This window comes from Actinacidiphila polyblastidii, assembly GCF_036353415.1.
GTDB classification, from domain to species: domain Bacteria; phylum Actinomycetota; class Actinomycetes; order Streptomycetales; family Streptomycetaceae; genus Actinacidiphila; species Actinacidiphila polyblastidii.
This window is the reverse complement of the sequence record NZ_JAZEWV010000001.1, coordinates 633013-689025: the sequence shown is the minus strand read 5'-3', so window position 1 is coordinate 689025 and position 56013 is coordinate 633013. Positions and strand designations below refer to the sequence as shown.

53 protein-coding genes, 1 pseudogene and 1 riboswitch (1 of these 55 only partly in view) are annotated in these 56013 nt (G+C 73.3%); of the genes and pseudogenes, 13 read left to right on the top strand and 41 right to left on the bottom strand.

Features of this window, described 5'->3' with window-relative positions; genetic code table 11:
• Together gabT and V2S66_RS02845 are read left to right on the top strand one after the other, a co-directional pair.
• On the top strand, window positions 1–1184 hold the 3' portion of the coding sequence (gene gabT / locus V2S66_RS02850; protein WP_330792760.1) for a 4-aminobutyrate--2-oxoglutarate transaminase. It extends 148 nt beyond the left edge of the window; 1184 of the gene's 1332 nt are visible here — the last part of the coding sequence; the start codon falls outside the window, past its left edge; the stop codon is at window positions 1182–1184.
• Between the two features lie 267 nt (window positions 1185–1451).
• Window positions 1452–2198, top strand: a complete 747-nt coding sequence (locus V2S66_RS02845) for a phosphatase PAP2 family protein (protein ID WP_330792759.1) — start codon at window positions 1452–1454, stop codon at window positions 2196–2198.
• Here V2S66_RS02845 and V2S66_RS02840 read toward each other — a convergent pair.
• The 8 genes from V2S66_RS02840 to V2S66_RS02805 form a co-directional block, all read right to left on the bottom strand.
• On the bottom strand, window positions 2157–3659 hold the full coding sequence (locus tag V2S66_RS02840; RefSeq protein WP_330792758.1) for a CoA-acylating methylmalonate-semialdehyde dehydrogenase: 1503 nt from the start codon (window positions 3657–3659) through the stop codon (window positions 2157–2159). The two genes, V2S66_RS02845 and V2S66_RS02840, sit on opposite strands and share 42 nt — an antisense overlap.
• A gap of 134 nt (window positions 3660–3793) precedes the next feature.
• Window positions 3794–4246, bottom strand: a complete 453-nt coding sequence (locus V2S66_RS02835) for a hypothetical protein (protein ID WP_330792757.1) — start codon at window positions 4244–4246, stop codon at window positions 3794–3796.
• Window positions 4247–4378: 132 nt separating this feature from the next.
• Window positions 4379–5785: an NAD(P)/FAD-dependent oxidoreductase gene (locus V2S66_RS02830; RefSeq protein ID WP_330792756.1), complete on the bottom strand. Its 1407-nt coding sequence runs from the start codon at window positions 5783–5785 to the stop codon at window positions 4379–4381.
• A complete protein-coding gene (locus V2S66_RS02825) occupies window positions 5785–6582 on the bottom strand; it encodes an ABC transporter permease (protein WP_330792755.1) in 798 nt (265 codons plus the stop codon). Before V2S66_RS02825 ends, V2S66_RS02830 begins: the two co-directional genes overlap by 1 nt.
• Window positions 6582–7526, bottom strand: coding sequence for an ABC transporter permease (locus V2S66_RS02820; protein WP_330792754.1), 945 nt, complete (start codon window positions 7524–7526; stop codon window positions 6582–6584). Before V2S66_RS02820 ends, V2S66_RS02825 begins: the two co-directional genes overlap by 1 nt.
• Window positions 7523–8719 (bottom strand): ABC transporter ATP-binding protein, encoded by a 1197-nt coding sequence (locus tag V2S66_RS02815; protein ID WP_330792753.1) that lies wholly within the window; start codon window positions 8717–8719, stop codon window positions 7523–7525. Before V2S66_RS02815 ends, V2S66_RS02820 begins: the two co-directional genes overlap by 4 nt.
• Window positions 8720–8748: 29 nt before the next feature.
• A complete protein-coding gene (locus tag V2S66_RS02810) occupies window positions 8749–9981 on the bottom strand; it encodes a polyamine ABC transporter substrate-binding protein (protein ID WP_330792752.1) in 1233 nt (410 codons plus the stop codon).
• A 53-nt stretch (window positions 9982–10034) separates the two neighbouring features.
• A complete protein-coding gene (locus tag V2S66_RS02805) occupies window positions 10035–11645 on the bottom strand; it encodes a gamma-aminobutyraldehyde dehydrogenase (RefSeq protein WP_330792751.1) in 1611 nt (536 codons plus the stop codon).
• Between the two features lie 225 nt (window positions 11646–11870).
• Between V2S66_RS02805 and V2S66_RS02800 the strand changes: the two genes are divergently transcribed.
• From V2S66_RS02800 to V2S66_RS02790, 3 genes are all read left to right on the top strand, one after another.
• A complete protein-coding gene (locus V2S66_RS02800; RefSeq protein WP_330792750.1) occupies window positions 11871–13475 on the top strand; it encodes a PucR family transcriptional regulator in 1605 nt (534 codons plus the stop codon).
• Window positions 13476–13612: 137 nt separating this feature from the next.
• Complete coding sequence (locus V2S66_RS02795; RefSeq protein ID WP_330792749.1) at window positions 13613–14650, top strand: adenosine deaminase; 1038 nt, start codon at window positions 13613–13615, stop codon at window positions 14648–14650.
• 4 nt (window positions 14651–14654) lie between these two features.
• Window positions 14655–15338 (top strand): glycerophosphodiester phosphodiesterase, encoded by a 684-nt coding sequence (locus V2S66_RS02790; protein ID WP_330792748.1) that lies wholly within the window; start codon window positions 14655–14657, stop codon window positions 15336–15338.
• A 22-nt stretch (window positions 15339–15360) separates the two neighbouring features.
• On the opposite strand, the gene V2S66_RS02785 is transcribed toward V2S66_RS02790, so the two are convergent.
• On the bottom strand, window positions 15361–16797 hold the full coding sequence (locus tag V2S66_RS02785; protein ID WP_330792747.1) for a gamma-aminobutyraldehyde dehydrogenase: 1437 nt from the start codon (window positions 16795–16797) through the stop codon (window positions 15361–15363).
• A gap of 216 nt (window positions 16798–17013) precedes the next feature.
• On the opposite strand from V2S66_RS02785, the gene V2S66_RS02780 reads away from it, so the two are divergent.
• The 5 genes from V2S66_RS02780 (at window position 17014) to V2S66_RS02760 (ending at window position 22071) form a co-directional block, all read left to right on the top strand.
• The gene (locus tag V2S66_RS02780) at window positions 17014–17490 is read left to right on the top strand and encodes an Lrp/AsnC family transcriptional regulator (RefSeq protein WP_330792746.1); all 477 of its coding nucleotides are present in this window, start codon (window positions 17014–17016) and stop codon (window positions 17488–17490) included.
• Window positions 17491–17492: 2 nt separating this feature from the next.
• The gene (locus V2S66_RS02775) at window positions 17493–18863 is read left to right on the top strand and encodes an aspartate aminotransferase family protein (protein WP_330792745.1); all 1371 of its coding nucleotides are present in this window, start codon (window positions 17493–17495) and stop codon (window positions 18861–18863) included.
• A gap of 176 nt (window positions 18864–19039) precedes the next feature.
• Complete coding sequence (locus tag V2S66_RS02770) at window positions 19040–19768, top strand: ABC transporter ATP-binding protein (protein ID WP_330792744.1); 729 nt, start codon at window positions 19040–19042, stop codon at window positions 19766–19768.
• Window positions 19769–19847: 79 nt separating this feature from the next.
• Entirely contained in the window at window positions 19848–20912 is a 1065-nt protein-coding gene (locus V2S66_RS02765; RefSeq protein ID WP_330792743.1) for a hypothetical protein, read from the top strand.
• A gap of 40 nt (window positions 20913–20952) precedes the next feature.
• Window positions 20953–22071, top strand: a complete 1119-nt coding sequence (locus V2S66_RS02760; RefSeq protein ID WP_330792835.1) for an LOG family protein — start codon at window positions 20953–20955, stop codon at window positions 22069–22071.
• Between the two features lie 107 nt (window positions 22072–22178).
• Here the strand turns inward: V2S66_RS02760 and V2S66_RS02755 are convergent, their stop codons facing one another.
• The 10 genes from V2S66_RS02755 to rpsB form a co-directional block, all read right to left on the bottom strand.
• Window positions 22179–22652, bottom strand: coding sequence for a VOC family protein (locus V2S66_RS02755; protein ID WP_330792742.1), 474 nt, complete (start codon window positions 22650–22652; stop codon window positions 22179–22181).
• Window positions 22653–22718: 66 nt separating this feature from the next.
• Complete coding sequence (locus V2S66_RS02750; RefSeq protein ID WP_330792741.1) at window positions 22719–23750, bottom strand: ABC transporter ATP-binding protein; 1032 nt, start codon at window positions 23748–23750, stop codon at window positions 22719–22721.
• Window positions 23750–25369 carry an ABC transporter permease gene (locus V2S66_RS02745; protein ID WP_330792834.1) on the bottom strand — a complete coding sequence of 540 codons (1620 nt, stop codon included), beginning with the start codon at window positions 25367–25369 and terminating at the stop codon, window positions 23750–23752. Before V2S66_RS02745 ends, V2S66_RS02750 begins: the two co-directional genes overlap by 1 nt.
• 35 nt (window positions 25370–25404) lie before the next feature.
• Complete coding sequence (locus V2S66_RS02740) at window positions 25405–26505, bottom strand: thiamine ABC transporter substrate-binding protein (protein ID WP_330792740.1); 1101 nt, start codon at window positions 26503–26505, stop codon at window positions 25405–25407.
• A riboswitch (TPP riboswitch) is annotated at window positions 26497–26618 on the bottom strand. Its footprint overlaps the gene before it by 9 nt.
• 126 nt (window positions 26619–26744) lie before the next feature.
• Window positions 26745–27851: a dual-specificity RNA methyltransferase RlmN gene (gene rlmN / locus V2S66_RS02735; RefSeq protein ID WP_330792739.1), complete on the bottom strand. Its 1107-nt coding sequence runs from the start codon at window positions 27849–27851 to the stop codon at window positions 26745–26747.
• Between the two features lie 75 nt (window positions 27852–27926).
• The gene (locus V2S66_RS02730) at window positions 27927–28880 is read right to left on the bottom strand and encodes a phosphatidate cytidylyltransferase (RefSeq protein ID WP_330792738.1); all 954 of its coding nucleotides are present in this window, start codon (window positions 28878–28880) and stop codon (window positions 27927–27929) included.
• A 74-nt stretch (window positions 28881–28954) separates the two neighbouring features.
• Complete coding sequence (gene frr / locus V2S66_RS02725) at window positions 28955–29512, bottom strand: ribosome recycling factor (RefSeq protein ID WP_330792833.1); 558 nt, start codon at window positions 29510–29512, stop codon at window positions 28955–28957.
• A 40-nt stretch (window positions 29513–29552) separates the two neighbouring features.
• On the bottom strand, window positions 29553–30434 hold the full coding sequence (gene pyrH / locus V2S66_RS02720) for a UMP kinase (RefSeq protein WP_413966265.1): 882 nt from the start codon (window positions 30432–30434) through the stop codon (window positions 29553–29555).
• Between the two features lie 181 nt (window positions 30435–30615).
• On the bottom strand, window positions 30616–31452 hold the full coding sequence (gene tsf, locus V2S66_RS02715; protein WP_330792736.1) for a translation elongation factor Ts: 837 nt from the start codon (window positions 31450–31452) through the stop codon (window positions 30616–30618).
• A 94-nt stretch (window positions 31453–31546) separates the two neighbouring features.
• Window positions 31547–32500 (bottom strand): 30S ribosomal protein S2, encoded by a 954-nt coding sequence (gene rpsB / locus V2S66_RS02710; RefSeq protein ID WP_330792735.1) that lies wholly within the window; start codon window positions 32498–32500, stop codon window positions 31547–31549.
• A 267-nt stretch (window positions 32501–32767) separates the two neighbouring features.
• Between rpsB and V2S66_RS02705 the strand changes: the two genes are divergently transcribed.
• Window positions 32768–33406, top strand: a complete 639-nt coding sequence (locus V2S66_RS02705; protein ID WP_330792734.1) for a peptidoglycan DD-metalloendopeptidase family protein — start codon at window positions 32768–32770, stop codon at window positions 33404–33406.
• 111 nt (window positions 33407–33517) lie between these two features.
• Here the strand turns inward: V2S66_RS02705 and V2S66_RS02700 are convergent, their stop codons facing one another.
• The 17 genes and pseudogenes from V2S66_RS02700 to proS form a co-directional block, all read right to left on the bottom strand.
• On the bottom strand, window positions 33518–34075 hold the full coding sequence (locus V2S66_RS02700) for a TetR/AcrR family transcriptional regulator (protein ID WP_330792831.1): 558 nt from the start codon (window positions 34073–34075) through the stop codon (window positions 33518–33520).
• Between the two features lie 54 nt (window positions 34076–34129).
• Complete coding sequence (gene whiG, locus V2S66_RS02695; protein WP_330792733.1) at window positions 34130–34966, bottom strand: RNA polymerase sigma factor WhiG; 837 nt, start codon at window positions 34964–34966, stop codon at window positions 34130–34132.
• Between the two features lie 299 nt (window positions 34967–35265).
• Entirely contained in the window at window positions 35266–36438 is a 1173-nt protein-coding gene (dprA, locus tag V2S66_RS02690) for a DNA-processing protein DprA (protein ID WP_330792732.1), read from the bottom strand.
• On the bottom strand, window positions 36435–38078 hold the full coding sequence (locus tag V2S66_RS02685) for a YifB family Mg chelatase-like AAA ATPase (RefSeq protein WP_330792731.1): 1644 nt from the start codon (window positions 38076–38078) through the stop codon (window positions 36435–36437). Before V2S66_RS02685 ends, dprA begins: the two co-directional genes overlap by 4 nt.
• On the bottom strand, window positions 38078–38440 hold the full coding sequence (locus V2S66_RS02680; RefSeq protein ID WP_330792730.1) for a YraN family protein: 363 nt from the start codon (window positions 38438–38440) through the stop codon (window positions 38078–38080). Before V2S66_RS02680 ends, V2S66_RS02685 begins: the two co-directional genes overlap by 1 nt.
• 148 nt (window positions 38441–38588) lie before the next feature.
• Window positions 38589–38915 (bottom strand): DUF2469 domain-containing protein, encoded by a 327-nt coding sequence (locus V2S66_RS02675; RefSeq protein WP_018562949.1) that lies wholly within the window; start codon window positions 38913–38915, stop codon window positions 38589–38591.
• 74 nt (window positions 38916–38989) lie between these two features.
• Entirely contained in the window at window positions 38990–39730 is a 741-nt protein-coding gene (gene lepB / locus V2S66_RS02670) for a signal peptidase I (RefSeq protein ID WP_330792729.1), read from the bottom strand.
• A gap of 34 nt (window positions 39731–39764) precedes the next feature.
• Window positions 39765–40946, bottom strand: a complete 1182-nt coding sequence (gene lepB, locus V2S66_RS02665; RefSeq protein ID WP_413966264.1) for a signal peptidase I — start codon at window positions 40944–40946, stop codon at window positions 39765–39767.
• Window positions 40947–41223: 277 nt separating this feature from the next.
• A pseudogene (gene lepB / locus V2S66_RS34455) lies at window positions 41224–41739 on the bottom strand (signal peptidase I); the annotation flags it as partial.
• A 193-nt stretch (window positions 41740–41932) separates the two neighbouring features.
• Complete coding sequence (lepB, locus tag V2S66_RS02655; protein WP_330792727.1) at window positions 41933–42688, bottom strand: signal peptidase I; 756 nt, start codon at window positions 42686–42688, stop codon at window positions 41933–41935.
• Between the two features lie 45 nt (window positions 42689–42733).
• Window positions 42734–43084, bottom strand: a complete 351-nt coding sequence (gene rplS / locus V2S66_RS02650) for a 50S ribosomal protein L19 (protein WP_330792726.1) — start codon at window positions 43082–43084, stop codon at window positions 42734–42736.
• A 130-nt stretch (window positions 43085–43214) separates the two neighbouring features.
• Window positions 43215–44036, bottom strand: a complete 822-nt coding sequence (trmD, locus tag V2S66_RS02645) for a tRNA (guanosine(37)-N1)-methyltransferase TrmD (protein WP_330792725.1) — start codon at window positions 44034–44036, stop codon at window positions 43215–43217.
• A 1-nt stretch (window position 44037) separates the two neighbouring features.
• Window positions 44038–44646 carry a ribosome maturation factor RimM gene (gene rimM / locus V2S66_RS02640; RefSeq protein WP_330792724.1) on the bottom strand — a complete coding sequence of 203 codons (609 nt, stop codon included), beginning with the start codon at window positions 44644–44646 and terminating at the stop codon, window positions 44038–44040.
• A gap of 96 nt (window positions 44647–44742) precedes the next feature.
• Window positions 44743–44982, bottom strand: a complete 240-nt coding sequence (locus V2S66_RS02635) for an RNA-binding protein (RefSeq protein WP_093716568.1) — start codon at window positions 44980–44982, stop codon at window positions 44743–44745.
• 2 nt (window positions 44983–44984) lie between these two features.
• Window positions 44985–45434, bottom strand: coding sequence for a 30S ribosomal protein S16 (gene rpsP, locus V2S66_RS02630; protein ID WP_330792723.1), 450 nt, complete (start codon window positions 45432–45434; stop codon window positions 44985–44987).
• A gap of 148 nt (window positions 45435–45582) precedes the next feature.
• Complete coding sequence (locus V2S66_RS02625) at window positions 45583–46173, bottom strand: hypothetical protein (RefSeq protein ID WP_330792722.1); 591 nt, start codon at window positions 46171–46173, stop codon at window positions 45583–45585.
• A 222-nt stretch (window positions 46174–46395) separates the two neighbouring features.
• Window positions 46396–47808 carry a proline--tRNA ligase gene (gene proS, locus V2S66_RS02620; protein WP_330792721.1) on the bottom strand — a complete coding sequence of 471 codons (1413 nt, stop codon included), beginning with the start codon at window positions 47806–47808 and terminating at the stop codon, window positions 46396–46398.
• Between the two features lie 215 nt (window positions 47809–48023).
• Here proS and V2S66_RS02615 point away from each other — a divergent pair, with 215 nt between their 5' ends.
• Together V2S66_RS02615 and V2S66_RS02610 are read left to right on the top strand one after the other, a co-directional pair.
• Entirely contained in the window at window positions 48024–48848 is an 825-nt protein-coding gene (locus V2S66_RS02615; protein WP_330792720.1) for a methyltransferase, read from the top strand.
• A 59-nt stretch (window positions 48849–48907) separates the two neighbouring features.
• A complete protein-coding gene (locus V2S66_RS02610) occupies window positions 48908–49408 on the top strand; it encodes a ribonuclease FAU-1 family protein (protein WP_330792719.1) in 501 nt (166 codons plus the stop codon).
• Between the two features lie 57 nt (window positions 49409–49465).
• Here the strand turns inward: V2S66_RS02610 and V2S66_RS02605 are convergent, their stop codons facing one another.
• The 5 genes from V2S66_RS02605 to V2S66_RS02585 form a co-directional block, all read right to left on the bottom strand.
• A complete protein-coding gene (locus V2S66_RS02605; RefSeq protein WP_330792718.1) occupies window positions 49466–50002 on the bottom strand; it encodes a GNAT family N-acetyltransferase in 537 nt (178 codons plus the stop codon).
• A complete protein-coding gene (gene ffh, locus V2S66_RS02600) occupies window positions 50002–51564 on the bottom strand; it encodes a signal recognition particle protein (RefSeq protein WP_330792717.1) in 1563 nt (520 codons plus the stop codon). The genes V2S66_RS02605 and ffh overlap by 1 nt, the downstream gene beginning before the upstream one ends.
• A gap of 228 nt (window positions 51565–51792) precedes the next feature.
• Window positions 51793–54255, bottom strand: coding sequence for a [protein-PII] uridylyltransferase (locus V2S66_RS02595; protein WP_330792716.1), 2463 nt, complete (start codon window positions 54253–54255; stop codon window positions 51793–51795).
• Window positions 54256–54265: 10 nt separating this feature from the next.
• Window positions 54266–54604 carry a P-II family nitrogen regulator gene (locus V2S66_RS02590; RefSeq protein ID WP_167985535.1) on the bottom strand — a complete coding sequence of 113 codons (339 nt, stop codon included), beginning with the start codon at window positions 54602–54604 and terminating at the stop codon, window positions 54266–54268.
• Window positions 54601–55941, bottom strand: coding sequence for an ammonium transporter (locus V2S66_RS02585; protein ID WP_330792715.1), 1341 nt, complete (start codon window positions 55939–55941; stop codon window positions 54601–54603). Before V2S66_RS02585 ends, V2S66_RS02590 begins: the two co-directional genes overlap by 4 nt.
• Window positions 55942–56013 lie beyond the last annotated feature (72 nt).

Genomic DNA, 56013 nt, shown 5'->3' with positions numbered 1-56013 from the left:
TCGAGGACGTCGACGGCAACCGGCTGATCGACTTCGGCTCGGGCATCGCCGTGACCTCGGTCGGCAACAGCGCCGAGGCCGTGGTCCGCCGGGCCGCCGCGCAGCTCGCGGAGTTCACCCACACGTGCTTCATGGTCACCCCGTACGAGGGCTACGTGGAGGTCGCCGAGCGGCTGGCCGAGCTGACGCCGGGCGACCACCCGAAGAAGTCCGCGCTGTTCAACTCCGGCGCGGAGGCGGTGGAGAACGCCGTCAAGATCGCCCGCGCCCACACCAAGCGCCCCGCGGTCGTCGTCTTCGACCACGGCTACCACGGCCGGACCAACCTCACGATGGCGCTGACCGCGAAGAACATGCCGTACAAGGAGGGCTTCGGGCCGTTCGCGCCGGAGGTCTACCGGGTGCCGCTGGCGTACGGCTACCGCTGGCTGACCGGCCCCGAGCACGCGGCGGAGGAGGCCGCGGCGCAGGCCATCGACATGATCAACAAGCAGATCGGCGCGGAGCACGTCGCGGCGATCGTGATCGAGCCGATCGCCGGCGAGGGCGGCTTCATCGAGCCGGCCAAGGGCTTCCTGCCGCGGATCGCGCAGTTCGCGAAGAACAACGGCATCGTGTTCGTCGCGGACGAGATCCAGACCGGGTTCTGCCGCACCGGCCAGTGGTTCGCGTCCGAGCACGAGGGCCTGGTGCCGGACCTGATCACCACCGCGAAGGGCATCGCGGGCGGGCTGCCGCTGGCCGCGGTCACCGGCCGCGCGGAGATCATGGACGCGGCGCACGCCGGCGGCCTGGGCGGCACCTACGGCGGCAACCCGGTGGCGTGCGCGGCCGCGCTCGGCGCGATCGAGACGATGAAGGAGCTGGACCTCAACGCCAGGGCGCGGCGGATCGGCGAGGTGATGCTGCCGCGGCTGCGCGCGATGCAGGAGAAGTTCCCGGTCATCGGCGAGGTCCGCGGCCGCGGTGCGATGATCGCGGTGGAGCTGGTCGAGCCCGGCACGAAGCAGCCGGACCCGGCGGTGACGGCGGCGGTCGCCAAGGCGTGCCACGCGGCCGGTCTGGTGGTGCTGACCTGCGGCACCTACGGCAACGTGTTGCGCTTCCTGCCGCCGCTCGTCATCGGCGAGGATCTGCTGAACGAGGGGCTCGACATCATCGAGGACGCGTTCGCGGGAGTGTGACGCGAGGAGGGGGGCCGGGTCGTGAAGAAGGTGTGCGGGCCTGATGGCGGAGGGGTGAGCGGGCGGATTTCCGGGACTGCCGTGACGTACGGTTTCCGAGGAACACCCCGCCCGCGGCTGACTCCCCAGAAATCCACGGGCGGCGACAACGTGCCGATGAATCCCCATCACCGGCACGGCAGTGCCCTCGCGCACGGCACCGCCGGGTCCCCTGGCCCCGGCACCTCTCGCCGATCGTCCGGCCGTTCGTCCCACACCCCCCGGGACGTGCGGTACGGCGATCGACCTGGCCGCCCCGGAACGATCCCCCCTGTTCCGGGGCGGCTGAATTTTCTCCTGACGCTTGTCTGCGCGGCGGCGGCCCTCGGCGCCGCCGGTTTCGCGCTGCTCACCTGGCAGGTCTCCGCAGGCGGCGCGCTGGTCGCGCGCGACGGCGGCGTGCTGCGCTGGTTCCAGCGGGCCGCGGCGTCGGCCTCCGGTCTGGACACCCCGGCCCACTACCTGTGCAAGCTCGGCAACGTGCAGGTCGCGGTGCCGGTGCTGCTGGTCGCCGTCGGCTACGCCGGGTGGGCCGGGCGCGCCGCGGGGGCGCCGCGCTGGTGGCTGCCGCCGGCGGCGGGCGCGCTGGCGATGTGCGCGGTGCCGCTGGTGGTGGTCGTGGTCAAGGACGCGGTGCACCGGCCCGCGCCGGGCAGCACGGTGCCCGACCCGGGCGGCTACGGCTGGTTCCCCTCGGGGCACACCGCGACGTCGGCGGTCGCCTTCGGCGCCGCGGCGCTGCTGGTGCTGCCGTGGCTGCACGGCCGGGCGGCCCGCCTGACGGTGCTGGCGGGCACGCCGGTGCTGCTGTTCGCGGTCGGCTTCGCGCTGGTGTGGTGCGACTACCACTGGCCGCTGGACGTGCTGGCCAGCTGGTGCCTGACGCTGACGCTGCTGTCGGGCGTCGTGGCGGCGCAGCTGGTCGCCGCGCGGTCAGCTGTTGGTGGGGAAGCCCAGGTTGATGCCCCCGTGTGACGGGTCGAGCCAGCGCTGGGTGACGGCCTTGCCGCGGGTGAAGAAGCGCACCCCGTCCTCGCCGTAGGCGTGGGCGTCGCCGAAGAGCGAGGACTTCCAGCCGCCGAAGGAGTAGTAGGCGACGGGCACCGGGATCGGCACGTTGATGCCGACCATGCCGACCTCGACCTCGTGCTGGAAGCGGCGGGCAGCGCCGCCGTCGTTGGTGAACAGCGCGGTGCCGTTGCCGTAGGGGTTGGCGTTGATCAGCGCGACTCCGTCCTCGTAGGTGGGCACCCGCACGACGGAGAGCACCGGGCCGAAGATCTCGTCGTCGTAGACCGACATGCCGGGCTTGACGTGGTCGAAGAGCGTCGGGCCGAGCCAGAAGCCGTCGGCGGCCTCGCCGGTGACCGGGTGGCCGCGGCCGTCGACGACCAGCGCGGCGCCGTCGGCGACGCCGGTGTCGAGGTAGCCGGTGACCTTGTCGCGGTGGGCGCCGGTGACCAGCGGTCCCATCTCCGAGCCGGGCGCGGACCCCGGGCCGACGGTCAGGCCGGCGATGCGCCGCCTGATCCGGTCGACCAGCGCGTCGCCGACCGGGTCGACGGCGACCAGCACGGACACCGCCATGCAGCGCTCCCCCGCGGCGCCGTAGCCGGCGTTGACGGCCGCGTCGGCGGTCAGGTCCAGGTCGGCGTCGGGCAGCACCAGCATGTGGTTCTTCGCGCCGCCGAGCGCCTGCACCCGCTTGCCGTGCCGGGTGCCGGTCTCGTAGACGTGCCGGGCGACGGGCGTGGAGCCGACGAAGGAGACCGCCTTGACGTCGGGGTGCTCCAGCAGCCGGTCGACGGCGGGCTTGTCGCCGTGCACGACGTTGAAGACGCCGGCCGGCAGTCCGGCCTCCTGCCAGAGCGCGGCCAGGAGGTTCGCCGCCGACGGGTCCTTCTCCGACGGCTTGACGATCACGGTGTTGCCGGCGGCGATGGCGAGCGGGAAGAACCACATCGGCACCATCGCCGGGAAGTTGAACGGCGAGATGATCGCGACCGGGCCGAGCGGCTGCCGGATCGAGTAGACGTCGACGCCGGTGGACGCCTGCTCGGTGTAGGAGCCGCGGGACAGCTGCGCGATGCCGCAGGCGTACTCGACCACTTCCAGGCCGCGGGCGACCTCGCCGAGCGCGTCGGAGTGCACCTTGCCGTGCTCGGAGACGATCAGCGCGGCCAGCTCCTCGCGGCGGGCGTTGAGCAGCTCGCGGAAGGCGAAGAGGACCGTGGTGCGCCGGGCGACCGAGGTGTGCCGCCACTCCTGGAACGCCGCGAGGGCCGCGCCCACCGCCTGGTCGACGACCTCGCGGTCGGCGAGGTCGACCTGCCGGGCGACCTTGCCGGTCGCCGGGTCGTAGACGTCGCCGCGCCGCTCCGCCGTGCCCGTCCAGGACCGGCCGGCGATCCAGTGGGTGATGCGCTCGCTCGTCACGGGTGGCCCCTCCGTCGTGGTTCTGTCCCCCCAGTGGTACCCCCCAGTGTCGTCAGGGTGCGCACCGCACCACAAGCACCAGGGTGTCGGCGTCGGGCCGGTCCGCCTTCCGGTCTGTAAGGCGGACCGGCCGCTCAGCCGTCGGCCAGCTCGGCGGCCGCCTCGTGCAGGGCGAGTTCCAGGGTGACCGGGTCGGTGAGCCGGCCGCTGCCGTCGGGCGGCACCAGCCAGCGCACTCCGGCGGTCGGCCGGCCCGGGTACGGCACCACGATCCAGGTGCCGTCGCCGGCCGCGCGCACACCGGTGCCGAGCCAGCGGGAGGCGGTGCCCGGCGGCACGAAGAACCCCATCCGCGCGTCGGTGAAGTCGGCGAGCACCGGCCCCGGCCGGTCGGCCATCCGGTGCAGCACCTGCAGCGCCGGGTGGCCGAGCCGCGCCCCGACGATCAGCACGTCCCACGCCTTGCCCGCGGGCAGCAGTGTCACGCCCAGCGGGTTGCGCTCCCACTCCCACCGGCAGCCGCCCGGATCGGGCGCCACCGAGACCAGCCAGTCCACCGCACTCTTCGCACCGGCCCCGCTGCCCATGCCGGTCCTCCGTCCCTGCCGCCCTGCTCGGGTTGATCGCCGTCAGGGGGGAGACACCGGCGGGGGCCGTTCATTACGCGGGTTCCGGCGCCCGGCGCAGTGACGCGGCTCACATCTCCCGTCACACGCGGCTCAGCTGTCGAAGCCGAGGCCGGCCCTGTCCAGCGCGCGCAGCCACAGGTTGCGGTGTCCCTGGCGGGCGTCGGCGCGGGTCAGCGACCACTGGCTGAGGCCGATGCCGAGGGAGGCCAGCGGCTCGGGCGGGAAGGGCAGCGGCTTCCTGCGCACCATCTCCAGCCGGGTCCGCTCGGTGGGCTGCCCGGCCAGCAGGTCGAGCATCACCTCGGCGCCGAAGCGGGTGGCTCCGACACCGAGGCCGGTGAAGCCGGCGCTGTAGGCCAGCCGCCCCCGGCAGGCGGTGCCGAAGAACGGCGAGAAGCGGGTGCAGGTGTCGATCGCGCCGCCCCACGCGTGGCTGAACCGCACGCCCTCCAGCTGCGGGAAGCAGTCGAAGAAGTGCCGGGCCAGCCGCTCGTAGGTCTGCGGCCGGTGCTCGTAGGAGCCGCTGAGCCGGCCGCCGCGCGGGTAGACCGCGTCGTAGCCGCCCCACAGGATGCGGTCGTCGGCGGTCAGCCGGAAGTAGTGGAAGTGGTTGGCGGTGTCGCTGAGCCCCTGCCGGCCGCGCCAGCCGACGGCCGCGCGCCGGGCGGCGTCGAGCGGTTCCGTCATCAGCGCGTAGTCGTAGACCGGCACGGTGTACGGGCGGGTGCGGCGGATCAGCGAGGGGAAGACGCCGGTGCCCAGCGCGACGCGGCGGGCCAGCACCTGGCCGTAGGGAGTGCGCACGGCGAGGGCGGCGCCGGTGCGGGCGAGCGCGGTGGCGGGGGTGCGCTCGTAGATCCGGACGCCGGCCAGGACCGCGGCGCGCGCGAGGCCCCAGGCGAGCCGGGCGGGGTGCAGCATGGCGACGCCGCGGCGGTTGTACAGGCCGCCGAGGAAGGTCGGCGAGTCGACTGCGGCGCGCACCTGGTCGCGGTCGAGGAGCTCCAGGCCGGGGTCGTACGGCGCGGCGCGGGCGTGCGCGGCGCGCAGTTCGTCCCACTGGTAGGGCGCGGTGGCCACGTCGATCTCGCCGGTGCGCTCGAAGTCGCAGTCCAGGCCGTACCGGGCGACCGCCGCCTCGATCGCGTCGAGGTTGCGGTCGCCCAGCTCCTGGAGCCGGCCGAACTCGCCGGGCCAGCGGTCGAGTCCGTTGAGCGGGCCGTGGGTGAGGCTGGCGGCGCAGAAGCCGCCGTTGCGGCCCGAGGCGGCCCAGCCGATCCGGTCGGCCTCGACCAGCACCACGTCGGCGCCGGGGTCGCGCTCCTTGGCCAGCAGCGCGGTCCACAGCCCGCTGTAGCCGCCGCCGACCACCAGCAGGTCGCAGTGGTCCCGGCCGACCAGCGCCGGCCGCGCGTCGGGCCGCGCCGGGTCGTCCAGCCAGTACGGGACGGGTTCGGCGGCGGCCAGCGCGCGGGCCGGGTTCCGCGGCGCGACCATCAGGTCCGCGCCTTCCTACGGCCGCCGACGAGCTGCGCGCCGAGCACGAGCACCACGGCGATCACGAACATCGCCGAGCCGATCACGTTGACCTGCACCGGGGTGCCGCGCTGCGCCGAACCCCACACGTACATCGGGAAGGTGACGGTGTTGCCCGCGTTGAAGCTGGTGATGATGTAGTCGTCGAAGGAGAGCGCGAAGGACAGCAGCGCGCCGGCCATGATGCCGGGGGCGGCCAGCGGCAGGGTGATCCGCAGGAAGGTCTGCAGCGGGGTGGCGTACAGGTCCTGCGCGGCCTGCTCCAGCCGCGGGTCCATGCTCATCACCCGGGCCTTGACGGCGGTGACCACGAAGCTCAGGCAGAACATGATGTGCGCGATGAGGATGGTCCAGAAGCCGAACTGGATGCGCATGTTGAGGAACAGGGTGCCGAGCGAGGCGCCCATGACGACCTCGGGCATCGCCATCGGCAGGAAGATCAGCATGTTGGTGGCGGCGCGGCCGCGGAAGCGGTAGCGGGCCAGCGCGAAGGCGGTCAGGGTGCCCAGCACGGTCGCGCCGATGGTGGCGTACACCGCGATCTTCAGGCTGAGGGTGAGCGAGTCGCACATCCCGGCGACGCTGCACGGGTGCTGCCAGGCGTCGGTGGAGAAGCGGGTCCAGGTGTAGTTGTAGCGGCCCTTGGGCTTGTTGAAGGAGAACAGCAGCACCACGAGGTTGGGGACGATCAGGTACAGCAGGGTGAGCGCGCCGAAGACCACCACGAGGTGGCGGCGCAGCAGCCGGATCACGGGCATCAGACCAGGTCCTCCGTTCCGGCCCTGCGGACGTAGACGGTGACGATCCCGAGGATGACGGCCATCAGGATGAAGGACAGCGCCGCGGCCGTCGGGTAGTCCAGCACCCGCAGGAACTGCGACTGGATGACGTTGCCGATCATCTTCTGGTTGGTGGAGCCCAGCAACTCGGCGTTGATGTAGTCGCCCGAGGCCGGGATGAAGGTGAGCAGGGTGCCCGCCACCACGCCGGGCATGGACAGCGGGAAGGTCACCTTGCGGAAGGTGGTGAACGGCGTCGCGTACAGGTCGCCGGCCGCCTCGTGCAGCCGGCCGTCGACGCGTTCGAGCGAGGTGTAGAGCGGCAGGATCATGAACGGCAGGAAGTTGTACGTCAGGCCGCAGACCACCGCGAGCGGGGTGGCCATCAGCCGGTGGCCCGAGGTGACGCCGAGCCAGCTGGTGGCGTCCAGCAGGTGCAGGTCGTTCAGCACCCGTACCACCGGGCCCTGGTCGGCGAGGATCGTCTCCCAGGCGAGGGTGCGGATCAGGAAGCTGGTGAAGAACGGCGCGATGACCAGCATCAGCACCACGTTGCGCCAGCGCCCGGCGCGGAAGGCGATGGTGTACGCCAGCGGGTAGCCGATCACCAGGCACAGCACGGTGGCGATGCCCGAGTAGACCAGCGACTTCACGAACTGCGTCCAGTACGACCGCAGCGCGTCCCAGTAGGTGGCGAAGTGCCAGGTCACCTTGAAGCCGGCGTCGAGCGAGCCGGTCTGCACCGAGGTCGACGCCTGGTAGACCATCGGCGCGACGAAGAAGACCAGCAGCCAGGCGACGCCGGCGAGCAGCAGCAGGTACGGCACCCGGCGGCGGCGCCGGGCGGCGCGCCTGAGCGCCGCCGGGGGCGCCGCGGGCGGCGCCGGGGGGGCCTCGGCGAGCGGGGCGGTGGCGGCGCTCATACGGCGGCCCCCGCCGGGTCGGGGGCGCCGGCCCCGGTGCCGGCGGCGTCGGTGCCCGCGTCGATGTCCTGGCCGGCGTCGAGGCCGAAGGTGTGCTCGGGGTTCCAGTGCAGGACGACGGGGGCGCCCGGGACGAGCCGGCCGTCGCGCTCGACGTTGGGCACGAAGACCTCGAGTCCCGGGCAGACCGGGCTGTCGACGACGTACTGGGTGGACACGCCGATGAAGCTGGAGTCGGCGATGGTGCCGTGCACGCGGTTGCGCCCCTGCGGGATCGCCGCCTCGTCGTCGCCGTGGGCCAGGGTGATCTTCTCCGGGCGCACCCCGGCGAGCACCCGGCTGCCCGCGGCGACCTCGGTACGGCAGCGCGCGGCGGGCATCCGCAGCGTCACGCCGCCCGCGGCGAGCGCGATGACGCCGCCGGTGACGCCGGTCACCTGGGCCTCGATGAGGTTGGAGGTGCCGAGGAAGTTGGCCACGAAGGTGGACTCGGGGTTCTCGTAGAGGTCGGCGGGGGCGCCCATCTGCTCGACCCGGCCGGCGTTCATCACCGCGACGGTGTCGGCCATCGTCATGGCCTCCTCCTGGTCGTGGGTGACGTGGACGAAGGTGATGCCCACCTCGGTCTGGATGCGCTTGAGCTCCAGCTGCATCTGGCGGCGCAGCTTCAGGTCCAGCGCGCCCAGCGGCTCGTCGAGCAGCAGCACCTCGGGCTGGTTGATCAGCGCCCTGGCGACGGCGACGCGCTGCTGCTGCCCGCCGGAGAGCTGGTGCGGCCGGCGGCGGGCGAGCGCGCCGAGCTGGACCAGGTCGAGCATGTCGCCGACCTGCTTCTTCACCGACTTGATGCCGCGGCGGCGCAGTCCGAAGGCGACGTTCTCGTAGATGTCCAGGTGCGGGAAGAGCGCGTAGTTCTGGAAGACGGTGTTGACCGGGCGCTTGTAGGGGGGCAGGGCGGTGACGTCGCGGCCCGCGAGGAAGACCGAGCCGCAGGAGGGGTCCTCCAGGCCGGCGATCATCCGCAGGGTGGTGGTCTTGCCGCAGCCGGAGGCGCCCAGCAGCGCGAAGAAGGAGCCCGCGGGCACGCGGAGGTCGAGCGGGTGGACGGCGGCGAAGGAGCCGTAGGTCTTGCCGATCCCGGTGAGCCGGACGGCGTCGCCGGTCGGAGCGGTGCTCGTGCTGGGGGTCGTCATGGAGTGTCCTCGTCGGGGGTGGTGGCGGCTCAGGCGCCGATGAGCTTGGAGAACTTCTCCTCGTACCGCGAGTCCTCCGCGTCGCCGAGCGAGCGGAACTCGTGCCCCTTGGCGTCCATGGAGGCGTCCGGGATGATCAGCGGGTTCTCGGCGAGCGACTTGTCGATCCTGGCGAGGTACGGTTCGACGCCGGCCACCGGGCACACGTAGTTGATGTACGCGGAGAGCTGGGCGGCGACCTGCGGCTGGTAGTAGTAGTCGATGAGCCGCTCGGCGTTGGTCTTGTGCCGGGCCTTGTCGGGAATCATCAGGTTGTCGGTGGAGAACATGAACCCGGCGTCGGGGAAGACGTACTCGATGTCCGGGTCGTCGATCCGCAGCTGCACGAGGTCGCCGGCCCAGGCGACGCACGCGGCGATGTCGCCCTTGCTGAGCCCGTCGGTGTACTCGTTGCCGGTGAACTTGCGGATCTGGCCGGCGTCGACGGCCTTCTGGATGCGTGCGACCACCGCGTCGAAGGAGTCGTCGTCGACGTCCTCGGGCCGCTTGCCCATGTCGAGCAGCGTCATCCCGATGGTGTCGCGCATCTCCGAGAGCATCGCGACCTTGCCCTTGAGCGAGCGGTCGTCCAGCAGCTGCGAGATCGAGGTGATCCTGCGGCCGCCGGTGGCCTTCTTGTTGTACGCGATGCAGGTCGCGATGCCCTGCCAGGGGTAGGAGTAGGCCCGGCCGGGGTCCCAGGACGGGCTGCGGAAGCGCTGGGCGAGGTTGGCGTAGGCGTGCGGCAGGTGCGCGGGGTCCAGCTCCTGCACCCAGCCGAGCCGGATCATCCGGGCGGCCAGCCAGTCGGTGAGCACCATCAGGTCGCGGCCGGTGTCCTGGCCCGCGGACAGCTGGGGCTTGATCTTGCCGAAGAACTCGACGTTGTCGTTGATGTCCTCGGTGTAGGCGACCTTGATGCCGGTGCGCCGGGTGAAGGCGTCCAGGGTGGGGCGGTGCTTGCCGTCGTCGGTGACGTCGATGTACTCGGTCCAGTTGGAGAAGTGCACGAGCTTCTCCTGCGCCGAGTGGTCGGTGGAGGCCGTCGCGTCGCCGGTGCGTCCTGCCGCGGGTATGCCGCACGCGGTGAGTGCCGCGGTGCCGATCGCGCCGAGGCCGGCCGCCCGCAGCAGGCTGCGGCGCGCGAGGGCGCCCCGGCCGCTGGTCATGCTGCGGGCCACGGCCGCCCGCAGCGGCGGCGGCATCGTCTCGTAACTCTCCATGGGTGGTGCCTTCCGAGGGACCGGCCGGGGCGCCGGCATGACGGGATGAGGGGTCAGCGATCTGCGAAGACGGTGCGGTGCCAGTCCTTCCTGGCGACCGCGGTGTTGTCGTACATGACGTGCTTGACCTGTGTGTACTCCTCCAGGGCGTAGAGCGACATGTCCTTGCCGTAGCCGGAGGACTTCGCCCCGCCGTGCGGCATCTCGCTGACGATCGGGATGTGGTCGTTGATCCACACGCAGCCCGCGGTGATCTCCCGGGCGGCCCGGCCGGCCCGGTACACGTCGCGGGTCCACGCGGAGGCGGCGAGACCGTAGGGCGTGTCGTCGGCGAGCGCCAGGCCCTGGTCGTCGGTGTCGAAGGGCAGCACCGCGAGCACCGGCCCGAAGATCTCCTGCTGGACCGCCTCGCTGTCCTGCGGGGCGCCGGCCAGGAGCGTCGGCCGGTAGTACGCGCCGGCCGCCAGCGCGCCGCCGGGCGCGCCGCCGCCGGTGACCACGGTGGCGTAGGAGCGGGCGCGCCGCACGACGGCGGCGACGCGGTCGCGGTGCGCGGCGGAGATCAGCGGGCCGAGGTCGGTGGCCGGGTCGAAGGGGTCGCCGAGCCGCACGCCGGCCATCAGGTCGGCGACGGCGGCGGTGAACGCGTCGTACAGCGGCCGCTGGACGTAGGCGCGGGTCGCGGCGGTGCAGTCCTGGCCGGCGTTGATCAGGCAGCCGGCGACCGCGCCGTGCACGGCGGCCTCCAGGTCGGCGTCGTCGAAGACCACGAACGGCGCCTTGCCGCCCAGCTCCAGGTGCACGCGCTTGGCGGTGCCCGCGGCGAGCGCGGCGACGCGCCGGCCGACCGCGGTGGAGCCGGTGAAGGAGGTCATGGCGACGCCGGGGTGGCCGACCAGGTGCTCGCCCGCCACCGGTCCGGTGCCGGTGACGACGTTGACCACACCGGCGGGCAGGCCCGCCTCGTCCGCGGCCCTGGCGAGCATCAGCGCGGTGAGCGGCGTCAGCTCCGAGGGCTTGAGCACGACGGTGTTGCCCGCGGCGACGGCCGGCAGGATCTTCCAGCCGGCCATCTGCAGCGGGTAGTTCCAGGGCGCGACGGACCCGACGACGCCGACCGGCTCACGGCGGACGTACGAGGTGTGGTCGGGGCTGTACTCGGCGGCGGCCCGCCCTTCGAGGTGGCGTGCGGCGCCGGCGAAGAAGTCGGTGTTGTCGATCGTGCCGGGCACGTCGAAGCCGGCGCTGAGCCGGATCGGCTTGCCGCACTGCAGGGTCTCGGCGCGGGCGAAGTCGCCGGCCCGCTCCTGGAGGAGCCGGGCCAGCCGGTGCAGGGCGGCGGCCCGCTCGGCCGGCGGCGTCGCGGCCCAGCCGGGCAGCGCCGCCCCCGCGGCGGCCACCGCGGCGTCCACGTCGGCGGGACCCGCGGTGCGGTACGTCCACACGGGCCGCCCGGTCGCCGGGTCCACCACGGTGAAGTCCGCGTCGCCGGTGCCGGGCCTGGCGGCGCCGCCGATGTGCTGGGCGCCCTCGGCGAACTCCTCGGCGAGCGCCGCGGACAGCCGCGCGGTCGAGTGCGCGGTCAACCGCCCGGCGACCTCGGGGACGGGCTCCCCGGGAGGTGTGCCCTGCGCCCCGCCGGTCCCCTCCGTCGTGTGCTGCATCCTGCGCCTCCCGGACCTCGCGGTCGAGCGTTACAGCGTGGCTGAAGTCTGGATTGGTCGCTGATCCTGGCAGAGGTAACCGACCACAACAAGGGATTCCGTTGTTGCCTTTTGGTTACACGACGAAATCTGTACTCGGGGCCTCGCGGAGCAGCCGCCGCGGCACGCACAATGCCCCCAGCCGGGCCTGACCCGTGCGCACGCCGCCGATCCGGAGGACCGCCCATGCTGCCGAGCGTTGCCAAGGTGCTGCGACTGGACGCCGTGCGCGTCGGGCGGCCGCAGGTGGTGGCGGGCGCGGCGGGCCTGGGCGCCGAGGTCCGCTGGGCGCACGTGGGCGAGCTGACCGACATCGCGGGCATGCTGCGCGGCGGCGAACTGGTGCTGACGACCGGCGTGATGTTCCCGGCCGCCGCGGCCGGACTGACCGCCTACGTCGACGCGCTGGCGGACGTCGGCGCGGCGGGGCTGGTGGTGGAGCTGGGCCGCCGCTACCCCGCGCGGCTGCCCGGCCCGCTCGTGCGCGCCGCCGAGCGGCGCCGCCTGCCGCTGGTCGCACTGGGCCACGAGGTGCCGTTCGTCGCGGTCACCGAGGCGGTCCACGCGATGGTGATGGACGCCCAGTTCGCGCAGTTGCGGGCCTCGGAGGAGGTGCACAGGACCTTCCACGACCTGGCGGTGGAGGGCGCGGAGCCGGCCGCGGTGGTGCGGCAGGCGGCGGTGATGGCGGGCGCGCCGGTGGTGCTGGAGAACCTCGCCCACCAGGTGCTGGTCTTCGACCCGGCGGGCCGCGAGCCGGGCCCGCTGCTCGACGGCTGGGAGCGGCGTTCGCGCGCGCTGGCCCCGGCGGGCCGCACCGGCCACGACGCCCGCTCCGGCTGGCTGGTCACCACCGTCGGCGCGCGCGGCAGCGACTGGGGGCGGCTGGTGCTGCTCGGCTCGGGCGCCGCGGTACGGCGGCACGGTGTGCTGCTGGAACGGGCCGCGGCCACCCTGGCGCTGGGCCGGCTGCTGGACCGCGACCGCGAGTCGCTGGAGCGGCAGACCCACCGCACCCTGCTCTCCGGGGTGCTCACCCATGCGCTGAGCCTCGCCGACGTGGCGCTGCGGGCCCGCGCGCTGGGGGTGCCGCTGGAGGGCCGCCGGCTGGTCGGGGTGATGCTGCGGCCGCGCGGCGGCCGGCCCTCCGCGGCGCTGGACGCGGAGGCCCGGCTGCGCGACCTCACCGAGACGGTCGCCGGCGCCGTGCGCTCGCGCGGGGCGTCCGCGCTGACCGCGGCGCTCGACGACGGCGCGGTCGGCGTGCTGGTCTCGCTCGGCCCGTACGAGCAGGAGCGGGCGGTGCTCGAAGGGCTGGCGGCGGCGCTGGCGGGCGCCCCGCCGTTCGTGATGGCCGCGGGCACCTCGGTCGGGGCGCTGCGCGACGCGCGCCGCACCCTGCTGGAGGCGGCGCAGGTCGCCGAGGCGGCGGCAGCCGGGGACGGCGGCCCGGCCCCGCGCGGCTACTACCGGCTGCCCGACGTCCGGCTGCGCGGCCTGCTGCACCTGCTGCGCGACGACGCGCGGCTGCAGACGTACGTGGAGCGCGAGCTGGGGCCGCTGCTCGCGCACGACGCCGAGCACGGCACCGATCTGGTCCGCGTCCTCGGCGGCTACCTGGCCTGCGGGCGCAACAAGTCGGCCGCCGCCGAGGCCGCCCACCTCTCCCGCCCGTCCTTCTACGACCGTCTGCGCCGCGTCGAGCGCGTCCTGGGCGTCGACCTCGACCAGGTCGAGTCCTGCCTCTCCCTGCACGTGGCGCTCCTCGCCCTCGACGCCGTCCGCCCCTGACCCGGCGCGGGCCGCGCTCCGGGCCCGGGGGCGGAGCAGGGACGCCGGGGCAGGGCGCCCGCGCCGGGCCGAGGGCGCGGCGGGGGCGCGCACTACGATGAGGCGGACGTCCCGTACCGCTGCACGGAGGACCCCGCATGTCCGACACCGCCCCCGGCGGCGCCTTCGCCGCCTTCATCGCGGGCCTGCCGAAGGCAGAACTGCACGTCCACCACGTGGGCTCGGCGTCGCCGAGAATCGTCGCGGAGCTGGCCGCGCGCCACCCGGACTCGGCGGTGCCGCACGACCCCGCCGCGCTGGTGGACTACTTCAGCTTCCGGGACTTCGCGCACTTCATCCAGGTGTACCTGTCGGTCGTCGACCTGATCAGGGACGCCGAGGACGTGCGGCTGCTCACCTTCGAGGTGGCCAGGGACATGGCCCGGCAGAACATCCGCTACGCGGAGCTGACCGTCACCCCGTACAGCTCCACCCGGCGCGGCATCCCCGGCGAGGCGTTCATGGAGGCGATCGAGGACGCCCGCAAGTCGGCCGAGGCCGAGCTGGGCGTGACGCTGCGCTGGTGCTTCGACATCCCGGGCGAGGCGGGGCTCGCCGCCGCGGAGGAGACCGTGCGGCTGGCGCTGGACCTGCAGCCCGACGGCCTGGTCTCCTTCGGGCTCGGCGGCCCGGAGATCGGCGTGCCGCGGCCGCAGTTCAAGCCGTACTTCGACCGGGCGCGGGCGGCCGGCCTGCACAGCGTCCCGCACGCCGGCGAGACCACCGGGCCGCAGACGGTGTGGGACGCCGTCCGCGAGCTGGGCGCCGAGCGGATCGGCCACGGCACCAGCTCGGCCCAGGACCCGCGGCTGCTGGCGTACCTGGCCGAGCACCGGATCCCGCTGGAGGTCTGCCCGACCTCCAATGTCGCGACCCGCGCGGTGGCCTCGCTGGAGGAGCACCCGATCCGGGAGATGGCCGCGGCCGGCGTGCTGGTCACCGTCAACAGCGACGACCCGCCGATGTTCGGCACCGACCTGAACACCGAGTACGGCGTGGCGGCGCGGCTGCTGGGGCTGGACGCGGCAGGTGTCGCGGCGCTGGCGAAGAACGCGGTGGAGGCGTCGTTCATGGACGCGGCGGGCAAGGCCCGGCTGGCCGCGGAGATCGACGCCTGCACCGCAGCGCGGGCGTGACCCGGTGACGCTCGCCGTCGCCCACCGCGGCGACCCCTCCGTGCACCGCGAGAACACCCTGGCGGGACTGCGCTCGGCGCTGCGCAAGGGCGCCGACGTGGTGGAGATCGACGTGCGGCTGACCTCGGACGGGGTTCCGGTGCTGCTGCACGACGCGACGCTGGAGCGGCTGTGGCGGCATGACGCGCCGGTCGCCTCGCTCACCGCCGACGAGGTGTTCAAGGCCACCGGCGGCGGGGTGCCGCCGCTCGCCGAGGCGCTCGCCGCGGTGGGCGAGCACGGCTCGGCGCGGGTGCTGCTCGACCTGACTGCCGCCGACCAGGCGGCGGCGGCGGTGGCCGCGGTCCGCGCGAGCGGGCTGGGCGAACGCGCCTACTACTGCGGGGCGCTGGCCGCGATCGGCCGGGTCCGCGCACTGGACCCGGCCGCGGAGATCGCGCTGACCTGGAAGACCTCGGCGCGGCCGGCGCCGGAGCTGCTGGCCCGGCTGGCCCCCCGCTGGCTGAACCTGCGGTTCGGCCTCGTCGACCCGCCGACCGTGGCGTGGGCCCGCGAACGCGGCCTGCTGGTCGCGGCGTGGACCGCGGACTGGGAGCGCTCGATGGACCGGCTGCTGGGGTACGGCGTCGACGCGATCACCTCCAACCGCCTGGACGCCCTGCGCCGCCGGATCGGCCGCCGGGGCTGACGCCCGCGGCGGCCGGCGCCGCTCACGCGCCGAGGGACGTCATGACGTGCTTGACCCGGGTGTAGTCCTCGAAGCCGTAGGCGGACAGGTCCTTGCCGTAGCCGGACTGCTTGAAGCCGCCGTGCGGCATCTCGGCGACCAGCGGGATGTGCGTGTTGATCCACACGCAGCCGAAGTCGAGCCGCTTGGACATCCGCATGGCCCGCCCGTGGTCCCTGGTCCACACCGAGGATGCCAGCGCGTAGTCGACGCCGTTGGCCCACTCCACCGCCTGCTCCTCGTCGGAGAAGGACTGGACGGTGATGACCGGGCCGAAGACCTCGCGCTGCACGATCTCGTCGTCCTGGCGCAGCCCGGAGACGACGGTGGGCGCGTAGAAGTAGCCCTGCTCGCCGACCCGGTGGCCGCCGGTCTCGACCTTGGCGTGGGCGGGCAGCCGCTCGATGAAACCGCTGACCTGGGCGAGCTGCGCGGCGTTGTTCAGCGGGCCGTAGAGCACGTCCTCGTCGTCGGGCCGGCCGGTCCTGGTCTCGGCGGCGGCCTTGGTGAGGGCGGCGGTGAACTCCTCGCGGATGGACTCCTGCACCAGCACGCGGGTCGCGGCGGTGCAGTCCTGGCCGGCGTTGAAGAACCCGGCCACCGCGATGTCCTCGACGGCCTTGGCGATGTCGACATCCTCGAAGACCACGACCGGCGCCTTGCCGCCCAGCTCCAGGTGGACCCGCTTGACGTCCTTGGCGGCGGAGCCCGCCACCTCGATGCCGGCCCGCACCGAGCCGGTGATGGAGGCCATCGCGGGCACCGGGTGCTCGACCATCAGCCGGCCGGTGTCGCGGTCGCCGCAGACGACGTTGAAGACGCCCTTGGGCAGGATGCCGCCGAGGATCTCGGCGAGCAGCACGGTGGAGGCGGGCGTGGTGTCGGACGGCTTGAGCACCACCGTGTTGCCGGCGGCGATGGCCGGCGCGAACTTCCACACGGCCATCATCATCGGGTAGTTCCAGGGCGCGACCTGCGCGCACACCCCGACCGGCTCGCGCCGCACGATGGAGGTCATGCCCTCCATGTACTCGCCGGCCGAGCGTCCCTCCAGCATCCGGGCGGCGCCGGCGAAGAAGCGGATCTGGTCGACCATCGGCGGGATCTCCTCGCTCGCGGTCAGCCCGATCGGCTTGCCGGTGTTCTCGCTCTCGACCGCGACCAGTTCGTCGGCGCGCGCCTCGATGGCGTCGGCGATCCGCAGCAGCGCCTTCTGCCGCTCCGCGGGCGTGGTGTCGCGCCAGCCGGGGAACGCGGCGCGCGCGGCGGCCATCGCCGCGTCGACGTCGGCGCTGCCGGACAGCGGCGCCCGCGCGTACGCCCGGCCGGTCACCGGGTCGATCACGTCGGTGGTGCGGCCGTCGGCGGCGTCGCGGAATTCTCCGTCGATGTGGTTGCGCAGAGTGCGGAGTTCGGTCACGGCGCTTGCTCCCTGGTCCTACGGTTCGGTCCTGCGGTTCGGTCCCGCGATGCGGTGTCCACGTGCTGAGACACCTCCAGCTTAGCCCGACGACTGCCGTATTCGACACACCCGCCGAGGCCGAACAACCGAATCAGTCAAATGACCGCCTGATAGCTGCGAATTTCATCGTGAGGGGCTTGCGGGACCGTCGACCTCTCCTGCACAGTGGTGCCCGTGGCCACTCGTGACAAGAACGGCGCCTCCCCTTCGGTGGACGCGGTGTCGAAAGCGATCATCGAACAGCTCCAGGAGGACGGCCGCCGTCCGTACGCGGCCATCGGCAAGGCGGTGGGCCTGTCGGAGGCGGCGGTGCGCCAGCGCGTGCAGAAGCTCCTGGACCAGGGTGTCATGCAGATCGTCGCGGTCACCGACCCGCTCACCGTGGGGTTCAGGCGGCAGGCGATGGTCGGCGTCAACGTCGAGGGCGACACCGACCCGGTCGCCGAGGCGCTCGCCGAGCTGGACGAGGTGGAGTACGTGGTGCTGACCGCCGGCTCCTTCGACCTGCTGGTGGAGATCGTCTGCGAGGACGACGACCACCTGCTGGAGATGATCAACAAACGGATCCGCTCGCTGCCCGGAGTCCGCTCCACCGAGAGCTTCGTCTACCTCAAGCTCCGCAAGCAGACCTACACGTGGGGAACCAGATAGCCATGACCGCTCGCAACGACGACCACTCCCAGAGCGCGTACGACCACCTGTGGATGCACTTCACCCGGATGTCCTCCTACGAGGACGCCCCGGTGCCGACCATCGTGCGCGGCGAGGGCACGTCGATCTACGACGACCGCGGCAAGCGGTACATCGACGGCCTGTCCGGGCTCTTCGTGGTCAACGCCGGCCACGGCCGGCACGAACTGGCCGAGACCGCCTACAAGCAGGCCCAGGAGCTGGCCTTCTTCCCGATCTGGGGCTACGCCCACCCCAAGGCGGTCGAACTCGCCGAGCGGCTCGCCCACTACGCGCCCGGCGACCTGAACAAGGTCTTCTTCACCACCGGCGGCGGCGAGGCCGTCGAGACCGCCTGGAAACTGGCGAAGCAGTACCACAAGCTCACCGGCAACCACACGAAGTACAAGGTGATCTCGCGCGCCGTCGCCTACCACGGCACCCCGCAGGGCGCGCTGTCCATCACCGGGCTGCCGGCCCTGAAGGCGCCGTTCGAGCCGCTGGTGCCGGGCGCCCGCAAGGTGCCGAACACCAACATCTACCGCGCCTCGATCCACGGCGACGACCCGGTGGCCTTCGGCCGCTGGGCCGCGGACCAGATCGAGCAGGAGATCGTCTTCGAGGGTCCGGACACGGTGGCCGCGGTGGTGCTGGAGCCGGTGCAGAACGCCGGCGGCTGCTTCCCGCCGCCGCCCGGGTACTTCCAGCGGGTCCGCGAGATCTGCGACAAGTACGGCGTGCTGCTCGTCTCGGACGAGGTGATCTGCGCCTTCGGCCGGCTGGGCACGATGTTCGCCTGCGACAAGTTCGACTTCGTGCCGGACATGATCACCTGCGCCAAGGGCATGACCTCGGGCTACTCCCCCATCGGCGCGTGCGTCGTCTCCGACCGGGTCGCCGAGCCGTTCTACCGCGGCAAGAACACCTTCCTGCACGGCTACACCTTCGGCGGCCACCCGGTGTCGGCAGCGGTGGGCCTGGCCAACCTCGACATCTTCGAGCGCGAGGGCCTCAACCAGCACGTGCTGGACAACGAGGGCGCCTTCTTCGCCACCCTCGACCGGCTGCGCGACCTGCCGATCGTGGGCGACGTCCGCGGCAACGGCTTCTTCTACGGCATCGAGCTGGTCAAGGACAAGGCCACCAAGGAGACCTTCACCGACGAGGAGGTCGAGCGTGTGCTCTACGGCTTCCTGTCGAAGTCGCTGTACGACAACGGCCTGTACTGCCGCGCCGACGACCGCGGCGACCCGGTGGTGCAGCTGGCCCCGCCGCTGATCGCCGACCAGGCGCTGTTCGACGAGATCGAGGGCATCCTGCGCGGCGTGCTCAGCGAGGCGTGGACCAAGCTGTAGGCCCCCGCGCCGCTGCCCGCGCGGCACCCGTCCGGACGATCCGCACGCCCCGGACGCCGCGCCTGCGCGCCGCTGCCCGCCACCGTGCCTACGGTGGCGGGCAGTGACCGCTCTCTCCTCGGCTCGTTGGACGCAGTGTCCGACGCGCCAGGGGGAACGACCCGCGGAGGTACGGCATGGTGGCCCCGCCCGACAACGACGTGCTCTGGGCCCGCGCCCTGCGCCACGCGCACCAGGGCTCGCCCGCGCTGCTCGGCGTCTCGATCAACGTGCGCGCGGGGGAGATCCTCGCCGTGGTCGGGCCGCACGGCGCGGGCAAGTCCACGCTGCTGCGCTGCCTGTCGGGGCAGCTCGTCCCGGACGAGGGCGAGGTGTGGTTCAACAGCGGGCCGGTGCACACCCTGGCCGAGCCGGCCCGCGAAGCGCTGCGCCGGGACCGCTTCGGCTGGGTCGACGGCGAGGCGCAGCTGATGCCGGAGCTGACCGCGTGGGAGAACGCCGCGCTGCCGATGCTGCTGCGCGGCGACGGCCACCGGGCGTCGAAGGCCGCCGCGCAGGAGTGGCTGGAGCGCCTGGACATCGGCGACGTGGCACGCCGCCGCCCCGCCGACCTGACGCAGGCGCAGCGCCAGCGCACCGCGGTCGCCCGCGCGCTGGTCACCGGCCCGCAGGTGGTCTTCGCGGACGAGCCGACCGCGCCGCTGCACCGGGCCGACGGCGCCCATGTGCTGCGCACCCTGGCCAGCGCGGCCCGCTCGCACGACATCACCGTGGTGCTGGCGACCAGCGACCCGGACAACGCCCGGCACGCCGACCGAACGGTGCAGCTGGTCGACGGCCGCCCCGGCAGCCCGATGCCGCTGCAGGACCGGGAGTCCGCCAGCGCACGCCCGGCGTCCGTATGACGGGCGGGGTCCGTACGACGGGCGGCCCGGCGGGGGTGGGGCGGTGCTGAGCCTGCGGGTGCTCAGAGGGTCGCGGCCGGTGGTGCTCGGACGGTGGCTGCTGGTCACCGCGGCCTCGGCCGGCTCCGGCCTGCTGCTGCTGTCCTCGCTGGGCTGGGCGCTGGCCCACCCCGGCGGCGGCGCGGACGGCGCGGTCGTCCGCCTCGGCTGGTGCCTGATCCCGGTGCTGGTGACCGTGCAGCTCGCGGTGGCGGTCGGCCGCGCGCAGCCCGCCGGATGGCCGCGCACCGGACTGTCCGCGGTGGGCCTGGGCAGGACCGGCGTGGTGATGCTGGCGGCGGCGTGCGCCGCGGTGACGTGCACGCTGGGCAGCGCGGTCGCGCTGGCGGTCTTCCTGCAGCTGCGCGGCGACGTCGTGGGCGTGCCGTGGAACGGCGTCGGCCCCGGGCTGCTCGCGGCGGGCAGGCCACTGCCGCCGGCCGGCGCGATCACCCTGCTGGCCCTGGTGCCGGTGGCGGCCGCGGCCGCCACCGCGTTCCGGCTGCGCGAGGAGCGGCCCCCGGCGCACGACGCGCCCGGCACCCTGCCGTGGGGTGTGTCGCTGGTCGCGGTGGGCCTGGCCGCGGAGCTGACCGCGCCGTCGGGGCACGAGGTGCCGCTGCCCAGCGGCCTGGGCTCGATCTCGCCCGCCGCGCTGGCGGCCTGGGCGGTGACCGCGATCGGCATGGTGCTGGCCGGCCCCGGCATCGTCCACCTGTGCGGCCGGCTGACGGCGTCCTTCCGTCCCGGCGCGGTGCGGCTGCTCGCCGGCCGGGCGCTGCAGTACGAGGCGCGCCGGATCGGCTACCCGCTGGGCCTGCTGTGTGCGACGGCCTCCGCTGCGCTGGCCGCCTGGGACGGCGCGCACGCGCTCGGCCCGGTCTCCTCCTTCGCCGCGGCGCTCATCGCGGTGTGCGTGCTGGCCACCTCCGCGCTGGCGCTGACGGAGACCAGGAACGCCCGCACCGCGCCGCGGGCGGCGCTGCACGCGGTCGCCGCCTCCCCCGCGGTGCTCAGGGGCGCGGTGGCGGTGCGCGCCGGGGTGCTGTTCGCGGTGCTGGTGCCGGTGACGGTGCTGGTCGCGGCGCTCTCCACCTATCCGTGACGTGCTGGGGTGCGGTTAGGCTTCAGGCGTGCCCGTTGAGATGGACGCCGCCGCCGGGCCGCCGGCCGGGCGGGAGATCGCCACCCTGGAGGACTTCGACCGCACCGCGCTGACCGGCAGTTTCGCCGGTTACCGGGTGCAGGCCGTGGACCTCACCGACCGCACCTTCGCGCTGCTGGTCTCCGACACCTCGCGGGCGGTGTTCCTCGGCTGCCCGATGGAGCCGCAGGCCCTGGCCCACGTCAGGGCGGGCGGCGCGCTGGTCTTCCCGCCGCTGCCGGACCTGCCGTTCGACCCGTACCGGGGCTCGCTGTACACCCCGGAGGAGCTGTACGCGGGGCTCGCCGACGGCGGCTCGTACGAGGACACACCGGACGCCCGCACCAGCCGGTGGTTCCGGCGCACCGCGACCGACGGCGACGTGCTCGCGTCGATGCTCCGCTCGGTCCACGACCACGCGCTGCGCGACGCCCTGGACGAGCGGCTGCGCCGGCAGCGGGTGGTGGGGGTGATGGGCGGGCACGCCATGGAGCGCGGCGGCGCCTCCTACGCGGGCGCGGCGCGGCTGGGCCGCGCGCTGGCCCGGCGCGGCTTCACGGTGGCGACCGGCGGCGGCCCCGGCGCGATGGAGGCCGTCAACTTCGGCGCCTACGCCGCCCCGCACGACGAGGTGATGTTCGGCAAGGCGCTGGCGGTGCTGGCCGCCGCCCCGCCCTTCGGCGCCTCGGTCGGCGCGTGGACCCGGACCGCCCTGGCGGTACGGGAGCGCTGGCCGCAGGGCGGCCCCTCGTACGGGATGCCGACGTGGTGGTACGGCCAGGAGCCGACGAACGCGTTCGCCACGCATGTCGCGAAGCTCTTCGCGGTGGCGGCCCGCGAGGACGGTCTGCTGTCGCGCTGCTCCGCGGGCGTGGTGTTCCTGCCGGGCGCGGCCGGCACCGTCCAGGCGGTCTTCGACGCGGCGACCGCGAACCACTACGGCACGCGGGGCGAGCCGGCGCCGATGGTGCTGGTGGACCGGGCGCACTGGACCCGGGTGCTTCCCGCGTGGCCGCTGCTGCAGTCGCTCGCGGCGGGCCGGGCGATGGCCCGCCGCGTCGCGCTGGTGGACGGCGTCGCGGACGTGCCGCACACCCTGGAGCAGCTGGCCGACGCCTGACCGGCGCCAGGCGGCAGCCGCCAGAGGCCGCGCCGCGCATCTCCGGGCGGCGCGGGCCCCGGGCGGCGCGGGAGGCGTCCTGGCGGCGCTTCGGGGCGGTGCCCAGGTCAGCCCTCGAACGCCTTCTCCAGCTCGTCGACCACGATCCTGTGCATGCCGAGCATCGCGGTCATCGCCCGCTGCGCCTTCTCCCGGTCGGGGTCGGCCAGCAGCTCGGTGAGCCGGCGCGGCACGATCTGCCAGGAGACTCCGTACCGGTCCTTCAGCCAGCCGCAGGGGCCCTCCTCGCCGCCGTCCGCGGTGAGCGCCGTCCACAGCCGGTCGACCTCCTCCTGCGAGCCGCAGTCCACGCTCAGCGACATCGCCTCGTTGAAGGTGTACACCGGCCCGCCGTTGAGGGCGAGGTACCGCTGCCCGGCCAGTTCGAACTCCACCAGCATCACGGCGCCGGGGGTGCCGGGCCCGGCCTCGCCGTACTTCTGGACGGCGACGATCCGGGAGTCCTCGAACAGCGAGGTGTAGAACGCGGCGGCCTGCTCGGCCTGGTCGTCGAACCACAGGAAGGTGGTGATCTTCTGCATGGTGCTCGCTCCGCTTCCGTCGTCTCGGTGGCTTGTGCCAGGTATGACGAGGCGGCGCGGGAAAAGTCATCGGTCCAGGACGACCACGTCCTCGGGGTCGAACACGACGCCGACGCGCTCGCCCTGCGCGGGGGCGTCGCGCAGCGCGCAGTCCGCCTCGAGCAGCGGGCCGCGCGCCGGGGCGAGCAGCAGCGCGACGCGTCCGCCGCGGAAGGTGCGGCCGCGCACCTCGCAGGCCAGGCCGGCGCCCGCGGGCCGCAGCAGCACGCCGCCGGGCCGCACCAGCACCTGCCGGGTGCCCTGCGGGCTGCCGTCGGGCACCGGCAGGCTGCCCCACGCGGTGGTGGCGACGCGGCCGGCGACCTCGGCGGGCGCGATGGTGTCGAAGCCCAGGAAGCGGGCGACGAACTCGCTCGCGGGGCGCTGCCACACCTCCAGCGGGGTGCCGCTCTGCGCGATCCGCCCGTCGCTCATCACCACGACGCGGTCGGCGAGCGCGAACGCCTCGCCCTGGTCGTGGGTGACCGCCAGCACGGTGGTGCCCAGCCGGCCGAACAGGTCGCGCAGCTCGACGACGAGGCGTTCGCGCAGCGAGCGGTCGAGCTGGCCGAGCGGCTCGTCGAGCATCAGCAGCCGCGGCGAGGGCGCCAGCGCCCTGGCGAGCGCGACGCGCTGCTGCTCGCCTCCGGAGAGCGTGTCGACGGCGCGCCCCGCGGCGCCGGGCAGGCCGACCAGGTCGAGGAGGTCGGCGACCCTGCGGTCCCGTTCGGCGCGCGGCGCCCGGTGCATGCGCGGCCCGAAGCCGACGTTGCCGCCGACGTCGCGCTGCGGGAACAGCTGGTGGTCCTGGAACATCAGGCCGACGCCGCGCCGGTGCGCGGGCACGCCCGCCTGGTCGGCGCCGTCCAGCAGCACCCGTCCGGCGTCCAGCGGCTGCAGTCCCGCGACGGCCCGCAGCAGGGTGGACTTGCCGCTGCCGCTGGGCCCGAGGACGCACACCGTCTCGTGCGCGGCGACGTCGAGGCCGACGCCGTCCAGGGCGGTGCGCGACCCGAACCGTACGGTCGCGGCGTCCACCCGCAGCAGGGCGTCGGCCATCAGAACTCCCCCGAGGGGTCGGCGGTGCTGTGGGACTCCAGGATCAGCAGGGACAGCGCGCACACGGCCATCAGGATGGTGCTCAGCGCCATCGCCTGGCCGTAGTTCATCTCCCCGGCGCGGCCCAGCAGGCGGGCGACGGCGACCGGCAGGGTGGGGCTGTCGGGCCTGGCGATGAACACGGTCGCGCCGAACTCGCCGAGTGAGACGGCGAAGGCGAAGCCGGCGGCGATGCCCACCGCCCTCCCGACCAGCGGCAGTTCGACCTCGCGCCAGACCCGCAGCGGCGACGCGCCGAGCACCGCGGCGGCCTGCCGCAGCCGGTCGTCGACGGCGCGCAGCACCGGCAGCATGACCCGCACCACGAACGGCACGCCGACCAGCGCCTGGGCGAGCGGCACCAGCAGCCAGGAGTCCCGCAGGTCCAGCGGCGGCTTGTCGAGGGTGATGAGGAAGCCGAAGCCGACGGTGACGGCGGAGGTGCCGAGCGGCAGCATCAGCAGCGCGTCGAAGCCGCGCATGACCCGCCCGGCCCTGCGGACCAGGGCGGCCGCGGCGAGGCCGCCGACGGCCAGCGCGATGGCGGTGGCGACCGCGGCGTACCGCAGCGAGTTCCACACCGTCTGCAGCGGCGCGACGAGGAAGGTGCCGCCGTCGCCGGAGCCGTCCGCGGAGCCCAGGGCGCGGTAGAAGCCCAGGCCGTAGCCGCCGGGGGCGTCGAAGGAGCGCAGCACCAGCACGGCGAGCGGCAGCACGATCAGCAGCGCCACCGAGGCCAGCACCGCGGCGAGCAGGACGCGTTCGCCGCCGCGCGGCCGGTGCGCGGTGCGGGCCGCGTCGACCAGCCGCAGGGTCGCCTCGCGGCGGCGGACCGACCAGGCGTGCAGCGCCAGGATGATGCCGACGGCGACCAGTTGCAGCAGCGTCAGCACGGCGGCGGTGGGCAGGTCGAGCAGCTCAGCGGTCTGCCGGTAGATCTCCACCTCCAGCGTGGACCTGGTGGGTCCGCCGAGGATCTGCACGACGCCGAAGGAGGTGAAAGTGAACAGGAACACCATGAGCGCCGCCGCGGCCAGCGACGGCGCGAGCGCGGGCAGGGTGACGCGCCGCCACGCGGCGAGGCGGCTCGCGCCGAGCATCCGCGCCGCCTCCTCCTGCCGCGGGTCGAGCTGCGCCCACAGTCCGCCGACGGTGCGGACCACCACGGCGTAGTTGAAGAAGACGTGCGCGATGAGGATCGCCCACACGCTGGTGTCCAGCCGCACGCCGAGCAGGTCGTCGGTGAGGCCGCCCTGCCCGAGCAGCGCGAGGAACGCGGAGCCCGCGACGACCGTCGGCAGTACGAACGGCACCGTGACCAGCGCGCGCAGCAGCCGGCGGCCGGGGAAGTCGAGCCGCGCGAAGGCGTACGCGCCGGGCAGCGCCACCGCCAGCGTCAGCGCGGTGGACGCGGCGGCCTGCCAGCAGGTGAACCACAGCACGTGCCGGATGCCGGCGTCGCCGAGCACGTCGCCGACCGCGCCCAGCCGCCAGGTGCCGTCGGCGCGCAGCCCGCGGCCGACGATGGCGGCCACCGGGTAGGCGAAGAACGCGGCGAAGAACACCAGCGGCAGTGCCATCAGCGCCGGCCGCAGCGCCGCCGCCCTGCGGTCGGTCACAGGACGGTCGACGTCCACGTCTTGACCCAGTCGTCCCGGTGGGCGGCGATGGTCGCGGGCGGCAGTGTGGCGGGGTGGTCGATCCTCGCGCCGTACTTCACGAAGACCGGCGGCTCGGTGGCGCCCTTGACGACCGGGTCCACGTACATCTCCAGCGGCATGTCCTGCTGGAAGGCGCGGGTCAGCATGAAGTCGATGAACGCCTTGCCGCCCGCGGTGTTCTTCGCGCCGTGCAGCAGTCCGGCGAACTCGATCTGCCGGAAGCAGGTGCCGGTCGACACCCCGACGGGTGACTGCGCGGGCGCCGGATCGACGCCGACCACCTCGGCGGGCGGGCTGGAGGCGTAGGAGACGACCAGCGGCCGGTCGCCCTTGGCCTTGTGTCCGGCGGCCGAGCCGGAGAAGCGGTCGTTGTACGCCTGCTCCCAGCCGTCGACGACCTCCACGCCGTTGTTCTTCAGCTGCTTCCAGTAGGCCTGCCACTGGTCCTGGCCGTAGGTGGCGACGCTGCCGAGCATGAACGCCAGGCCCGGCGAGGACGTCGCCACGTTCTCGGTCACCAGCAGGTTCTTGTACTGCGGCTTCACCAGGTCGGCGAAGGTCCGCGGCGGCGCGATGCGGTGGGAGGCGAACCAGGCGCGGTCGTAGGTGACGCACACGTCGCCGGAGTCGATCGGCGTGACCCGGTGCCGGGCGGCGTCGAGCTGCACGTCGGAGGCCACCTGGTCCAGGCCCTTGGCCTGGTAGGGGTCGAACAGGCCGTGGTCGAGCGCCCGGGACAGCAGGGTGTTGTCCACGCCGAAGAAGACGTCGCCGCGCGGGTGGTCCTCGGTGAGGATCGCCTGGTTGACGGCCGCGCCGGCGTCGCCGCCGCGCAGCACCTTGACCTTGTAGCCGGTCTCCTTGGTGAACGCGGCGAGCACGGAGTCCGAGGCGGCGAAGGAGTCGTGGCTGACCACGGTCACCGTGTGGGAGGCCGCGGCGCCGGCCGGGGTGTCCTTGCCGGAGCCGGAGCCGCCGCACGCGGCGAGCACGGTCGCGGCCGCGGTGGCGAGGACCAGCGCGCCCACGGCACGCCTGCGGATGGTGCTGTTCATGAGGTGACTCCCTACGCCGGTATGACCCGGATCAGGTTCGAGGGTCTGCGGCCTGGGACCGTTGTCCCAGCCGCACTCTCAGCGCCGTCTCAGGCGCTCCCCTGTCGGATGTTCACTTGTCGGATGTTCACTTGCCGGCGCGGAGGCGCGTACGGTCGCCCGCGCGAGGGCCCGCACCTGTCAGCTTACGGAACCGCGGGAACCGTATCAGCCTGCGCCCGCGCGGCCGCGGGCGCGGGTCACCGCTCGGACGCGGCGAGCTGCCCGCAGGCGCCGTCGATCTCCTGGCCGCGGGTGTCCCGTACGGTCACCGGCACGCCGTGCGCCTCCAGGGCGGCGACGAAGGCCCGCTCGTCCTGCGGGCGGGACGCCGTCCACTTCGAGCCGGGGGTCGGGTTGAGCGGGATGAGGTTGACGTGCACCCGATGGTTCTTCAGCATCCGGCCCAGCCGGTCGGCGCGCCACGCCTGGTCGTTGACGTCGCGGATCAGCGCGTACTCGATGGAGATGCGGCGGCCGGAGACCTCGGCGTAGTGCCAGGCCGCGTCCAGCACCTCGCGCACCTTCCAGCGGGTGTTGACCGGGACGAGGGTGTCGCGCAGCTCGTCGTCCGGGGCGTGCAGGGAGACCGCGAGGCGGCACTTGAAGCCCTCGTCGGCGAACCGGTACATCGCCGGGACCAGGCCGACGGTGGACACCGTGATGCCGCGCTGGGACAGGCCGAGGCCGTCCGGCTCGGGGTCGGTGAGGCGGCGGATCGCGCCGACCACCCGGTTGTAGTTGGCGAGCGGCTCGCCCATCCCCATGAAGACGATGTTCGACAGCCGCGCCGCGCCGCCGGGGACGTCCCCGTCGCGCAGCGCCCTCATGCCCGCGACGATCTGGTGCACGATCTCCGCGGTCGACAGGTTGCGGTCGAGGCCCGCCTGGCCGGTCGCGCAGAACGGGCAGTTCATGCCGCAGCCGGCCTGCGAGGAGATGCACATGGTGACCCGGTCCGGGTACCGCATCAGCACCGACTCGACCAGCGTGCCGTCGAAGAGCCGCCACAGCGTCTTGCGGGTGTCCCCGTCGTCGCAGGAGGCGTGCCGCACCACCGACATCAGCTCGGGCAGCAGCTCGCCCGCGAGCCTGCCGCGGGCCGCGGCCGGGATGTCCGTCCAGGCCGCCGGGTCGTCGGCGTACCGGGCGAAGTAGTGCTGCGACAGCTGCCGGGCCCGGAACGGCTTCTCCCCGAGCGCGGCCACCGCCTCCTTCCGCTCCGCGGGCGAGAGGTCGGCAAGGTGCCGCGGGGGCTTCTTGGCCCCGCGCGGCACGGCGAAAGTCAGTTCTCCGGGTGCAGGCATGATGTTTTCCAGTGTCGCAGATCGCCGGCGGTTGCCCGTCCGCCCTACGCGGCGGGGCCGTGGCGGCCGGCGGGGTCAGCCCTTGCCGACGAAGGCGACCAGGAGGAGCCAGACGACCGGGGCGGTGGGCAGCAGCGAGTCGAGGCGGTCCATGATGCCGCCGTGGCCGGGCAGCAGCGTGCCCATGTCCTTGATGCCGAGATCCCGCTTGATCATCGACTCGCCGAGGTCGCCGAGGGTCGCGCTGGTCGCCGCGGCCAGGCCCAGCAGCAGGCCCTGCCACCAGCGGCCGTCGTCGATGACGTACTGCATGAGCAGCGCGCCCGCGACCATCGCGAAGGCCATCGCGCCGGCCAGTCCCTCGCGGGTCTTCCCGGGGCTGATCCGCGGCGCGAGCCTGTGGCTGCCGAAGCGCCAGCCGACCGCGTAGGCGCCGGTGTCGCTGATCACCGTGAGCAGCAGGAAGACCAGCACCCTGCGGGGGCCGTCGTCCGCGGCGAGCATCATCACCACGAAGGTGGCGAGGAACGGCACGTAGAAGGCGGCGAAGACACCCGCCGTGACGTCCTTGAGGTAGTTCTCCGGAGGCTGCGCCATCCGCCAGACCAGCACGGCCAGCGACGTCAGCGCCATCGCGATCCAGGCGCCGTCGGCGCCCTTGAGGTAGCCGGCCACGACCGTCGCCGCGCCGCCCACCACGAGCGGCACCAGCGGCGCCCTGATGTCCTTGCGCTCCTGGAGCCGCGACGTCAGCTCCCACAGCCCGACCGTCACCGCGGCCACCACGACGCCGACGAAGACCGCCTTGACGATGAACAGGGCGGCGATGATGACCACCCCGAGTCCGACGCCGACCCCTATCGCCGCCCGCAGGTTCCGCCCTGCGGACTTCTTCGCGGGGGCGGGCGGCGGCGGTGCGGCGGGCGGCGGTGGCGGCATGGGGGCAGTCTTCCCTCTGGGCCCGGGGTCCGTCGCGGAACCCGCCGGGTGACCGGCGCGTGGCGAAGCGCCCCAGGAAGAGTCGTTCACGGAGCTTCGCCTCGCGTCGTCGTCGGATGGTGGTGGGCCAGGGGTGGGCGTGGTGACCGGAGGAGGCGCGGCGGTCAGACCTCCAGCAGCTCGGTTTCCTTGTGCTTGAGCAGCTCGTCGATCTGCGCCACGTACTTCGACGTGGTGTCGTCCAGCTCCTTCTCCGCGCGGCGCACCTCGTCCTCGCCCGACTCGCCGTCCTTCACCAGCTTGTCGAGGGTCTCCTTGGCCTTGCGGCGGACGCTGCGGATGGAGATCTTCGCGTCCTCGCCCTTGGTCTTGGCGACCTTGATGTACTCCCGCCGCCGCTCCTCGGTGAGCTGCGGGAAGACCACCCGGATGATGCGGCCGTCGTTGCTCGGGTTGACTCCGAGGTCGGAGTTGCGGATCGCCTCCTCGATGTTGCGCAGGCTGCTGCTGTCGAAGGGGGTGATCACCGCCATCCGCGGCTCGGGCACCGCGAAGGACGCCAGCTGGTTGATCGGGGTGATCGTGCCGTAGTACTCCGCCACGATCTTGTTGAACATCGCCGGATGCGCACGGCCCGTGCGGATCGCCGCGAAGTCGTCCTTGGCGACGGCCACGGCCTTGTCCATCTTCTCCTCGGCCTCGAGGAGTGTCTCTTCAATCACCATGTGCTCCTGGTATTCAGAAGGCAGCGCCTGGGGCGCGTCACGCCCGAGTGCCGTGGTCGTTGACCAGCGTGCCGATCTTCTCACCCTTCACGGCCCGCGCGATGTTGCCCTCGGCGAGCAGCTCGAAGACCAGGATCGGCAGCTTGTTGTCCTGGCAGAGGGTGATCGCGGTGAGGTCAGCCACCCGCAGGTCGCGGGCGATGACCTCGCCGTACTCCAGCGCGTCGAACCTGACCGCGTCCGGGTTGTGCTTGGGGTCGGAGTCGTAGACGCCGTCCACCCCGTTCTTGCCCATCAGCATCGCGGTCGCGTCGATCTCCAGCGCCCGCTGGGCGGCGGTGGTGTCGGTGGAGAAGTACGGCATGCCCATACCGGCGCCGAAGATCACCACGCGGCCCTTCTCCAGGTGCCGGATCGCGCGCAGCGGGATGTACGGCTCGGCGACCTGGCCCATGGTGATGGCCGTCTGCACACGGGTCTCGATGCCCTCCTTCTCCAGGAAGTCCTGGAGGGCGAGGCAGTTCATCACCGTGCCGAGCATGCCCATGTAGTCGGACCTGGCCCGGTCCATGCCGCGCTGCTGGAGCTCCGCACCGCGGAAGAAGTTGCCGCCGCCGACCACCAGCGCGATCTCGTAGCCGTCGCGGACCACCGCGGCGATCTCGCGGGCGATGGCGTGCACCACGTCGGGGTCCACACCCAGGCCGCCGCCGCCGGCGAACGCCTCGCCGGACAGCTTGAGCAGGTAGCGGCCCGGCGTCACGCCACCGCGGCCCACCGCGGCGGGCGTCCGGTCGGCCCGGTCCTGGGTGCCGGCGCCGCCGGCGGGGCGGGCGGTGACGGCGTTGTCGGCGGTGCCGGCGTTGTGAGCCTTGTCGGCCTTGCCTGCGCCTTCGTCCATGGGGTTCTCCTCGTGCACGTACAAAGGAGGCCACTGCCGAGGGTCCTGATCGGTTCCCTTGACGGCAATGGCCTCCTCGTCACATCTGCGGCCGGCCGGCGGGCGGCCGACCGCGTACGACCCTAGCGGGGCCGCCGGTCTTTCGCTGCTCCGGCGACGTGGGTACGCCGCCGGAGGTGGTGCCCGTCAGACGGGGGGCTCAGACGCCGACGCGGAAGCGGGCGAAGCGCTTCAGCGTGACACCGGCCTCGTCCAGCACCTTCTGGACGGTCTTCTTCGGGTCCTTGGCGAACGCCTGCTCGACGACGACGTTCTCCTTGAAGAAGCCGTTCACCCGGCCCTCGACGATCCGCGGCAGGGCGGCGTCGGGCTTGCCCTCCTCGCGCGCGGTGGCCTCGGCGACGCGGCGCTCGTTCTCGACCGTCTCGGCGGAGATCTCGTCGCGGCTGAGGAACGTCGGCGCGAAGGCGGCGATGTGCTGCGCCACGTCCTTGGCGGTCTGCGCGTCGGCCTTGTCCAGCTCGACCAGCACGCCAACCTGCGGGGGCAGGTCCGGGCTGGTGCGGTGCAGGTACGAGGCGACGTAGCCGTCGGTGAACTGCGCGAAGCGGTCCAGCACGATCTTCTCGCCGAGAGTCGCGTTCGCCTCGTCGACGAACGCCTGGACGGTCTGGCCGTCCTTGATCTCGGAGGCGAGCAGCGCCTCGACGCCGGCCGGCCTGGTCGCGGCGACGTGCGCGGCGATCGCGTCGGCGACGGCCACGAACTTGTCACCCTTGGCGACGAAGTCGGTCTCGCACTTCAGCTCGAGCAGCACGCCCTCGCTGTTGTCCTCGGCGAGCAGCGAGACGACGGCACCGTTGGAGGCCGAGCGGCCCTCGCGCTTGGTGACGCCCTTCTGGCCCTTGACGCGGAGGATCTCGACGGCCTTGTCCAGGTCGCCTTCGGCCTCGGTGAGGGCGTTCTTGCAGTCCATCATGCCCGCGGCGGTCAGCTCGCGGAGCTTCTTGACGTCGGCGGCGGTGAAGTTCGCCATGGCTGTGTGTCTCTTCCCGAATCGGTGGATCTACGGGTCAACGGCGGGGGCGCGTGTGCCCCCGCCGTCGTCACGCGTGGTTCTGCGAGAGGCGTCAGGCCTGCGGGGCGTCGCCCTCGGCCGGAGCCTCGGCCGGCGTCTCCGCGGGGGCCTCGGCGGTCTCGGCCGGGGTCTCCGCAGAAGCCTCGGCGGCCTCGGCCGTCTCGGCGGGGGCCTCGGCGGTCTCGGCGGCGGGCGCCTCGGCGGCCGGGGCGTCGCCCTCGGAGTCGGCCTTCTTCTCGCCCTCCAGGAGGTCACGCTCCCACTCGGCGAGCGGCTCGGCCACGCCTTCCGCCTTCTTGTCGCCCAGCGCGGCGCCGGAACGGGCGATCAGGCCCTCGGCGACGGCGTCGGCGATCACGCGGGTGAGCAGGGTGACGGAACGGATCGCGTCGTCGTTGCCCGGGATCTTGTAGTCGACCTCGTCGGGGTCGCAGTTGGTGTCGAGGATGGCGACCACCGGGATGCGGAGCTTGCGCGCCTCACCGACGGCGATGTGCTCCTTCTTGGTGTCCACGATCCAGACGGCGCTGGGCACCTTCTGCATCTCGCGGATGCCGCCCAGCGTCTTCTCCAGCTTCTCCTTCTCGCGGGAGAGGACCAGGAGCTCCTTCTTGGTCAGGCCGGAGGCGGCCACGTCCTCGAAGTCGATCTCCTCGAGCTCCTTCAGGCGCTGGAGGCGCTTGTAGACGGTCGAGAAGTTGGTGAGCATGCCGCCCAGCCAGCGCTGGTTGACGTAGGGCATGCCGACGCGGGAAGCCTGCTCCGCGATGGCCTCCTGCGCCTGCTTCTTGGTGCCCACGAACATGATGGAGCCGCCGTGCGCGACGGTCTCCTTGACGAACTCGTAGGCGCGGTCGATGTACGACAGCGACTGGAGCAGGTCGATGATGTAGATGCCGTTGCGCTCGGTGAAGATGAAGCGCTTCATCTTCGGGTTCCAGCGACGGGTCTGGTGCCCGAAGTGGACGCCGCTCTCGAGCAGCTCCCGCATCGTGACGACGGCCATGGCCGTACTCCTTGATGTACTCGGTTACCGCGGCCGCCGGACGGCTGCCGCGCCTGACGCCCCGGCGCGCCGTGCCACGAGGGACCGAGGGGCGCGGCCACCGCCCCGAGAACGGGGTGGGTGGCGGGGCGTGCGAAGTCGACCCGGTGACCCGGATCGCCAGAGAAAGTGTACGGGACCGGCGGAGCACCAGGCGACACCCGAGTTGTCCACAGCCCCCCGACCAAGATCATCGCCACTCCTCCCCCGTCCGCCATCGTGGACCCCATGACCTGGACCACCCTCTGCACGACGGCAGCGCTCACCGCGGCCCTGCTCACCGCGGCCACCGCCCGCCCCGCCACCCACCCCACCGCCGGCCCCACCACCAGTTCCGCCGCCCTTCCACGAGGGGTCGCCACGGCGGCGGCAGCCCGCCCCGCCGCCGGGTGCACGGGCGGGGCCGGCCCCGCCGCCCGGTGCTGGCCGGTGACCGGCCCCGGGATACGGGGCCGCCCCGTCGTCGAGCGCGGCTTCGACCCGCCCGCGCAGCCCTGGGCCGCCGGCCACCGCGGCGTCGACCTGCGCACCGCGCCCGGCGCCCCGGTACGGGCCGCGGCCCCCGGCGCCGTCGCCTTCACCGGCCGCGTGGCCGGCGTCCCCGTCGTCGTGATCGCCCTCCCGGGCGGCCTGCGCACCACCTACCAGCCGGTCCGCGCGACCCTGCCGGCCGGCGCCGAGGTCCCGGCCGGCCGCACCGTCGGCACCGTCGCCGCGGTCGACGGCGTCCTCCCCCACTGCCCCGACACCTGCCTGCACTGGGGACTGCTCCGGGACGACGTCTACCTCGACCCGCTCCTCCTGCTCCCGCCCTCCCTGCGCCGCGCCGGCCCTTCCCGGCTGCTCCCGGTGTACGGCAGGACGTGAGGCGGCGGATCGAGGCGGAGGCGGGAGGGATCAGCAGCGGGGGCGGAGGTGGGGGGTGGGGGGTGGGGCGGGGGGGAGGGGGGAAGGGGGGAGGGGCCCCACCGGGCAGGATCAGCCGCTGACGCCGTGCAGGGCCATGGTGACCGCCGCGGCCACGATCTCGTCGGGGGCCTCGGCGGCGCCCAGTTCGATGCGGCGTACGGCGGCGTCGACGACGCCCTGGAGGAGCATGGCGATCAGCCGGGGTTCGCCGTGGCCGAGGTCGGAGAGGGCGGCGACGACCATGGCGACGAGTCCGCCGTGGGCGGCGCGGATCTTCTCGCGGGCGCCGGCGTCCAGCTCGCCCGCGGAGATGGCGACGACGGCGCGGTGCCTGCGGTCGCCGACGAGGGCGAGCTGGGTGCGCACGTATGCCTCGATCCGGGCCGCGGGGGTGTCGGCGGCGGCCATGGCGGCTTCGACCTCGGCGGCCCAGACCGGGAAGTCGACGGCGCACAGTTCCTCGACGACGGCCGCGCGGGAGCGGAAGTACTCGTAGACCGAGGAGCGGGCAAGGCCGGTGCGCTCGGCCAGCGCGGGGAAGGTGAGGGCTTCGGTGCCGCCCTCGGAGAGCAGCGCACGGGCGGCGTCCAGGAGGGCGCGGCGCTGCATCGTCCGGTGCTCGGCCACGGAGGCCGCACGAATTCTGGGCATTGCTCCACTGTAGAAGGTGGGCGGGTGGGTCTAGCGGCCCACGTCGGCCAGCTTTGCCCGGAGTTGGAGGACGGACTTGGTGTGGATCTGGCTGACGCGGCTTTCGGTGACGCCGAGTACCTGGCCGATTTCGGCGAGGGTGAGCCCTTCGTAGTAGTAGAGGGTCACCACGGTCTTCTCGCGTTCGGGGAGGGTGTTGACGGCGCGGGCGAGGAGCCGGCGCAGTTCGCGGTCCTCGGCGACTTCGACGGGGTTGTCGGCGCCGGTGTCCTCGAGGGTGTCGACGAGGCTGAGCCGGTCGCCGCTTTCGGCGCCGACGTGCAGGAGTTCCTCGAGGGCGACGACGTTGGCGAGGGACAGGGCGCTGAAGACGCCGTGGAGTTCTTCGAGGGGGACGCCCATCTCGGCGGCGACCTCGGGTTCGCTGGGGGTGCGGCGCAGTCGTGCTTCGAGGGTGGCGTAGGCGCGTTCGACGGCGCGCGCCTTCTGGCGGACGGAGCGGGGGATCCAGTCGAGGGCGCGCAGTTCGTCGATCATGGCGCCGCGGATGCGGGTGATGGCGTAGGTCTCGAACTTGATGGCGCGCTCGGGGTCGAACTTCTCGATGGCGTCGATGAGTCCGAAGACTCCTGAGGACACGAAGTCGGCTTGTTCGACGTTGGCGGGCAGGCCCACGCTGACCCGGCCTGCGACGTATTTGACCAGGGGCGAGTAGTGCAGGATCAGTTGTTCTCGCAGGCGGGCGTCCCCCGTGGACTTGTAGGTCCGCCACAGCGCGTCGAGCGAGGTGGGGGCGGCGGGCCGTGGGGCTGCGGGGGTGGCGGTCGCCGCCGCTGTCCGCTGGGGCCCGGGGGTGTACTGGGGCATGCGTCGTTGTGAGCCGTTCTGCCGTGACGTGGTGGTGGGGGGCCGGCGTGGGCGGGGTTTCGGCCCTCCGCGAGCGTAGCGTCACCATGGTGTCGCTGGCTGCTACGTCATCCGTGTGGGACATGCGCAGATACGTTCTTCTGCGGGTGCAGGGGGCCGAGCCGGCGGCGGTGTCCGGTCCGGTCGCGGGTGAGCGGATCTGGGGGCAATGATGCGGGCCTGTGCGCGCCTGTGTGGCCGGTCCTACGATCGTCGCAGGTCAGAGCGTTTTCCTGTCACCTGATGGTGTGTCGATGCCGTCAACCGGTTCTGTCGGGTGGCGCCTCCCGTGCGGTACGGACCAACTTCCAGCGGCCGCCGGATCGTTCGACGAAGCCGAGGGCCTGCAATTCGTGGAGGCGGCCCAGCGTGTCGGCGGTGGTGGCGCCGGCGGCGTCGGCGATGTCCTCATCGGTGGCGTCGCCGCGGCCGGGGACGGCTTCGAGGACGCGGGCGGCGGCGGGTGGGAGGTGGTCGTGCGGGAGGACGGGGCCGCGGCGTTCGGGGGCGAGGTCGGCGCCGATCTCGCCGACGAGTTCGATGATCTCGGCGGCGTCGGTGACGAGGGCGGCGTCGCCGCGCAGGAGTTCGTGGACTCCTTCGGAGAGTCCGCTGGTGCAGGGCCCTGGCACGCCCATGGTGATGCGGCCGAGTGCGGTGGCGCGGCGGGCGGTGATGAGGGAGCCGCTGCGGTAGCGGGCTTCGACGACGACGGTGCCGCGGGTGAGGGCGGCGATGACGCGGTTGCGCAGGATGAACCGGCTGCGGGTGGGGTGGGCGCCGGGTGGGAGTTCGCCGAGGAGCAGGCCGTGGGCGGCGATGTCGGCGATGAGGTCGGCGTTGCCGCGGGGGTAGGGGCTGTCGACGCCGCTGGCGACGACGCCGATGGTGGCGCCGCCCGCGCGCAGGGTGGTGCGGTGGGCGACGCCGTCGACGCCGTAGGCGGCGCCGGAGACGACGATCCAGCCGGCGTCGGCGAGGCCGGCGGCGAGCCGGGCGGCCATGTGGGCGCCGTAGTCGGTGCAGGTGCGGGCGCCGACGAGGGCGACGGAGCGCAGTGCCCACAGCCGCAGTGAGGGGGCGCCGCGCACCCACAGGCCGTAGGGGCGCTGGGCGCCGAGGTCGTCGAGTTGGCGGGGCCACTCGGGGTCGCCGGGGCAGATGAAGCGGGCGCCGGTGCGGTGGGCGGTGTCGAGGTCGGCGTGGGGGTCGGTGCGGGCGGCGCGGCGGGCGTAGCTCTCGGTGCGCTGGGGTCCTGCTCCTGGCAGGGGTGTGGCGTCGCGGGCGGCGCGGAGGGTGGCCTGGGGGCCGCGGTCCTGGAGGGCTCTGCCGATGACGGTGTCGCCGGGGTCGGTGATGCGGGTGAGGGCGGCGCGGGCGAGGCGTTCTTCGTGGGGGACGCCAGGTGGGGGGTGGGGCGGCGGGGCGGTCATGCGGTGCTCCCGGCCATGGTGGCGCCGCGGTGGACGCCGGAGCGCAGTTGGAGGGCGCGCAGCACGTCGTCGGGGGTGGGCTGGGGGTGGCCTGCGAGGTCGGCGAGGGTCCAGGCGACGCGCAGGACGCGGTCGAGGCCGCGGGCGGTGAGCAGGCCGCGTTCCATGTCGCGTTCGGCGGCGAGGAGGGCGCCGGGGGCGACGTGCCATCGGGTGCGGATCTCGTGGCCGGGGACCTCGCAGTTCATCCGCCAGGGGGTGTGCTGGTAGCGGGTGGCGGCGCGGGCGCGGGCGTCCTGGACGCGGGCGGCGATGACGGTGGTGGACTCGCCGGGGCCGTGGCCCATGAGTTCGCTGCGGCTGACGGCTTCGACGTCGACGCGCAGGTCGACGCGGTCGAGGAGGGGGCCGGAGAGCCGTGCCTGGTAGCGGCGGACCGCGGTGGGCGAGCAGTCGCAGCCGCCGCCGGTGGAGAACCGCCCGCAGGGGCAGGGGTTGGCGGCGAGGACGAGCATGAAGCGGGCGGGGAGGCGCATCACGCCTGCGGCGCGGGCGACGACGACGTGCCCGGATTCGAGGGGCTGGCGGAGCGCGTCGAGTGCGCGGACGCTGAATTCGGGGGTTTCGTCGAGGAAGAGCACGCCGCGGTGGGCGAGTGAGACGGCGCCGGGGCGGGGCAGTCCGCTGCCGCCGCCGACGAGGGACTGCATGGTGGCGGAGTGGTGGGGGGCGCAGTAGGGCGGGGTGTCGACGAGGGGGCGGCCGGGCGGGAGGATGCCGGCGACGGAGTGGACGGCGGTGGCTTCGAGGGATTCTTGGCGGGTGAGGGGCGGCAGGATGCCGGGCAGTCGTTCGGCGAGCATGGTCTTGCCGGCGCCTGGGGGGCCTTTGAGGTAGAGGTGGTGGCCGCCTGCCGCGGCGACTTCGAGGGCGAGGCGGGCGGCGGGTTGTCCGGCGACGTCGGCCATGTCGGGGGGTGCGGCGGCGCCGGGGGCGTGCTGGTGTGCGCCGCCGAGGCTGGTGGCGAGTCCGGTGCCGATGCCGCCGCCGGGGACGGTGAGTCCGGCGAGCAGCGGGTCGGGGCGGCCGTCGAGGTCGGGCCCTGTGCGTTCTTCGTCGGGGACGGGTTCGTCGTTGAGCACGGCGATGAGTTGGCGCAGCGAGCGGACGCCGAGGACGGCGACGCCGGGGACGAGGGCTGCTTCTGCGGTGGTGTGCTCGGGGACGACGACGTGGCGGTAGCCGGCGTCGGCGGCGGCGAGGACGGCGGGGAGCACGCCGCGGACGGGGCGGACGACGCCGTCGAGGCCGAGTTCGCCGATCATCATGAGGTCGGCGATGGCGTGGGGGGCGATGCGGCCGTCGGCGGCGAGGACGGCGCAGGCCACGGCGAGGTCGAAGCCGGAGCCGCTTTTGGGGACGGATGCGGGGCTGAGGCCGACGGTGAGCTTCTTGGCCGGCCAGGTCTCGCCGCTGTTGACGATGGCGGCGCGGACCCGGTCGCGGCTTTCGATGAGGCTCTTGTCGGGGAGGCCGACGAGGGTGAAGGCGGCGATGCCGGGTTCGAGGTCGGCCTGGACCTCGACGACGACGCCTTCGACGCCGACGAGGGCGACGGAGCAGGTGCGGGCGAAGCCCATCACGCCACCCCCCGGACGTGCTCGACGCGGGCGGCGCCGCGGCTGGGCAGGGTGACGCCGATGACGTCGATGCGGATGCCGCCCGGTGGTGCGCCGCCGTGCTGTGCGGTCCAGCGTTCGGCGAGGTTCTGCAGCCGGGCGACCTTGCGTGCGGTGACGGCGTCCAGGGGGTTTTGGAAGGGCCCTTCGCGGCGGGTTTTCACCTCGCAGACGACGAGGGCGTCTCCTTCGGCCGCGAGGATGTCGATCTCGCCGCGGCGGCCGCAGCGCCAGTTCCTGGCGAGGACGCGGAGCCCCGCGTCGCGCAGGGTGCGGGCTGCCACGTCTTCGCCGTATCGTCCGAGCGCACTTCGCGCGTTCATCCGTACCACCTCCGTCACTCACTGTGACAGAGGCGGCGCCCCCCGCGATGATCTTGGAATCGCCCTGTGGACAACCTCGCCGGGCCCGCCCCCCGGGGGGCGCCGTGGCGTCCGCCGCCGGCCCGGATCCCGGCCCTCGCCCCCGGGCTCAGCCGTTGAAGCCGGAGTCGTCGGACGGCAGGTCCAGGTCCGCCTTGTTCAGCTCCTCGATGTTCACGTCCTTGAACGTGAGCACGCGCACCTGCTTGACGAAGCGGGCCGGCCGGTACATGTCCCAGACCCAGGCGTCGGCCATGGAGACCTCGAAGAACACCTCACCCTGGACCGAGTGCACCTGCATCTCGTAGTCGTTGGTGAGGTAGAAGCGCCGCTCAGTCTCGATCACGTACTTGAACAGGCCGACGACGTCGCGATACTCCCGATAGAGCTTCAGCTCCATCTCGGTCTCGTATTTCTCGAGGTCCTCGGCGCTCATGGCATGTTCCCCTTCAGCCGTACGTGCCCCCATTGTGCGTCACACCGTCTCACGCGCGCCGCGGCGGCGGCGCGTCACCGCCTGCGGCGCAGCGCCTTCGCCACCGGTTCGTACGCGGCGCCGCCCAGGATCAGTGCGGCGCCGGCCACGATGAGGAAGGTGATCCAGCGCAGCGGCCCCTGCGGCGACTGGCCGCCCCCGGGCAGGGCGTCGAAGGCGGACGTCGTCGGCAGCATGCCCATGCGGCCGAGCGGCCATGCGGTGGCGTCCACCCGCCCCTTGACGTCGCCCACCGGGACCGCGCCGCCTTCGGCGTCCTCCAGGTGGACCCGGGAGTCCTCGGAGACCGAGCGGTCGTCGCCCAGCATGAACAGCTCGCCCTTGGCCACGGTCGCCTTGAACGCCTCCTGGGCGGACCGGCCGTGGCCCTGGAGGTAGGTCTCCTCGACCGGGACGCCGTCCACGGTCAGCCGGCCCTGCCTGTCGCAGCAGGCCACCACGTCGCCGCCGACGGCGACGACCCGCTTGACCAGAGGTTCGTTGCCCCACAGGGGGTCCTTGAAGACGACGACGTCCCCGCGGTGCACCTGCGATCCGGAGACCTTCTGGGCCAGCACCTTGTCGCCGGGCATCACGGTGGGCCGCATCGACTCGGTCGGCACCGTGTAGGGGCGGTAGACCAGCCCGGCCCAGGCGAAGCCGCCGAGGAACATCACGCAGCCCAGGGCGATGGCCAGCCCGGACGCCACTCGTCCGGACCGGCCCGTGCGGTCCCCGCGTATCGCGGTCGTACCGCGGCTCGTCGTCACGCTCATGCTGCGGAACCCTACCCGGGGGTAGGGCTTCCGGTCAGCTCTCGCCCTCGGTCTTCTTCAGCAGCAGGTGCTTCTTCGGCAGGTGCTCCTTCGGCAGGCCCTTGCTCAGCAGCCGCCTCCTGCGCAGCAGGACCAGCGGCAGCGCGCCGGCCAGGCCGATCGCGGCGGGACCGCCGGCGCCGGCCGCGTTGATGCCCGGCTGGGAGAAGGTGGAGGGGATGCTCAGCCAGTCCCAGCGGTTGATCGGCCAGGCCACGACGATGGCGCGGCCGACGACCTTGTCGTCGGAGACGGTGCCGCCGCCGGGCAGCGACATGTGGAAGCGGGAGTCCAGGGAGTCCTGGCGGTGGTCGCCCATCACCCAGATCCGGCCCTTGGGCACGGTGATCTTGAACGGTGCGTCCGGGGAGCACGGGGTGTTGCCCGCGTACACGTACGGCTCGTCCAGCGCCTTGCCGTTGACCTTGACCGGGCCGGTGCCCTGGCACTCCACGGTGTCGCCGCCGACCCCGATGACCCGCTTGATCAGGTCCTTCTCGTCCGCGGACGGCATCAGCCCGATGAAGCTGAGGCCGGTCTGCAGGCCCCGGACCAGCGGGTTGCTGCTGGCAGGCGGGTTCTCCGGCAGCCAGCCGCCCGGGTCGTGGAAGACGACGACCTCGCCGCGGGTCGGCTCGGAGCCGAACCACGGGGTGAGCTTGTCGACCAGGACGCGGTCGCCGCGCTCCAGGGTGTGCTGCATGGAGTCCGACGGGATGGAGAACGCCTGCACCAGGAAGGTCTTGATCAGCAGCGCCAGCACCAGCGCGATGCCGACGAGCAGCGGCAGCTCCTTCCAGAAGGAGCGCTGCTTGGCGCCGCCGCCCGCGCCGCCGCCGGAGGGGCGGTCCTCGTCACCGGGGGCGCCGGGGCCGCCGGAGCCGCCGGAGTCCGCGGGCCGCGAGGGGTCGGAGACGTCCGAGGCGTCCGGGAACTGCGAGGGGTCCGCACGGTGCGCACCGTGCGCCGGGCCGCCCTGGCCGGGCGCGACGGGCGGGCCCGCCGCGGCACCCTGCGCGGGCGCGGCGGGCCCGAAAGCCGCGCCGTGCCCGGGGACGCTGCCGCCGCCGTCCGCCCGGTCCCTCATGTCGTGCACGTCCTCCGTCGGGGGCACCTCGATGTCCTCCCTCTCGGGCTCGCCGGATCCAGAACGTGCGCCGACCACCAGGTCCCCCACATCCACTCCTCACTCCAGTCTTCCGCCTGCCCCGTTTCCGGCGCAGGCCCACCATCCCGATAACGAGCGGGAGTTCCGCAGGAGTCGGCAGCTGGTTCGTCCTTTGACCATTGTTGGCCCAACCCACCCTAGTGGCCGTACCTGTGCCGTCCGTGCCGGCCGCGGTCGGGGCGGGCACGGAGGCGTACGTACCGGGCTCCTGGAGCCGCCGCCAGTGGTCGAGCGGCCAGGCGATGACGAAGGCCCGTCCGACCACCAGGCTCTCCGGGATCGTGCCGCCGCCCGGCTTGTCGGTGTGGTACCGGGAGTCCGCGGAGTCGTCGCGGTGGTCGCCCATCACCCACAGCCGGCCCTGCGGCACGTGCACGGTGAACGCCATCCGGGACGGCGGGTTTCCCTCGAAGAGGTAGGGCTCGGTCAGCGGCGTGCCGTTGACGGTGATCCGGCCCTGCTGGTCGCAGCACCGCACGGTGTCGCCGCCGACCGCGATGACCCGCTTGATGAGGTCCTGCTCGCCGGAGGCCGGCAGCAGGCCGATGAAGGTGAAGAACTGTTTCACCTGCTTGACGACCACCGGGTCCGGCTTGGGCTGGGGCTCGCCGGTCAGCCAGCCGCCCGGATCCTGGAAGACCACGACGTCCCCGCGGTGCGGCTGCGCGCCGAACCAGGGGGTGAGCTTGTCGACCAGCACCCGGTCGCCGATCCGGATGGTCTGCTCCATCGAGCCGGACGGGATGACGAACGCCTGCAGCAGGAAGGTCTTGAGCACCAGCGCGATCAGCAGCGCCACCATGACCAGCAGCGGCACCTCGCGGGCCAGCGAGCGGCGGCGCTTGCGCTTGACCTTGCGGGCCAGCTTGCGGCGCTCGACGCGGCTGCTGCCGGTGAGCAGCGGAGGCGCCTGCGGCGGGTCGGCGGCGGGAGCGGACGCGGCGGCGTCCGGGTGGGCCGGCGCCTTGTGGTGGCCGTAGCGCGGCCTGCCGCGGTTACCCATGACGGCCGCCTGCGGGCACGGGCACGGCGGCGAAGGCGGCCGGGCGGCGCAGCCGCGTCCAGTGGCCGAGCGGCCAGCCGATCCAGTCGGCGCGGCCGATCACCCGGCCGACGGGCACGGTGCCGCCGCCGGGGTCGCCGAGGTGGTCGCGGGAGTCGGCGGAGTCGTCGCGGTGGTCGCCCATGACCCACAGCCTTCCCTCCGGCACCACGATGTCGAACGGCTCCCGGGAGGGCACGTCGCCCGGGTGGAGGTAGGTCTCGTCGAGCGGCTGCCCGTTGACGGTGATCCTGCCCTGCCGGTCGCAGCAGGTGACCCGGTCGCCGCCGACGCCGATGACGCGTTTCACGTAGTCGGTCCCGCCGCTCTCGCGGAACGACCCCTCACCGTCGAACACGATCACGTCCCCCCGCTGCGGCGCGCCGCCGAATCGGTACGCCAGCTTGTCGACCAGCACCCGGTCGCCGACCCGCAGGGTGTTCTCCATCGAGGTGCTCGGCACCTCGAAGGGCTCCACCACGAAGTGGCTGACGAGCAGCAGCACCACGACACCGCCGAGCGCGGCCAGCAGGGTGCGGCGCCAGTCCTGCCACCAGCGGGCGGCCGCCACCGCCCAGGGGTGTCCGGCCGGCTGCCCGTCAGCGGCGGGCGGCCGGTCGCGGACAACGGAACGCGACCGCTCCTGCCGGTCCGCCTCGTCGGCGGATGGGGAGCGGTCGCGTTCCGTTGGGGCTGCTTCGCTGTCCATCGGGGCGGAAGCTTATCCGGCCCGTGCCAAGGACAGGTCAAGCGCTCACCTGTCGCGCTTCTCCTTGATCTTCGCGGCCTTGCCGCGCAGCTCACGGAGGTAGTACAGCTTCGCGCGGCGGACGGCGCCGCGGGTGACGACCTCGATCTTCTCCACGATCGGGGTGTGCACCGGGAAGGTGCGCTCCACGCCGACGGAGAAGCTGACCTTGCGGACCGTGAAGGTCTCGCTGACGCCCGCGCCCTGGCGGCGGATGACGACGCCCTTGAACTGCTGCACACGGGAGCGGTTGCCCTCGATGACGCGCACGTGCACGTTGACGGTGTCGCCGGGGCGGAAGGTCGGGACGTCGGTGCGCAGGCTCGCGCTGTTGACGGTCTCGATCAGGTTGGTCACGGTGTTCTGCTTCCTCGCCGATGCCACAGGTCATCGACGGAATGTCGGAGAGTCACGAGGTTCGCTGCCGGGTCCCGGTGGGCGTCGTTCCCCCTGTGGCAGGGGCGCGCGCCGAGCGGGCAGCAGCCGCTCATTCTTCCACGGCGTCGGGGTTGCGCCCAAATCGGCCGTCGGGTCCCGGCTGCCAGCCGAGGATGCTGAGCATCTCGCGGTCCTTCTTGTCGAAGGCCGCGGGGTCGGCGCGCTCGATCAGGTCGGGCCGCAGCGCCGCGGTGCGGCGGAACGCCTCGTCCCGCCGCCAGCGGGCGATCCTGCCGTGGTGGCCGCTGAGCAGCACGTCGGGGATGCCGCGGCCGCGCCACCGCGGCGGCTTGGTGTAGACGGGGCCTTCGAGCAGGTCGGCCATCTCGCCCGGCGCGAAGGAGTCGTCGGCGTGCGAGCGGGCGTTGCCCAGCACGCCGGGCAGCAGCCGGGCGACCGCCTCGGTGACGACGAGCACCGCGGCCTCGCCGCCGGCCAGCACGTAGTCGCCGATGGAGACCTCGACGACCGGCAGCCGGGTCGCGTACTCGGCGGTGACGCGGCTGTCGATGCCCTCGTAGCGGGCCGGCGCGAAGACCAGCCAGGGCCGCTGCGCGAGCTGGACCGCCAGCGCCTGGGTGAACGGCCTGCCGCTGGGGGTGGGCACGACCAGCACCGGCTGCGCGGCGCCGGCCTCGTAGCCGTCGGCCAGCGTGGTGTCGAGTGCCTCACCCCAGGGGCCGGTCATCATGACCATGCCGGGGCCGCCGCCGTACGGGGTGTCGTCCACGGTGTTGTGCCGGTCGAGGGCCCAGCCGCGCAGGTCGTGGACGTGCACGTCGAGGGTGCCGGCGGCGCGGGCCTTGCCGACCAGCGAGACGTTCAGCGGCTCCAGGTACTCGGGGAAGATCGTGACGACGTCGATCCGCATCTCAGGCGTCCCCGTCGCTGTCCTCGGCGCGGTCCCCGTGTGCGTCCCCGTCGCTGTCCCCGTCTTCGGCGCTCTCCCGGGCGCTCGCCGTCTGCGCCTCGGCCTCGTCGAGCAGCCCCGGCGGCGGGTCGATCACCGCGCGCTGCTCCTCCAGGTCGATCTCCGGCACGATCTCGCCGACGAACGGGACGAGCACCTGGCTGCCGTCGGGCCGCTCGACGACCAGCAGATCCTGGTACGGGAGGTGGGTGATCTCGGCGATCCGGCCGATCTCGCGGCCGTCGACGGTGACCACGTCGAGGTCGATCAGCTGGTGGTCGTAGAACTCCTCGGGGTCCTCGGGCGTCACCTGCGGGTCGACCTCGGCGATCAGCAGGGTGCCGCGCAGCGCCTCGGCGCCGGTGCGGTCGGCGACGCCCTCGAAGCGCAGCATCAGCCGGCCGCTGTGCACCCGGCCGGTGGCGATGGTGAGCGGTCCGGTGGCGGCGGGGTCGGTGGCGAGCACCGCGCCGGGGGCGAGCCGCAGCTCCGGCTCGTCGGTGCGGACCTCGACGGAGACCTCGCCCTTGATGCCGTGGGCGCGGCCGATCCGGCCGACTACCAGCTGCACGTGACGTTCAACTCCCGGGACTAGGACGGAGAAAAGCACCGGGCCGGAAGGCGGCGACAACCGCTTCCGGCCCGGTGCACGAGACGTTCGGTCCGCTCAGCGAACCTGGTCCACATCGACGAGGTCGACGCGGACGCCACGGCCGCCGAGCGCTCCGACGACGGTGCGCAGCGCCCTGGCGGTACGGCCGTTGCGGCCGATCACCTTGCCGAGGTCGTCGGGGTGGACCCGGACCTCGAGCACGCTGCCGCGCCGCAGGGTGCGCATGCCGACCTGCACATCGTCGGGATTGTCGACGATGCCTTTCACGAGGTGCTCAAGAGCCTCCTCGAGCATGCTCAGGCCTCGGTGGACTCGGCCGAGGCGCCGGCCTCGGCGTCGTCGGCCTTCTTCTCGGCCTTGTCGGCCTTCTTCGCCTTGGGGGTGATGGCCTCACCCTTCGGCTCGTCGGCGCTGTCCTTGGCGGCGGCCTCGAACAGGGCGCGCTTGTCTGCCTTCGGCTCGGCCACGAGCAGCGGCGCCGGGGCGGGCTCGCCCTTGTACTTCTGCCAGTCGCCGGTGAGCTTCAGGATGGCGAGGACCGGCTCGGTCGGCTGCGCGCCGACGGAGAGCCAGTACTGCGCGCGGTCGGTGTCGACCTCGATGCGCGAGGGGTTCTGCACCGGGTGGTACAGGCCGATCTCCTCGATGGCCCGGCCGTCACGGCGGGTACGGGAGTCGGCGACGACGATGCGGTAGTGAGGCGAACGGATCTTGCCCAGACGCTTCAGCTTGATCTTGACTGCCACGGGAGCGGGTTCTCCTGGTGTTGACGTGGTTGGGCGCGACGAGAAGCCACGTGGGGTTGTGGGAATCGTGCGCCCGACGGACGCGTCAGCCGAAGGAGAGAGGGTTCCTGCACGGCTGTCGAGTTCTCAGCTGGACATTCTGCCACACTCACCCGACCCCGACGACCTCCGGGATGCGGAAGGGCTGGCCGCACGCGCCGCACATGATCGGCGCCTGGGCCAGGACGGAGGGCACGACCCGGACGTTGCGCCCGCAGTCGCAGACGGCCTTGACCCGCACGCCGCCGCCCGAGGAGCCGTGCCGTGCGGCCGGACCCCGGAAGGAGCGCCCGGTGTCGGAGGTGGTGGCCGCGGAGTGCGCCTTCAGGGCGCGCTGCAGCCGCTCGATGGTGGGCCGATATCGCTTACGGGTGTCGGGACGCATCACCACGAGCGAGAAGCCGCTGCTGGGATGCGGGTCCTCGGCGTGGTCGAGGCCCATCTCGTCGGCGATCGCGAGGAAACGTCGGTTGTGGTAGCGGCCGGCGCGCGAGGTGTCACGGATGCCGCGGGCGGCGGCGATCCCGTGCACGGCTTCGTGCAGCAGCCTTTCGAAGGAGAGCTCCGTACCGCAGGCGGACGACGACTCTCCGATCAGGGACTCGGGCGCGGCCAGGTCGGGCAGCTCGGGATGGTGCCGTTGAATATCGGCCCAGGCGACTGCCAGCTCGGCGGCGAGTACAGGTGGTGTCGTGCTCACGCCGTATCAACGAGCCGGGCGGCCCCGGTGTTCCGATTCCGGGACAGTCCAATTAATTTGCACTGATCGGTCAGTTCCGGATAACGCACCGCGAGGGGGCATGACGCAGGGCGGGTGCGGAGGACACCGGCGAAGACCGGTGAACCTGTGCACCCGACCCCAAGGCGGACCTCTCGGCGCATTCCGAGCGCCGCCCTTCGGTCAGCGGACGCGCGCCGCGCGTCAGTAGGCCCTGGCGACCACCGCGACGGTGCCCGGGGCGTCGTCCGCGGTGGGCACCGAGCCGTCCTCGGCGACCAGGCAGCGCACCGAGACGCCCTGCTCGGCGAGCTTCGCCTCGCCCTCGGGGCCGAGGTCGGCCCACGGGATGCGGCCCCAGCCGGTGGCCGCGGCCTCGACGGCCTCGTCGATCGAGGCGACGTCCACGGTGCGGGACAGCCGGCGGTCGCGGGACTCCTGCAGCAGCCGCGCCTGGTCCTCCTCCAGCGCCTTGGGCAGCAGGTCGGCGAGGGCGTCCAGCGCCACCGGCTCCTTGCCGCCCGGGATGCGCCGGGCCAGCATCGCGGTGCCGCCCTCCAGGTCGCGCGGACCGATCTCGACCCGCAGCGGCACGCCCTTGAGCTCCCAGTCGACCGCGCGGCGGCCGAACGGGGTGTCGGTGCGGTCGTCGACCACCACGCGCAGCCCCGCCGCGCGCAGCCGGTCGCCGACCTCGTGCACCTTGGCGATCACCGCCTCGTCCTCCTTGATCGCCAGCACGACGACCTGGACGTGGGCGAGCTTCGGCGGCACCCGCAGGCCGTTGTCGTCGCCGTGCATCATCACCAGGGCGCCGATCATGCGGGTGGTGCTGCCCCAGGAGGTCTGCCAGACGTGCTCCTGGGTGCCCTCCTTGGACAGGTACTGGGTGTGGAACGCCTTGGCGAAGTTCTGGCCCAGTTCGTGGCTGGTGCCCAGCTGGAGCGCCTTGCCGTCGCCCATCATCCCCTCCAGCGTGAGGGTGTTGATGGCGCCGGCGAACCGCTCCTTGACCGTCTTGCGGCCCAGCACCACGTCCATGGCCAGGACGTTCTCCATGAAGTCGCCGTAGACGTCGCGCTGGATGCGGGCGGCGAACTCACGGGCGTCGTCCTGGGTGGCGTGCGCGGTGTGCCCCTCCTGCCAGAGGAACTCGGTGGTGCGCAGGAACAGCCGCGGACGCAGCTCCCAACGCACCACGTTCGCCCACTGGTTGATCAGCAGCGGCAGGTCCCGGTAGCTCTGCACCCACTTGGAGAAGTACTCGTTGATGATCGTCTCGGAGGTCGGCCGGACGACGATCGGCTCTTCCAGTTCCTTGCCGCCGCCGTGCGTGACGACCGCCAGCTCCGGCGCGAAGCCCTCCACGTGCTGGGCTTCCCTGGTCAGGTACGACTGCGGGATGAACAGCGGGAAGTAGGCGTTCTGCGCGCCGACCGCCTTGATCCGCGCGTCCATGTCCGCCTGCATCCGCTCCCACAGCCCGTAGCCGTACGGCCGGATGACCATGGTGCCGCGCACCGGGCCGTTGTCGGCCAGTTCGGCCTTGCTGATCAGGTCCTGGTACCAGCGCGGGAAGTCGTCCGCCTGGGGGGTGAGAACGGGAGCCTTTGCCATGGGGGCGATGGTACGGCCCTGCACCGCGGATGCGTGAATCGGCCGCCCGGTACCGGCCGGTATCCGGAAGTTAACAAGAACGCCCCATCCAGACCCTGGACGGGGCGAGGAATCAGCAGTTGTCTGGCTTTCGGGGACGAGTTCCCCGCAACGGATCACCGGGGGGGCGCACGCAGCACACGGAGCACGGTCCGACGCCGCAGATTGGGGCTTCCATGGCACCTACGCTCTCTCGCGAATCCAGACTCGGTGCGGAGGGCAGAGCGCGGGACTGGGCGGAGATCCAGGAACGCATGCTCGTCCCTCTCTACGAGACCGTGTACGACCGGCTCGAGGTCGACGCGGCCACCCGGCTGCTGGCGCTGGGCTGCGGGTCCGGCCTCGCGCTGCTGCTCGCGGCAGGCAGGGGCGCGGCCGTCACCGGCTGCGACTCCGACGAGGCCCGCCTCGCGCTGGCCCGCGCCCGGCTGGAGTCCTGGCCCGCCTCGGGCGCCCCGCGCGGGCGCCGCGCCCGGCCCGCCAGGCTGCTGTCCGGGCCGCCGCCGGCGGCGGTGTCCGCCGGCGAGTACGACGTGATCACCGCCTTCGACCCGGTGGAGCCGGTGGCGGAGCTGCGGCCCGCGCTGGACCGGGTGGCGCGGACCGCGCGCCGCGGCAGCACCGTGGTGCTGGCCGGCTGGGGGCCGCCGGAGCGCTGCGCGACCTCGCGTGTGCTGCGGACCGCGGCGCGGCTGGCCGAGCCGCGCGGCCCCGGCGCGTACGAGCTGCGGCTCAGCGGGCGCGACGACCTGGAGGACCTGGCGCGCGGCGCGGGGCTGCGCCCGGACGGCTCCGGCCGGGTGGCCTGCCCGTTCGGCTACCCGGACCTGCGCAGCGCGGTGCGCGGGCTGCTGTCCACCGGGCTGTTCGACGCCGCGGCGGCCGCGACCGACCGCCACCAGGTCGACAAGGAGCTGACCGAGGCGCTGCACCCGTACCGCCGCCCCGACGGCACGGTCCGGATGGAGAACGTCTTCCGCTACGTCATCGCCCGCACCTGACCCCGGCGGCCGCCGGAAATCCGCTGGCCGTCCCCGGCCCGGTGGGCCAGGCTTGGCCCGTGCCCACTCTCCTGTCCCCCGGCGCGCGCACCGTGGTGCGCCTGGTCAAGGCCGACCGCGAGAAGGTCCGCTACGGCGCGCGCGTGCTGCGCGACGACGGCGTGCGGGTGACGGTCGCCGCGCCCTGGTCGCTGCCCTCCGTCCGGGACTTCGGCTTCGTGCGCTTCGAGCCGGGCGACGAGTTCACCGAGCACTACTGGCGCGACCGGTGGTACGCGGTCAAGGAGGTCCGCGACGCCCGCGGCGCGCTCAAGGGCTGGTACTGCGACGTCACCCGCCCGGTGGTCGTCACGGCCGGCGAGCTGGTCTCCGAGGACCTGGACCTCGACCTGTGGCTGTCCGCCGACGGGCACGAGGTGCGGCGGCTGGACGAGGACGAGTTCGCGGCCGGCGGGCTGGCCGGCCGCGACCCGCGGGCGGCCGACGCGGCGCGGCGCGCGCTGGACGAGCTGGAGGCGCTGGCCCGGGCGGGCGGGCTGCCGGGACTGCTCACCCCGTGACGTCCCGGCCCACACCGTCCTGACCTGCGGCGGCCTGGCCCTGCGCGGCGGCCGGGCTCAGGCGGCGTCGGGGCCGGCCGGCAGGCCGGGCCACTCCTCGGCGGTGAGCGCGAACCGCTCGTGGTCGCGCCACGCCTCGTTGATGAACAGCATCCGCGGCGAGAACCCCTCGTGGCGGAAGCCCAGCCGCTTGGCCATCGCGACGGAACGGGCGTTGTCCGGCTGGACATTGATCTCCAGCCGGTGCAGCCCGAGCCCGTCGGGATAGCTCGCGAAGCAGCGGTCCACCACCAGCCGCATGCCCTCGCTCATCCGGCCGGTGCCGTTGTACGGCAGGTAACTGTCGTACCCCAGCGACGCGTTGCGGAAGCGGGCGCGCACGATGTTCGCCACGTTGCACTTGCCGACCAGGCCGCCGTCCTCGTCGTCGACGATGAGGTACGTCTGCAAAAGCGGGCCCTGCTGGCGCAGCAGTTCGTGGAAGCCGTCCGGGTCGACGGGGTTCCACGGGCTGAGGTGGTCCACCGAGCGCAGTACGGCCGCCCGGTGGAGGTCGGCGTCCTCGGGCCGCGGAGCCCGGATCGAGACCCGCATCAGCCCATGAACTTCTTGAAGTCGTCCGGCAGTTGGAAGTCCTGGCCGCCGGCCGGCAGACCGAACGGGCTGTCCTGCTGGCCGTCCTGGCCCTCCTGGCCCTGCTGGTCGCGGCGGGCCTGCGCGGCGGCCGCCTCGGCCTTGCGCTTCATCGGGTTGCCGGACTGCCGCTTGCCCTTGGCCTGCTTCTGCTGCTTCTTCTGCCGGCCCGCGCCGCCGCCCATGCCGGGCATCCCCGGCATCCCCGGCATGCCGCCGCCCTGCGCCATCCTGGACATCATCTTGCGCGCCTCGAAGAACCGCTCCACCAGGCTCTTGACCGCGCTGACCTCGACGCCGGAGCCCTTGGCGATACGGGCCCTGCGGGAGCCGTTGATCAGGTGCGGGTCGGCGCGCTCGCCCGGGGTCATCGACTTGATGATCGCCGCGGTGCGGTCGACGTCCCGCTCGTCGAGGTTGTTGATCTGGTCCTTCATCTGCGCCATGCCGGGGAGCATGCCGAGCAGCTTGGAGATCGAGCCCATCTTCCTGACCTGCTCCATCTGCTGGAGGAAGTCGTCGAGGGTGAACTCCTTGGGGCCCTTCGCCAGCTTGGCCGCCATCTTCTCGGCCTCGGCCTGGCTGAAGGTCTGCTCGGCCTTCTCGATCAGCGACAGCACGTCGCCCATGCCGAGGATCCGGGACGCCATGCGGTCCGGGTGGAAGGCGTCGAAGTCGTCGAGCTTCTCGCCGTTCGAGGCGAAGATGATCTGCTTGCCGGTGACGTGGGCGATCGACAGGGCCGCGCCGCCGCGGGCGTCGCCGTCGAGCTTGGAGAGCACCACGCCGTCGAAGCCGACGCCGTCGCGGAACGCCTCGGCGGTGTTCACCGCGTCCTGGCCGATCATCGCGTCGACGACGAAGAGGATCTCGTCGGGCCGCACCGCGTCGCGGATGTCCGCGGCCTGCTGCATCATCTCCTGGTCGACGCCCAGGCGGCCCGCGGTGTCGACGATCACGATGTCGTACTGCTGCTGCTTGGCGAAGTCGATGGAGTCGCGGGCGACCTTGACCGGGTCGCCGACGCCGTTGCCCGGCTCGGGCGCGAAGACCGCGACGCCGGCCCGCTCGGCGACGACGCTCAGCTGGTTCACCGCGTTCGGGCGCTGGAGGTCGCAGGCGACCAGCAGCGGGGTGTGGCCCTGCTTGTGCAGCCACTGGGCGAGCTTGCCGGCCAGGGTGGTCTTGCCCGCGCCCTGGAGGCCGGCGAGCATGATCACCGTCGGCGGCTGCTTGGCGAAGCGCAGCCTGCGGGTCTCGCCGCCGAGGATGCCGATCAGCTCGTCGTTGACGATCTTGATGACCTGCTGCGCCGGGTTCAGCGCCTGGGAGACCTCGGCGCCGAGCGCCCGCTGCTTCACGTTGGCGATGAAGGCCCGGACGGCCGGCAGCGCGACGTCCGCCTCGAGCAGGGCGATCCGGATCTCGCGCGCGGTGGCGTCGATGTCCGCCTCGGACAGACGGCCGCGCCCCCGGAGGGTCTTGAAGGTATTCGCGAGGCGATCAGACAGAGTGTCGAACACGGTGGTCGCAGATCCTCGGGGTCGGGGGCGGAGACGATCGCCTTCCAGAGTATCCGGCCCGGCAAGCAGTCCGCCCGCGCCTCGTGCCACCGCGTCCGCCCGCGGGGCGGCGGCACCCGCCCGCATGGCCCCCTCGCGGCCCGGCGGCGGCCCGAATCCGGGCCCGCCGCCGGGCAAGCTCGGGCACCACCGGGCCGCCGGGGCCGGCCCCGGCGGCCGGCGGAGCGCTCAGCGCAGCGCCGCCTCCACCTGCCGGGCGACCTCCGCCGCGCGGGCGTCCGGCAGCGGGTTGCCGTCCTTGCCGACCACGTAGAAGGCGTCGACCGCGTTGGAGCCCAGGGTGGAGATCCGGGCGGACCGCACCGTGACCGAGGTCGACGCCAGCGCCAGGCCGATGCGGTGCAGCAGGCCGGGGGCGTCGTGGGCGCGGACCTCCAGCACGGTCGCCGTCTGCGAGGTGTGGCCGGGCGCGACGGTCACCCGGGGCGGCGGCGGGGTGATGCCGCGCCGCCTCGGGTAGGCGGCCTCGCGCTCGGCCAGCCGCGCCTCGATGTCCAGCGAGCCGTCGAAGGCCCTGGCCAGGTCGGCGCGCAGCCGGGCGGCCTCGGGCAGCGCGCCGTACTCCGCGGAGACCCGCCAGCTCAGCAGGGCCACCGGGCCCTCCCCGATCGGGTCGAAGGCCCGCAGGTCGGCGGCGCGCACGGTGAGCCGGTGCAGCGCCAGCACGCCCGCCGCCCTGGCCACCAGGTGCGGCCGGTCGGGCACCGCGAGCAGCAGCTCCACACCGAGCGCCTGCTGGCGGGCCTCCCCCTCCGCCTCCTCCTCCGTGTACGCGTGCAGCGCCAGGACCGGCCCGCCGGTGCGGGCGGCCTCGATGGCGAGGCGCTCCTCCTCCGCGGTGGGCTCGCTGTCGGCGCTCTCCGGCAGCGCGCCGGTGTCCAGCGCGCCGGCGACCCGGCCGACCAGGTCGGCGAGGAGCGAGGCGCGCCAGGTGCTCCAGGCGGCGGGCCCGGTGGCGAGCGCGTCGGCCTCGGTGAGCGCGGCGAGCAGTTCGAGGGTGGAGGTGTCCCGTACGGTCTCGGCGACCGTGCGGATGGTCTCGGGGTCGTCCAGGTCGCGCCTGGTCGCGGTGTCGATGAGCAGCAGGTGGTGCCTGACCAGCAGGGCCAGGGTGTCGACGTCGGCCGGGCCGAAGCCGATCCGGGCGGCCACGTCGCGGGCGATCACCTCGCCCGCCTCGCTGTGGTCGCCCGGCCAGCCCTTGCCGATGTCGTGCAGCAGGGCGGCGGTGAGCAGCAGGTCGGGGCGGTGCACCCGGCGGGTGAGCCCGGCGGCCTGCACGGCCGCCTCGACCAGGTGCCGGTCCACGGTGAAGCGGTGCACGGCGTTGCGCTGCGGGCGGCAGCGGACCCGCTCCCAGTCCGGGATCAGCCGGGTGACCAGGCCCTCGGCCTCCAGCGCCTCCCACACCGGCACGGTGGACTCGCCGGCGCCGAGCAGCGTGACCAGCTGCTCGCGGGCCTCCGCGGGCCACGGCACCGGCAGCGGGCGGGCCGCGGCGGCGAGCCGCCGCACGGCGTGCAGCGACAGCGGCAGTCCGGCCTGGGCCGCGGCCGCGGCGGCCCGCAGCGGCAGCACCGGGTCGCGGTCGGGTTTGGCGGCGAGCGCCAGCACGGCCTCGCCCTCCTGCTCCACGACGCCCTCGGCGAGCGGCACCCGCTCGGGGGGCGGCGCGGCGCCCGCGGTGCGGCCGCGGCCGAGCAGTCCGCGGCGGCGCGGCCGGGCCGCCCGGGAGCGCAGCACCCGGTCGACCTCGCGCCAGGTGACGTCGGAGGCGTAGGCGATCCGGCGGGCGGCCTCGTAGACCTGGCGCAGCAGGGTGTCGGCGTCGAGCAGGCCGAGCGCCGCGGCGACCTGGTCCTGTTCCTGGAGCGCGAGCCGGTCGGTGGCGCGGCCGGTGACCAGGTGCAGGGCGTCGCGGGCGTCGAGGAGCCGGGTGCGGGCCTCCTCCAGGCCCTCGCGGGGGGCGTCGGCGAGCCAGGAGGCGGCGACGGCCCGCAGCGTGGTGGCGTCGCGCAGTCCGCCGCGCGCCTCCTTGAGGTCGGGTTCGAGGAGGTACGACAGCTCGCCCTGGCGTTCGGCGCGCTCGGTGCACAGCTCGTGCAGGGCGGGCAGCCGCTGCGGGGCCTGGTTGCGCCAGTCGGCGAGGACCGCGCTGCGCAGGCCCGCGGTCATCGCGGCGTCGCCGGCCAGGTGCCGGGCGTCGAGCAGGCCCAGCTGGACCTTGAGGTCGTCGGCGGCGGTCTTGCGGGCCTCGGCGGGGGTGCGCACCGAGTGGTCGAGGGCCAGGCCGAGGTCCCAGACGGGGTACCAGAGGCGGTCGGCCAGCGCGCTGACGGAGCCCTTGGCGTCCCCCGGTTCGTGCAGCAGCACCAGGTCGAGGTCGCTGCGGGGCGAGAGTTCGCCGCGGCCGTAGCCGCCGACGGCGAGCAGCGCCCAGCCGCCGGCTCCGGTGGCGCGGGCGGCGTCGGCGGCCAGGTCCGCCAGCCATTGGTCGGTGAGACGGGCCAGTGCGGCGCGGCGCGGCGGCCCGGACTGCGCCTCCTCGGTGAGGAGGCGCAGCCGGGCCGCCGCGTAACTGTGGCCTTGGGCTTCGACGCTTTCGGTCACTCGTTCTCCAGCTGGGTCCATCGGGGGTGGGTCAGAGCGCGTCCGGGCCACGCTCGCCGGTGCGGACCCTGACGGCCGTGTCGACCGGCAGGCTCCACACCTTGCCGTCTCCGATCTTGCCTGTCCGCGCCGCCTTCACGACGACCTCGATGAGCTGGTCGGCGTCCGCGTCCTCGACCAGGACCTCGATGCGGATCTTCGGCACCAGGTCGACGGTGTACTCCGCGCCGCGGTAGACCTCGGTGTGGCCGCGCTGCCGGCCGTAGCCGCTGGCCTCGGTGACGGTCAGGCCGTGCACGCCGAACGCCTGCAGGGCTTCCTTGATCTCGTCGAGCCGGTGGGGCTTGACGACGGCGGTGATGAGCTTCACGCGTCCACCTTCTTGACCGAGGAGGCGCCGGCCTCGCTGCTGTTCGATACGTCGGAGGCGCTGCGGGCGCCGCCGACACCTGCGAAGTCGTACGCGGTCTCGGCGTGCAGGATCTGGTCCACGCCGGTGATCTCCTCGTCGTCGGTGACGCGGAAGCCCATGGTGATGTCGATGAGCTTGGCGAGCACCACCGCGCAGACCAGCGAGTAGCCGAGGACCGCGCCGACGCCCAGGCACTGCCGGCCGAACTGCGTCCAGCCGCCGCCGTAGAAGACACCGGCCTGGCCCGGGTAGACCGTTCCGGTGGACAGGAAGCCGATGGCCAGCGAGCCGATGATGCCGCCGACCATGTGGACGCCGACCACGTCGAGCGAGTCGTCGTAGTTGAAGCGGTACTTCAGGCTCACCGCGGCGGCGCAGCCGACGCCGGCCACCAGGCCGAGCAGCAGGGCGCCCAGCGGGGAGACCGAGCCGCAGGCGGGGGTGATGGCGACCAGGCCGGCCACCGCGCCCGAGGCGGCGCCCAGGGTGGTGAAGGAGCCGTGCCGCAGGCGCTCGTAGATCAGCCAGCCGAGCATCGCGGCGGCCGTGGCGACCTGGGTGTTGGTGAAGGCGATGCCCGCCACCCCGTCGGCGGTCAGCTCGGAGCCGGCGTTGAAGCCGAACCAGCCGAACCACAGCAGGCCGCAGCCCAGCATGACGAGCGGCAGGTTGTGCGGGCGCATCGGGTCACGCTTGAAGCCGTTGCGCTTGCCGATGACCAGGATCACGCCGAGTGCGGCCGCGCCGGCGTTGATGTGGACCGCGGTACCGCCGGCGAAGTCGAGCACGTGCCTCTTGGCGAGCCAGCCGTCGGGCGCCCAGACCCAGTGCGCGACCGGGAAGTACACGATCGTCGCCCACAGGGCGATGAACAGCGACCATGCGGTGAACTTCACCCGGTCGGCGAGGGCGCCGCTGATCAGGGCGGGCGTGATCACCGCGAACATCAGCTGGAACATGGCGAACACCAGGATGGGAACTCCCGTGCTGGCCCAGGGCGCGCTCATCCCTATTTTCCGCAGCCCCACCCAGCCGGTGCCCCCCATGAATCCGTTGCCGGAGTGGAAAGCGAAGCTGAATCCGTAGAGCGTCCACAGAACGGTGATGATGCCCAGGCTGATGAAGCTCATCATCAGCATGTTCAGAGCGCTCTTGACGCGCACCATGCCACCGTAGAAGAAGGCGAGACCAGGGGTCATCACCATCACCAGGGCGGCACTGAGCAGCAAGAACGCCGTATTTCCACTGTCGAGCTTGGGCGCGTCAGCGGCCAGCGTCATGATGGCTGGAGCCATCGGCGTCTCCTCGTCATCCGGACGGCCCGTGCGGGCGGAGCAGGTGTGGGCCGGTTTTCGCCATGAGATTGG

What these genes read in the sequence shown, in the direction of transcription:
- V2S66_RS02835 (WP_330792757.1), bottom strand. Translation starts at nt 4,246, where the DNA reads ATGGGCAGCGGGGCCGGTGCGAAGAGTGCGGTGGACTGGCTGGTCTCG.
- V2S66_RS02830 (WP_330792756.1), bottom strand. Translation starts at nt 5,785, where the DNA reads ATGGTCGCGCCGCGGAACCCGGCCCGCGCGCTGGCCGCCGCCGAACCC.
- V2S66_RS02825 (WP_330792755.1), bottom strand. Translation starts at nt 6,582, where the DNA reads ATGCCCGTGATCCGGCTGCTGCGCCGCCACCTCGTGGTGGTCTTCGGC.
- V2S66_RS02820 (WP_330792754.1), bottom strand. Translation starts at nt 7,526, where the DNA reads ATGAGCGCCGCCACCGCCCCGCTCGCCGAGGCCCCCCCGGCGCCGCCC.
- V2S66_RS02815 (WP_330792753.1), bottom strand. Translation starts at nt 8,719, where the DNA reads ATGACGACCCCCAGCACGAGCACCGCTCCGACCGGCGACGCCGTCCGG.
- V2S66_RS02810 (WP_330792752.1), bottom strand. Translation starts at nt 9,981, where the DNA reads ATGGAGAGTTACGAGACGATGCCGCCGCCGCTGCGGGCGGCCGTGGCC.
- V2S66_RS02805 (WP_330792751.1), bottom strand. Translation starts at nt 11,645, where the DNA reads ATGCAGCACACGACGGAGGGGACCGGCGGGGCGCAGGGCACACCTCCC.
- V2S66_RS02800 (WP_330792750.1), top strand. Translation starts at nt 11,871, where the DNA reads ATGCTGCCGAGCGTTGCCAAGGTGCTGCGACTGGACGCCGTGCGCGTC.
- V2S66_RS02795 (WP_330792749.1), top strand. Translation starts at nt 13,613, where the DNA reads ATGTCCGACACCGCCCCCGGCGGCGCCTTCGCCGCCTTCATCGCGGGC.
- V2S66_RS02775 (WP_330792745.1), top strand. Translation starts at nt 17,493, where the DNA reads ATGACCGCTCGCAACGACGACCACTCCCAGAGCGCGTACGACCACCTG.
- V2S66_RS02770 (WP_330792744.1), top strand. Translation starts at nt 19,040, where the DNA reads ATGGTGGCCCCGCCCGACAACGACGTGCTCTGGGCCCGCGCCCTGCGC.
- V2S66_RS02760 (WP_330792835.1), top strand. Translation starts at nt 20,953, where the DNA reads ATGGACGCCGCCGCCGGGCCGCCGGCCGGGCGGGAGATCGCCACCCTG.
- V2S66_RS02755 (WP_330792742.1), bottom strand. Translation starts at nt 22,652, where the DNA reads ATGCAGAAGATCACCACCTTCCTGTGGTTCGACGACCAGGCCGAGCAG.
- V2S66_RS02750 (WP_330792741.1), bottom strand. Translation starts at nt 23,750, where the DNA reads ATGGCCGACGCCCTGCTGCGGGTGGACGCCGCGACCGTACGGTTCGGG.
- V2S66_RS02745 (WP_330792834.1), bottom strand. Translation starts at nt 25,369, where the DNA reads ATGGCACTGCCGCTGGTGTTCTTCGCCGCGTTCTTCGCCTACCCGGTG.
- V2S66_RS02740 (WP_330792740.1), bottom strand. Translation starts at nt 26,505, where the DNA reads ATGAACAGCACCATCCGCAGGCGTGCCGTGGGCGCGCTGGTCCTCGCC.
- rlmN (WP_330792739.1), bottom strand. Translation starts at nt 27,851, where the DNA reads ATGCCTGCACCCGGAGAACTGACTTTCGCCGTGCCGCGCGGGGCCAAG.
- tsf (WP_330792736.1), bottom strand. Translation starts at nt 31,452, where the DNA reads ATGGCGAACTTCACCGCCGCCGACGTCAAGAAGCTCCGCGAGCTGACC.
- rpsB (WP_330792735.1), bottom strand. Translation starts at nt 32,500, where the DNA reads ATGGCCGTCGTCACGATGCGGGAGCTGCTCGAGAGCGGCGTCCACTTC.
- V2S66_RS02705 (WP_330792734.1), top strand. Translation starts at nt 32,768, where the DNA reads ATGACCTGGACCACCCTCTGCACGACGGCAGCGCTCACCGCGGCCCTG.
- whiG (WP_330792733.1), bottom strand. Translation starts at nt 34,966, where the DNA reads ATGCCCCAGTACACCCCCGGGCCCCAGCGGACAGCGGCGGCGACCGCC.
- dprA (WP_330792732.1), bottom strand. Translation starts at nt 36,438, where the DNA reads ATGACCGCCCCGCCGCCCCACCCCCCACCTGGCGTCCCCCACGAAGAA.
- V2S66_RS02685 (WP_330792731.1), bottom strand. Translation starts at nt 38,078, where the DNA reads ATGGGCTTCGCCCGCACCTGCTCCGTCGCCCTCGTCGGCGTCGAAGGC.
- V2S66_RS02680 (WP_330792730.1), bottom strand. Translation starts at nt 38,440, where the DNA reads ATGAACGCGCGAAGTGCGCTCGGACGATACGGCGAAGACGTGGCAGCC.
- V2S66_RS02675 (WP_018562949.1), bottom strand. Translation starts at nt 38,915, where the DNA reads ATGAGCGCCGAGGACCTCGAGAAATACGAGACCGAGATGGAGCTGAAG.
- lepB (WP_330792729.1), bottom strand. Translation starts at nt 39,730, where the DNA reads ATGAGCGTGACGACGAGCCGCGGTACGACCGCGATACGCGGGGACCGC.
- lepB (WP_330792727.1), bottom strand. Translation starts at nt 42,688, where the DNA reads ATGGACAGCGAAGCAGCCCCAACGGAACGCGACCGCTCCCCATCCGCC.
- trmD (WP_330792725.1), bottom strand. Translation starts at nt 44,036, where the DNA reads ATGCGGATCGACGTCGTCACGATCTTCCCCGAGTACCTGGAGCCGCTG.
- V2S66_RS02635 (WP_093716568.1), bottom strand. Translation starts at nt 44,982, where the DNA reads ATGCTCGAGGAGGCTCTTGAGCACCTCGTGAAAGGCATCGTCGACAAT.
- proS (WP_330792721.1), bottom strand. Translation starts at nt 47,808, where the DNA reads ATGGCAAAGGCTCCCGTTCTCACCCCCCAGGCGGACGACTTCCCGCGC.
- V2S66_RS02615 (WP_330792720.1), top strand. Translation starts at nt 48,024, where the DNA reads ATGGCACCTACGCTCTCTCGCGAATCCAGACTCGGTGCGGAGGGCAGA.
- V2S66_RS02605 (WP_330792718.1), bottom strand. Translation starts at nt 50,002, where the DNA reads ATGCGGGTCTCGATCCGGGCTCCGCGGCCCGAGGACGCCGACCTCCAC.
- V2S66_RS02595 (WP_330792716.1), bottom strand. Translation starts at nt 54,255, where the DNA reads ATGGACCCAGCTGGAGAACGAGTGACCGAAAGCGTCGAAGCCCAAGGC.
- V2S66_RS02585 (WP_330792715.1), bottom strand. Translation starts at nt 55,941, where the DNA reads ATGGCTCCAGCCATCATGACGCTGGCCGCTGACGCGCCCAAGCTCGAC.